The following is a 57671-nucleotide window of genomic DNA, read 5'->3' as shown; positions in this document are numbered from 1 at the left end:
GCGGCGCATCAGGGTGTAGGCCTCTTCTTCGTTGCAGTCCTTCATCTTCATCAGCAGCCCTTTGGCCAGCTCGATGCGTTTGCGCTCGGCCAGTTGCTGGTCGCGGGCCAGCAGTTGCGCACGCAAGGCTTGATCGCTTTCGAAGCGGGCCATGGCCACATCCAGAATCGGCTGCAGGCGCTGGGCGTGGATGCCTTCGACGATGTAGGCGCTGACCCCGGACTTGATCGCCTGACGCATCACCCCCGGGTCGTGTTCGTCGGTGAACATCACGATCGGTCGGGGCTGGTCACGGCTGACCAGCACCACTTGCTCCATCACATCGCGGCCCGGTGACTCGGTATCGATCAGGATCACGTCCGGGCGCACCGTTTCGACGCGGGCCGGCAGGTCGATGATCAGGCCGGACTCATCGATGACCTCGAAACCCGCCTCGATCAGCGCGGCTTTCAGGCGCCCGACTTTTTTCGCGGTGTCGTTGATCAGCAGAATGCGCAGCATATTGGCGGTCTCCTGTCAGCGGCGGGCGAGCAGAGGAGCGGCGTCGCTCAGGGCGTGCAGCTTGAAACTGCGGGCGTATGCGGCCGGATCGCTGCCGTCCCAGACTTTGCCATCGAGCAACTGGCTGCTGCGCATCTCCTTGCCCCACGCGGCGACACCGACGGCGGTGGCGGCTTCGCGGTAGATGTCCAGTTGCTGAACCTGGCGGGCCACCGCGAGGTAGTCGGGATCCTCGCGCAACAGGCCCCAGCGGCGGAATTGGGTCATGAACCACATGCCGTCGGACAGGTACGGCAGATTTACCTCGCCGTTGCTGTGAAAACGCAAGGCGTGCGGATCCTGCCAGCGATTGCCGAGGCCGTCGGCGTAATCACCGAGAAAACGCGGTTCGATGCAGGACAGCGGGGCGTCGAGGTATTCCGGGGCGCTCAGCAACTGCGCGGTGCTGCGGCGGTTTTCCGCGCTTTGTTCAATGAAGCGGCTGGCCTCGAGAATCGCCATTACCAGCGCCCGGGCGCTGTTGGGGTATTGCTCGACGAACGCGCGGGTGCAGCCGAGGACTTTCTCCGGATGATCGGGCCAGATGCTCTGGCTGGTCGCCAGGGTGAACCCCAGATCCTGTTGCACGGCAGCCGCCGCCCACGGCTCACCGACGCAGAAACCATCGATGCGCCCGGCTTGCAGGTGCGCGACCATTTGCGGTGGCGGCACCACCACGCTGTCGACGTCCTGCAACGGATGAATGCCCTGACTCGCCAGCCAGTAATACAGCCACATCGCGTGGGTACCGGTGGGAAAAGTCTGGGCGAAGGTCAGTTTTGCGCGGGTTTGGTGCGCGTGCCGATCCAGCGCTTCAGGACTGGTCACGCCCAGTTGCTGCAAACCGTGGGACAGGTTGAGGCTCTGGCCATTCTGGTTCAGCCCCATCAGCACCGCCATGTCACTCGGCGCCACGCCGCCGATGCCCAGATGCACCGCGTAAATCAGCCCGTACAGGCTGTGGGCGACATCCAGTTCACCGCTGACCAGTTTGTCGCGCAACGTCGCCCAGGACGCCTGGCGCTTGAGGTTGATTGTCAGGCCGTAAGGCTGGGCAAAGCCTTGCGTGGCGGCCACGACCACCGAGGCGCAATCGCTCAGGGCCATGTAGCCGAGGTTGATCACACTCTTTTCCGGGGCATCACTGCCGTTGACCCAGGCCAGCGGCCCTACGGACGAATCACTCATATAAAGCCACCTTGAAAAAAAACGCCGTCCCAGTTTTTGCTCAGGCAAAACCTGCGAACGACGCCATTGTCCGTGCCCGCCCGCCGTCATTGGCCTGGGGGCTGATAACCCTGAAAGTGCAAGGCATATGCCAGTCAGGCTGATTTGCCTGTGCGCCTCGCGCCGGGGGGCGATGCCCGGCTATAATCGCCGCCTCTTTTCGCCGCCCGAGTCATCGCCGCCCATGTACACCCTGGCCCGTCAGCTGTTGTTCAAACTTTCCCCGGAAACCTCCCACGATCTGTCGCTGGATCTGATCGGCGCGGGTGGGCGTTTGGGCCTCAACGGCATGCTGTGCAAGAAGCCGGCGAACCTGCCGGTGACGGTCATGGGCCTGGACTTCCCGAATCCGGTGGGTCTGGCGGCCGGTCTGGACAAGAATGGCGCGGCCATCGACGGTTTCTCGCAACTGGGTTTCGGCTTTGTCGAAATCGGCACCGTGACCCCGCGTCCGCAACCGGGCAACCCGAAACCACGGATCTTCCGCCTGCCGGAGGCCGAGGCGATCATCAATCGCATGGGCTTCAACAACCTCGGTGTGGATAACCTGCTGGCGCGGGTCGCTGCAGCCAAATACAAGGGCGTGCTGGGGATCAACATCGGCAAGAACTTCGACACTCCGGTCGAACGCGCCGTGGATGACTACCTGATTTGCCTGGACAAGGTGTATGCCCACGCCAGCTATGTCACGGTCAACGTCAGCTCGCCCAATACCCCGGGCCTGCGCAGCCTGCAGTTCGGTGATTCGCTCAAGCAGTTGCTGGCGGACTTGGCCACGCGCCGTGCCGAACTGGCCCTGCGTCACGGCAAACATGTACCGCTGGCGATCAAGATCGCTCCGGACATGACCGACGAAGAAACCGCGCAAGTGGCTCAGGCGCTGATCGAAACCGGAATGGACGCAGTGATCGCCACCAACACCACCCTGAGTCGCGTCGGCGTCGAAGGCATGGAGCACGGTGACGAGGCGGGCGGTTTGTCCGGCGCCCCGGTGCGCGACAAGAGCACGCATACCGTGAAGGTGTTGGCTGAGGAGCTGGGTGGTCGGTTGCCGATCATTGCGGCGGGTGGCATCACTGAAGGCAAACATGCGGCCGAGAAAATCATGGCGGGTGCGAGTCTGGTGCAGATTTACTCGGGCTTCATCTACAAAGGCCCGGCCTTGATTCGTGAATCGGTCGACGCGATTGCCGCGCTGCGCAAATAACCCAGGCTGACCCGGTCAATGTAGGAGCTGCCGAAGGCTGCGATCTTTTGAAGTTGTTTTTTAATATCAAAAGCAAGATCAAAAGATCGCAGCCTTCGGCAGCTCCTACATGAGATGTGTGTCATTTCAGGCAAGCATAAAAAAGGGCTCCTCGAAGGAGCCCCTGGGCCGTAGCCCGCCGTCCGGGAAGGACGTGCATGGTAAGTCGCTAGAAATTCAGATTGTCGTGTTGCAATAAGTGCCCTGTGTCAGCCGACGGCGTGAAGTTCGTTGAGTCTGTGGATCCCCGCAGTGCCGGTCATACCGTCCCAGTTGTCGCCGCGTCCTTCTCGCCAGCCGTTGATCCAGGCTTGACGTACCGACGGTAGAGTAAATGGGCAAAGCTCGCGGGATTTGCCACCAACGCCATATTGATATCCGCGCAAAAATGCTCTTTCCAACGGATCACGCTTAAGTCTTCTCATAGGGTGTTTCCCTCACTTGTTGACTGTTTTCGTCGCGTTGACCTCAATCGAGGTCTGGCAGAAAAAACTCTGCCGTTGGGCGGCTCGCTGCCGGCGTGGCGAGCCAAGGTGTTGACGCCGTTGCGACGTCAACCTGTGGTCAGTTCTAACCAATGAGTCACAGCGAGGGAATGATCGTTTTGTCATAAGGACGTAACGAAAGTAGTGCTACAGCCATAAGTAACGACGGGTTTCATGAAGGTTTCTGCAGCAAACCCCGGTATGATCGGCCCCGCGCTGGATGATGGGGTTAATCCTTTAGTGAGAATGACCCACGTTTGCGCTTGGGTAATATGCGACGAAGGGTCGCTTTAAGACTTTTTGTTTCATCAACTTTTTTATCTGTCCCGGCATCTAAGCTCTTTTAACCCGAGCAGCGGGGATGGAACGGCACACCTTCGTGCCACGCGGGCGTTCTTTTGGAAAAGCGCCTGATTGAAAACCGGATCGGCAATGCGTTGCCGGTTCACTAGCCAAAGGCTCTGGAAATACCATGTCCGATCGTTTCGAACTCTTCCTCACTTGCCCCAAAGGCCTTGAAGGCCTGCTCATCGAGGAAGCCGTCGGGCTTGGCCTTGAAGAGGCCCGCGAGCACACCTCCGCCGTGCGTGGCATGGCGACCATGGAGACCGCTTATCGCCTGTGCCTGTGGTCGCGTCTGGCCAACCGGGTGCTGCTGGTGCTCAAGCGCTTCCCGATGAAAGACGCTGAAGACCTGTACCACGGCGTGCTTGACGTCGAGTGGCAGGATCACATGCTCGCCGACGGCACTCTGGCTGTTGAATTCAGCGGCCACGGCTCGGGCATCGACAACACCCACTTCGGCGCGCTGAAAGTCAAAGATGCCATCGTCGACAAACTGCGTACCCCGCAAGGCGACCGTCCGTCGATCGACAAGCTCAACCCGGATCTGCGCATTCACCTGCGCCTGGATCGCGGCGAAGCGATTCTGTCCCTCGACCTGTCCGGTCACAGCCTGCACCAGCGTGGCTACCGCCTGCAGCAGGGCGCGGCGCCGTTGAAGGAAAACCTCGCGGCAGCGATCCTGATCCGTTCCGGCTGGCCGCGCATTGCGGCCGAAGGCGGCGCGCTGGCTGACCCGATGTGCGGTGTCGGTACGTTCCTAGTCGAAGCCGGGATGATCGCCGCCGACATGGCGCCGAACCTGCGCCGTGAGCAGTGGGGCTTCACCGCCTGGCTGGGGCACGTTCCGGCGCTGTGGAAAAAACTCCATGAAGAAGCCGTCGAGCGTGCCGCTGCCGGTCTGGCCAAGCCGCCGCTGTGGATTCGCGGTTACGAAGCCGACCCGCGCCTGATTCAACCGGGTCGCAACAACGTCGAGCGTGCCGGTCTGAGCGAGTGGATCAAGATCTATCAGGGCGAAGTCGCGACCTTCGAGCCGCGTCCGGACCAGAACCAGAAAGGTCTGGTGATCTGCAACCCGCCGTACGGCGAGCGTCTGGGCGACGAAGCCAGCCTGCTTTACCTCTATCAGAACCTTGGCGAGCGCCTGCGTCAGGCCTGCCTGAACTGGGAAGCGGCGGTGTTCACCGGCGCGCCGGATCTGGGCAAGCGCATGGGCATTCGCAGCCACAAACAGTATTCGTTCTGGAACGGCGCGTTGCCGTGCAAACTGCTGTTGATCAAAGTGCTGCCGGATCAGTTCGTCACCGGCGAGCGGCGGACCCCGGAACAGCGTCAGGCCGAGCGTGAGCAAGCCGCTTACGATCAAACCCCGAACGAGCCGCAAGAGCGCAAGTTCAACAAGAACGGCAACCCGATCAAACCGACGCCAGCCCCGGCCCCGGTGATCGAGCAGCCGCGGCTGAGCGAAGGCGGGCAGATGTTTGCCAACCGCCTGCAGAAAAATCTCAAGGCGATGAGCAAGTGGGTCAAGCGCGAAGGCATCGACTGCTACCGCGTCTACGATGCCGACATGCCGGAATACGCCATGGCCATCGACCTGTATCACGACTGGGTGCACGTGCAGGAATACGCGGCGCCGAAATCGATCGACCCGGAAAAGGCCTCGGCGCGTATGTTCGACGCCCTGGCCGCGATCCCGCAGGCGCTGAACGTCGACAAGAGCCGCGTGGTGGTCAAACGCCGCGAGCGCCAGAGCGGCACCAAGCAATACGAGCGTCAGGCCGCGCAAGGCAAGTTCAATGAGGTCAATGAAGGCGGCGTCAAGCTGCTGGTGAACCTCACCGACTACCTCGACACAGGGCTGTTCCTCGATCACCGGCCCATGCGCATGCGCATTCAGAAAGAGGCGGCCGGCAAACGCTTCCTCAATCTGTTCTGCTACACCGCGACGGCCAGTGTGCACGCGGCCAAGGGCGGTGCGCGCAGCACCACCAGCGTCGACCTGTCGAAGACTTACCTCGACTGGGCGCGGCGCAACCTGTCGCTGAACGGCTTCTCCGACAAGAACCGTCTGGAGCAGGGCGACGTGATGGCGTGGCTGGAAAGCAGCCGCGACGAATACGACCTGATCTTCATCGACCCGCCGACCTTCTCCAACTCCAAGCGCATGGAAGGCATCTTTGACGTGCAGCGTGACCAGGTGCAGTTGATCGACCTGGCCATGGCGCGCCTGGCTCCGGGCGGCGTGCTGTACTTCTCCAACAACTTCCGCAAGTTCCAGCTGGAGGAGAACCTCGCCGAGCGTTACGCAGTCGAGGAAATCAGCGCGCAGACCATTGATCCGGATTTCGCCCGCAATACCAAGATTCACCGCGCCTGGAAAATCACGGCGCGTTGACACTTGCCGTGGTTGGATCCACAGAGCCTTGATTTTTAAAGGCTCTTGGATCCGATCAGCGCTAGCCAAATTAATGGCTAATAGCTATAACTCAACGCATGGCCAATGGGGTTTTCCCCCGAAACAATGGCGTCGTGAGTTGCCCCTATGTCGTTGCACCCCGTGCGCCCAAAGATTCTGGGTTTTATCAGTGAAGACGTCTCGGCCTGGCTGGTCGCGATACTGGTATTGCTCGCCGGCGGGATTCTCACGGGGCTGCTCGCCTGGGCCACCCTCAATCAGTTTCACCATCAACTGCGCCAACGCTTTCAGCTGCTGGCCAATGAGCGTTACAGCCGCATCGAAGAACGTTTCCAGGATCAGGAACAGCGTCTCGACGGCCTGCGCCGTTTCTTCGCCAACTCCGATTCGGTTTCGCGCAGCGAATTTGACGGCTATGCCAAACCGCTTCTGTTACGCACCCAGGCCTATTCCTATGCGCCGCGGGTCAGCCGTGCCGAGCGTCCGGCGATCGAACAAGCGGTGCGTAGCGAAGGGTTCAGCACCTTCACCTTTCGCGAGTTGAATGCTGACGGCCAGTTGCAGACCGCCGGTGATCGTCCCGAATACGTTCCGGTGATCTACACCCAGAGCCAGAGCCGCTTGCCCACCCCGCTGGGCTATGACCTGCTGGCACAACCGTTGCGCCGGGCGACGCTGGAACGCGCCGACCGCAGCGGGCACATGGCGGTGTCGCAGCCGCTGCATCTGGTGGGGATTGATCCGGCCTATGCCCGGGGCGTCTTGCTGCTGGCGCCGGTCACCGAGGAGGGCGCGGCGAAAGGTTCTGCGCAAGGGTACGTGATGGCGGTGATCAGCATGCAGCAGTTGCTGGCCGACGGACTGCCGGAGGAAACCCAGGATTTCCTCACGGTGCGTATTCTCGACCTGTCCACCGACGATCAGCATGAAGTGCTCTACGAGTCCGCCAACAAGGCCGGGGCCAGCGACCTGTCCGCCACACGCTTGGTTCGCATGGCCGACCATGATTATCAAGTGGACATTCAGCCCAGCGAGGCATTTTTACAGGCCAACCATTCTTCCATCAGCAGCCTGGTGGTGCTGGGCGCGCTGCTGAGCCTGTTGCTCAGCGCGTTGCTGTATGTGCTGGTCAGTCAACGCCAGCGCGCCCTGCGCATGGTCGAACTGCGCACGCAGGAGCTGCACGCCCGCGAGCAGGAGTTGCGCGGCACCCACGGTCAGTTGCGCGGCGTGCTGAATGCCGCGACCCAGGTGGCGATCATTGCCACGGATCTGCGCGGGGTGATCAACACCTTCAACCCCGGCGCGGAACAGATGCTCGGCTACAGCAGCACCGATGTGGTCGGGCACATGACCCTGGAAAACCTGCATCTGCCGCGAGAGCTGGCCGCGCGTTCCGCTGAGTTGAGTGTGCGTTACGGCAAGAGCATTCCGACCTGCCACGCGATGTTGGTCGAGGGCGGTGAAGTGGGCGGTCACGAGGCGCGCGAATGGACGCTGGTACGCAGCGACGGCAGTTATCTGCCGGTGAACATGCTCGCCACCCCGGTACTGGATGAGCAGGGATTGTGGGTCGGGCATCTGGCGATCTGCATCGACATCACCGAACGCAAGCGCGTGCACGAAGCACTGGCGGCGCGCGATGTATTGCTGAAAAAACTCAGTGCTCATGTGCCCGGCGGCATCTACCAGTTCAAGATGGAGTTCGACGGGCGTTTCAGCGTGATTTATGCCAGCGACGGCATCCGCGAGATCTACGAGCTGGAGCCCGACGTGCTGCTGCTCAATGCCGAGGCGATTTTCACCCGCATTCATCCGCAGGACGTCTCGCGAGTGCGCAGCTCGATCCGCGCTTCGGCGGACAGCCTCAGCCCATGGCGCGAGGAATACCGCGTGCAGTTGCCCGAGCGTGGCCTGCGCTGGGTGCGCGGCGAGGCGACGCCGGAGGAACTGCCGGGCGGCGGCGTGCTGTGGCACGGCTACATCTCGGACATTTCCGATTTGAAACGGGTGGAAGAGGAACTGCGGGCGCTGTCGGTCACCGACTCGCTGACCGGCATCCACAACCGCCGCTACTTCCAGGAGCGCTTGACCACCGAAATGGCCCGGGTCGAGCGCGGCGGCGGTGAGCTGTCGGTGATCATGCTCGACATCGACCACTTCAAACGCATCAACGACCAGTACGGCCATGCCGTAGGCGACCGGGTGCTGCAGGCGGTGTGCGAGCGCATCGGCCATCGTTTACGGCGGACTGATGTGTTCTGTCGTCTCGGTGGTGAAGAGTTCATGGTGCTGTGCCCAGACATCGACGGCGAGCATGCGTACATGCTGGCGGTGGAGTTGTGGCAAGGCCTGCGCAGTGCGCCGGTGGATGTGGTCGGGGTGGTGACGGCCAGTTTCGGCATCGCCAGCTGGCGTCCGGGGGAAGGCGCGGATGCGCTGCTGCTGCGGGCGGATTCCGGGGTGTATGCGGCGAAGCAGGGCGGGCGCGATCGGGTGGAGCAGATGAGCTGAGATTCAATACACCACAATCCTTTGGGAGCTGGCTTGCCAGTGATAGGGGCGTTTCAGTCAGCATCTTCGGTGGCTGACATTCCGCTATCGCTGGCAAGCCAGCTCCCACAGGGTTTGGTGGTGTTCGCAGTATCGTATTACAGCGCCGAAGCGGTCTGCGGCAGGCGCGGCTGCTTGTACAGATCCAGCAGCACCTGATCCAGCACCGACGACGCGCCGAACGGGGCTTTGTCGTTGAGGATCGCCACCACCGCCCAGGTATTGCCGTTGACGTCGCGGCTGAAGCCGGCGATGGCGCGCACGGTGTTCAGGGTGCCGGTCTTGACGTGGGCTTCGCCGCGCATCGCGGTGGTCTTTAGGCGTTTACGCATGGTGCCGTCGGTGCCGGCAATCGGCAGCGAGCTGATGTACTCGGCAGCGTATGGGCTGTGCCAGGCGGCTTGCAGCATGTTGGCCATCTCGCGGGCGCTGACGCGTTCGGCGCGCGACAGCCCGGAGCCGTTTTCCATCACCAGGTGCGGCGCGGTGATGCCTTTCTTCGCCAGCCACTGGCGGACTACGCGTTGTGCGGCCTTGGCGTCGTCACCGTCGGCTTCGTTGCGGTACTTCTGACCGAGGCTCAGGAACAGCTGCTGGGCCATGGTGTTGTTACTGTATTTGTTGATGTCGCGGATGATTTCCGCCAGATCCGGCGAGTAGGCGCGGGCCAGCAGCTTGGCGCTGCTCGGGGTCGCGGCGAGGCGATCCTTGCCCTGGATGCTGCCGCCCAGTTCTTTCCAGATCGCGCGCACGGCGCCAGCGGTGTAGGTCGCGTGGTCGAGCAGCGACAGGTAAGTCTGCGAGCTGCAGCCATCGCCCAACTGGCCGGCGACGGTCACGGTCACGCTGCCATCAGGCTGGGTCACCGGGTTGTAGCGCACGCCACCGGTGCACTGCTTGGAGTTGAGCGCCTTGACCGTGTTTTCGATGCGCACGCTGGCAATCGGCGGTTCCACCGAGATCAGCACCCGGCCACCGTCATTGCGCGCGACGAAGCGCAGGGCCTTGAGGTTGACCAGCAGCGAGTCGGGTTTGACCAGGAACGGTTTGTTCTCGTCGTTGCCGTCGTCGTTGAATTCCGGCAGTTGTGGCTGGATGAAGAAGCTGCGGTCGAGGATCAGGTCGCCGGTGACCTGGGTCACGCCGTTGGCGCGCAGGTCGCGCATCAGCAGCCAGAGTTTTTCCATGTTCAGTTTCGGATCGCCGCCACCCTTGAGGTACAGGTTGCCATTGAGGATGCCGCCGCTCAGGTCGCCATCAGTGTAGAACTCGGTTTTCCACTGATGGTTGGGGCCGAGCATTTCCAGCGAGGCGTAGGTGGTGACCAGTTTCATGGTCGAGGCCGGGTTGACCGAGACGTCGGCGTTGTACACGGTCGGATTGCCCGGGCCGTCGAGCGGGATCATCACCAGCGACAGCGCGGTCGGCTGCAGTTTGCTGGCCTTGAGGGCTTTTTCGACGTTGGGGGTGAGGGCGGTGTTGATGGTGGCAGCGGCAACCGGCAGGGCCAGTGGCAGAAGAAGGCCGGCAAGAAACAGAGGACGCAACGATTTGATCATATGAAATAAAACCCTGCAAAAGAGGGGAAAAATAACGAGGGCATGGATGAAAAAGCCCTCAGTGGTCATGAAAGTGTCGGCATTATGCCCCAAGGTGTAACAGCTTGTGCCTTGCCCGGGGCGGCCATTTCGTTATTTTTTTACAGGCGGTCGGCCATAGCGCCCAGAGAGTCGGGCAATTGACGGCTTAAACTGGTAAAGTGCCGGCCGTTATTACTTAAGAGGATTGTTCCAATGGCGACTAACCGTTCCCAGCGTCTGCGCAAAAAACTGTGCGTTGATGAATTTCAAGAGCTGGGTTTCGAACTGAACCTGGACTTCAAAGAAGACTTGTCCGAAGAAGCCATTGACGCTTTCCTCGAAGCATTCATCAAAGAAGCCATGGAAGCCAACGGTCTGGGTTATGTTGGCGGCGATGACTTCGGTCTGGTTTGCCTGCAGAAGCGTGGCTCGGTCAACGAAGAGCAGCGCGCTGCCGTTGAAGCCTGGCTGAAAAACCGTAGCGAACTGACCGGCATGACCGTCAGCCCGCTGCTGGACGTCTGGTATCCGGAAAAGCCGATCAACGCGGCCAAGTGATACTGAAAAAAACGGCGACCTTCGGGTCGCCGTTTTTTTGCAAGATCAAAAGATCGCAGCCTGCGGCAGCTCCTACATCGGGATATGCGTTTCCCTGTAGGAGCTGCCGAAGGCTGCGATCTTTTGCTTTAAGCTTTACGCCAGTTGAGTATCAGCAAGGTCAGCACCCCCGCCACAATCCCCCAGAACGCCGAACCGATGGAAAACAGCGTCAACCCCGACGCCGTGACCATGAACGTGATCAGCGCCGCCTCGCGTTCTTTCACCTCGGTCATGGCAATGCTCAAACCGTTGATGATTGAACCGAACAGCGCCAGCGCGGCAATCGACAGCACCAGCTCTTTCGGCAGCGCGGCAAACAGCGCCGCCAATGTCGCGCCGAACACCCCGGCAATCCCGTAGAAAATCCCGCACCAGACCGCGGCGGTGTAGCGTTTGTTGCGATCTTCATGGGCGTGCGGCCCGGTGCAGATGGCTGCGCTGATCGCCGCGAGGTTGATGCCGTGGGAGCTGAACGGCGCCAGCAACAGCGAGGCGATGCCGGTGGTGGTGATCAGTGGCGAGGCCGGGACGTTGTAGCCGTCGGCGCGCAGCACGGCGATGCCGGGCATGTTCTGCGAGGTCATCGCCACCACGAACAGCGGAATGCCGATGCTGATGGTCGCGGCCAGCGAAAAGTGCGGCGTGGTCCAGACTGGCGTCGCCACTTCCAGATGAAAGCCGCTGAAATCCAGCAGCCCCATGAAGCCCGACAGCGCGGTGCCGATCAGCAATGCAGCGAGCACCGCGTAACGCGGCGACAGGCGCTTGACCAGCAGATAGGTGAAAAACATCCCCAGCACCAGCCCGGTACGGTGTTGTGCGGCGACGAAGATTTCGCTGCCGATCTTGAACAGAATCCCCGCCAGCAAGGCCGCCGCCAGCGATGCCGGGATTTTTTTCACCAAGCGTTCGAAGCTGCCGGTCAGCCCGCAAATGGTCACCAGCACCGCGCAAGTGATGTAGGCGCCGATGGCCTCACCGTAGCTGACGCCGCCCAGACTGGTGATCAGCAGGGCTGCACCGGGGGTCGACCAGGCGATGGTGATCGGTGTGCGATAGCGCAGCGACAAGCCGATCGAGCACACCGCCATGCCGATCGAGATCGCCCAGATCCACGAGGAAATCTGTCCGCTGCTCAGGCCCGCCGCTTGCCCGGCCTGGAACATCAGCACCAGCGAACTGGTGTAGCCGGTCATCATCGCGATGAAACCGGCGACGATCGCCGAGGGCGAAGTGTCGGCGAGGGGGCGCAGGCGGGTGTAGGTGGCGTCGTTCATGACGGCGGTGTTCCTTCTTATGGAAAGCAGTGAATCCAGCAGGTTTGTGTGCGTGCTCGGTTTTTTGTGGCGAGGGAGCTTGCTCCCGCTGGGCAGCGAAGCTGTCCCAATATGGGCGACGCGATATTTCAACCCACTTGTGTCGCCTTGGTTTACGACTGCGGCGCAGCCGAGCGGGAGCAAGCTCCCTCGCCACAATGTTAGGTATGGCGGCGGTTTTGATGTTTAAGCCTAAACTCAATCGTAACGGATCGTTGCAATACAGCCGTGGTCACAAACAGCCATACAGTCGTGTTGCCACCATCCATTGTGTACAATCGCGCTGTTTTTTACGCGATACTTGCCAGCGACCTACTGTGCCGTATTACAGTCACGGTCTATTCGCCGCAGTTCTCCCGACTCGAGTGCCCATGAACGAACAGTTGCAACCCCTCAAGAAACAACCGCGAGCAGGCAAAGCCGGCCGCAGCGGAACCCAGGACGATATTGTCTACGCGCATATCTTCGAGGCCATCCTCGAACAGCGTCTGGCGCCCGGCACAAAATTGAGCGAAGAAGCGCTGGGGGAAATCTTCGGGGTCAGCCGCACCATCATTCGCCGCGCGCTGTCGCGTCTGGCCCATGAAGGCGTGGTGCTGTTGCGGCCGAACCGTGGCGCCGTCGTCGCCAGCCCGAGCGTAGAAGAAGCGCGCCAGGTGTTCATGGCCCGCCGTCTGGTGGAGCGCGCGATCACCGAACTGGCCGTGCAGCACGCCACCGCCGAGCAGATCGCCGAACTGCGCCAGATGGTCAACGACGAGCGTGACAGCTTCTCCCGTGGCGATCGTGGTGCCGGTATCCGTCTGTCCGGCGAATTCCACCTGAAACTGGCCGAAGCGGCGAAGAACGCGCCACTGATCAGCTTCCAGCGCAGCCTGGTCTCGCAGACCTCGCTGATCATCGCCCAGTACGAAAGCGGCAACCGCTCGCATTGCTCCTACGACGAGCACACCCAGTTGATCGACGCCATCGAAGCGCGCAACGGTGAGCTGGCGGTGGACCTGATGATGCACCACATGGACCACATCGACAGCAAGCTCAACCTCGATGAGGAAAGTGCGTCGGATGACCTGCATGCGGTGTTCTCGCATCTGTTGCAGACCAAGAAGCCTGGGCGCCCGGCGGCCAAGCTTTGAGCTGACACCGAGTCGCCCCAATCGCTGGCAAGCCAGCTCCCACAGGGATTTGTGGTGTTCACCGAATCTGCGATACACCGGAAAACCTGTGGGAGCTGGCTTGCCAGCGATAGCAATCTGACAGGCAACAAAAATCCCCCAGGCTGAAAAGCGCTGGGGGATTTTTTATGCCTTGAAAAAACTCAGCGCTGATGCACCAAAGCTCCCGCCGCATACGTCTGCTGCACCGTGCGGTCATCCCCGAGCGTCATCAGCACAAACAACGTCTCGGCAATGTTGTTGGCCTGTTTCAGGCGATAGCTCAGCAGCGGCGTGGCGTTGTAGTCGAGTACCAGGAAGTCCGCATCAGAACCCGGTTGCAGGTTGCCGATCTTGTCTTCCAGGCGCAGTGCCCGCGCACCGCCGAGGGTCGCCAGGTACAGCGACTTGAACGGACTCAACCGCGCACCCTGCAACTGCATGACTTTGTAAGCTTCGTTCAGGGTTTGCAGCAGCGAGAAACTGGTACCGCCGCCGACGTCAGTGCCCAGACCGACATTCAGCTTGTGCTTCTCGGCCATCGGCAGATTGAACAGGCCACTGCCGAGGAAGAAGTTCGAGGTCGGGCAGAACGAGATCGCCGAGCCGGTTTCCGCCAGACGCGCGCATTCGTCATCGCACAGGTGCACGCCATGGGCGAATACCGAGCGCTCGCCGAGCAACTGGTAGTGATCGTAGACGTCCAGATAGCCCTTGCGCTCCGGGAACAGTTCCTTGACCCACTCGATTTCCTTGAGGTTCTCGCTGATGTGGGTCTGCATGTACAGATCCGGGTATTCGGTCAGCAGTTGGCCGGCGAGGGTCAGTTGTTCCGGGGTGCTGGTCGGGGCGAAGCGCGGGGTAACCGCGTAATGCAGGCGGCCCTTGCCGTGCCAGCGCTCGATCAGCGCCTTGCTCTCGACGTAGCTCGATTCGGCGGTGTCGGTCAGATAGTCCGGCGCGTTGCGGTCCATCATCACCTTGCCGGCGATCATCCGCAGGTCGAGCTTCTCGGCGGCCTCGAAAAACGAATTCACCGACTGCGGATGCACGCTGCCGAACACCAGCGCAGTGGTGGTACCGTTGCGCAGCAGCTCCTTGATGAAGATATCGGCCACGTCGTCGGCGTGGGCCTTGTCACCGAACTGGCTTTCGCACGGGAAGGTGTAAGTGTTGAGCCAGTCCAGCAGTTGCTCGCCGTAGGCCCCGACCATGCCGGTTTGCGGCAGGTGGATGTGGGTGTCGATGAAGCCCGGGGTAATCAGCGCGTCCTGATAGTGGGTGATCTCGATGTCCGCCGGCAGTGTCGGCAGCAGTTCGCTGGCGTGGCCGAGGGCGCTGATCTTGCCGCCATCGACCACCAGCAGGCCGTCCTCGAAATATTCGTAGGAGGCTTCGATCCCGACCTCGGCGGGGTCGGCGATGCTGTGCAAGATGGCGGCGCGGTAGGCTTTGCGAGTCAGAGGCATGAGGGTTCTCTAATCAGTTTGAGGCTTTGAGTGTGGCGGCCTGACTGCGCCGGGAAACCGGCAGCAGTTTGGCAATCGGTTCGGCGCTGGCGCTGTGCTGGCCGAAATTGGCGTTATAGGTGGCGATGATTTCGCCGGCGATGGAGATGGCGATTTCCACAGGCAGTTTGCCTTTGACTTCGCCGATGCCCATCGGGCAGCGCATGCGTTGCACGACGCCACTGTCGAAACCGCGATCACGCAGGCGATGTTCGAATTTGACGCGTTTGGTCTTCGAACCGATCAGGCCGAAGTAAGCGAAATCGTTGCGCTTGAGGATCGTGGCAGTGAGTTCCAGGTCGAGCTGATGGTTGTGGGTCATGACGATGCAATAGCTGCCGGCGGGCAAATCGTCGATTTCATCCACAGGCTCTTCGGCGACGATTTTACGCACGCCGTGGGGGATCTGTTCGGGGAATTCCTCATCCCGCGAATCGATCCAGCGTACCCGGCACGGCAGGCTGGCGAGTAACGGCACCAACGCGCGGCCAACATGCCCGGCGCCGAACACCGCGATCTGCGCCTGCACCTGGCCCATCGGTTCGAACAGCAACACGGTCGCGCCACCGCAGCACTGGCCGAGGCTGGCGCCGAGGCTGAAGCGCTCCAGATGGGTGTCCTGCTTGCCGCTGGCGAGCATCTCGCGGGCGATCTGCATGGCTTTGTATTCCAGGTGCCCGCCACCGATGGTGTCGAAGGTCTGTTTGGCGCTGACGACCATTTTCGAGCCGGCATTGCGCGGGGTCGAGCCGAGTTCTTCGATGATCGTCACCAGAACACAGGGTTCGCCCTGGTTCTGCAGGTCGGCGAGGGCGTCGATCCAGTTGTACATATGTCACCCCTACAACATCGTTGTCTGTTCAGGCCTCATCGCTGGCAAGCCAGCTCCCACAGGTTTGTGGTGTACCGCAAATCCTGAAATCACCACAGATCACTGTGGGAGCTGGCTTGCCAGCGATTGGCCGCGCCTCGGTCTAGAGCGGAGCCAACTCGGTTTCAGCTTCGACCGCTTTCACAGTCTTGAGCTGGCGCATCTGCTCACACCCCCACAGCACCCGCTCCGGGGTCGCCGGCGCATCGATCTGCGGTTGATGCTTATAGTCACCGAGGCTCGCCACCGCGTCCTTGATCGCGCACCACGCGGCAATCCCGAGCATGAACGGCGGCTCACCCACGGCCTTGGAATGGAACACTGTGTCTTCCGGGTTCTTGCGGTTTTCCACCAGTTTCACCCGCAGGTCCAGCGGCATGTCCGCCACGGCAGGGATCTTGTAGCTGGCCGGGCCGTTGGTCATCAGCTTGCCCTTGTTGTTCCAGACCAGCTCTTCCATGGTCAGCCAGCCCATGCCCTGAATGAAACCGCCCTCGACCTGACCGATGTCGATGGCCGGGTTCAGCGAGGCACCGACGTCGTGGAGGATGTCGGTACGCAGCATCTTGTACTCGCCGGTCAGGGTGTCGACGATCACTTCGCAGCACGCCGCGCCGAAGGCGAAGTAGTAGAACGGCCGGCCCCGGGCCTGGCTGCGGTCGTAGTAGATTTTCGGGGTCTTGTAGAAGCCGGTGCTCGACAGCGAGACCTGATTGAAATACGCCAGTTGGATCAGCGCCTCAAAGGTCATGATGTGGTCACGCACGCGCACATGGCCGTTGTGGAATTCCACGTCTTCTTCGCTGACCTTGTAGTGCCGTGCGGCGAATTCCACCAGCCGCTGCTTGATGATCTCGGCGGCGTTCTGCGCGGCCTTGCCGTTGAGGTCAGCGCCGCTGGAGGCCGCAGTCGGCGAGGTGTTCGGCACTTTGTCGGTGTTGGTCGCGGTGATCTGCACCCGATCCATTTCCACCTGGAACACTTCGGCCACCACCTGCGCGACTTTGGTGTTGAGGCCTTGGCCCATTTCCGTGCCGCCGTGGTTCAAGTGGATGCTGCCGTCGGTGTAGACGTGGATCAGCGCGCCGGCCTGGTTGAGGAAACTGGCGGTGAAGGAAATGCCGAATTTCACCGGGGTCAGCGCCAGGCCTTTTTTCAGGATCGGGCTGTTGGCGTTGTAGCGGCGGATTGCCTCGCGGCGCTCGGCGTACTGGCTGCTTTCTTCCAGTTCGGCGGTCATCTCTTCGAGCATGTTGTGCTCGACGGTCTGGTAATAGTGAGTGACGTTGCGCTCGGTCTTGCCGTAGTAGTTAGCCTTGCGCACGGCCAGTGGATCGAGGTTGAGATGGCGGGCAATCGCGTCCATCACTTCTTCGATGGCGACCATCCCTTGCGGGCCGCCGAAACCACGGTAAGCAGTGTTCGACGCGGTGTTGGTCTTGCAGCGGTGACCGTTGATGGTCGCGTCGCCGAGGTAATAAGAGTTGTCCGAGTGGAACATCGCCCGGTCAACGATCGAGGCGGACAGGTCCGGCGAGCAGCCGCAGTTGCCGGCCAGGTCCATGGCGATGCCGTGCAGGCGCCCGGTGCTGTCGAAACCGACGTCGTACTCGACGTAGAACGGGTGGCGCTTGCCGGTCATAAGCATGTCTTCGACCCGTGGCAGGCGCATCTTGGTCGGCTGGCCGGTGAGGTGCGCGATCACCGCGCACAGGCACGCCGGGCTGGCGGCCTGGGTTTCCTTGCCGCCGAAACCACCGCCCATGCGGCGCATGTCGACGACGATCTTGTTCATCGACACGTCGAGCACTTCGGCCACCAGTTTCTGCACTTCGGTGGGGTTCTGCGTCGAGCAGTAGACGATCATGCCGCCGTCTTCGGTGGGCATTACCGAGGAGATCTGCGTCTCCAGATAAAAGTGTTCCTGGCCGCCGATGTGCAGCGTGCCTTGAATGCGGTGTTCAGCGGTGGCCAATGCCGAAGCCGAATCGCCACGCTGATGGGTGTGGCTGTCGAGCACGAAGTGGCGTTTGCGCAGGGCCTCGACCACGTCCAGCACCGGCTCCAGATCTTCGTACTCGATGATCGCCGCCATGGCCGCTTTGCGTGCGGTTTCCAGGTCTTTCGCGGCCACGGCCAGTACCGGTTGCCCGACGAACTGCACGTCATCGATCGCCAGCAGCGGATCGCCCGGCAGCAGCGGACCGATGTCTTTCAGGCCCGGCACGTCTTCGTGGGTGATCGCAATGCGCACGCCTTCGAAGGCGTAGCAGGGCTTGGTGTCGATGCTGATGATCTTCGCGTGGGCGCGGTCCGACAGCCGTGCGTACACGTGCAGCTGATTGGGGAATTCCAGGCGATCATCGATGTACTGCGCTTCACCGGACACATGCTTGGCGGCGCTGTCGTGCTTGACGCTGCGGCCGACGCCGGTGGTCAGGTCCCTGGCGAACAGTTCCGCCAGTTCGGCTTGAGTCTTCTCTACGGCGTGATGGTTAGACATAAGCGGTCACCCGAGTCTCGATGTGCGGTGTTTGCAGTTCGATGAAGTATTTGCGCAGCAGGTTCTGCGCGCTGAGCAGGCGATATTCCTTGCTGGCGCGGAAGTCCGAGAGCGGCGTGAAGTCTTCGGCCAGTGCGGCGCAGGCGCGTTCGATCACAGCGTTGTTGAACGGCTGGCCGAGCAGTACGGCTTCGCAATGCGCGGCGCGTTTGGGGATCGCGGCCATGCCGCCGAACGCCACGCGTGCGTCAGTGATCACGCCGTTTTCGACGCGCAGATTGAAGGCGGCGCAGACGGCGGAAATGTCATCGTCCAGACGCTTGGAGACCTTGTAGGCGCGGAAACGCTGCTCGGCCGTGGCGCGCGGGACGATGATCTTCTCGATGAACTCGCTTTCCTGACGGGCGGTGACCTTGTAGTCGATGAAGTAATCTTCCAGGTTCAGCGTGCGCCGGGTTTCACCTTTGCACAGCACCACCTGCGCGCCGAGGGCGATCAGCAGCGGTGGCGAATCACCAATCGGCGAGGCGTTGCCGATGTTGCCGCCGAGGGTGCCCTGGTTGCGGATCTGCAGCGAGGCGAAGCGGTGCAGCAGTTCGCCAAAGTCCGGATATTCGGCAGTCAGCGCTTCGTAGCAATCGGAGAGGGCGGTGGCGGCGCCGATTTCGAGGCGGTCATCGAAGCTTTCGATGCGCTTCATTTCGGCGACGTTGCCGACGTAGATCATCACCGGCAGGGTGCGGTGAAACTGGGTGACTTCCAGCGCCAGATCGGTGCCGCCGGCCAGCAGTCGCGCTTGTGGGTAAGCGTCATACAGATCGGCCAGATCGGCGACGGTCAGCGGCACCAGGCAACGCTTGTCGCCACTGTTGAGTTCACCGATATCGGTCGGGGCGATGGCTTTGAGGCGGGCGATGGTCTCGGCTTCGCGGGCGTCGAACTGGTCCGGTTGCTTGCCACAGCAGGATTGCTCGGCGGCGGCGAGGATCGGCCGGTAGCCGGTGCAGCGGCAGAGGTTGCCGGCCAGCGCTTCGTGCGCCTTGGCCGGATCCGGTGCATCGCTGTTCTTTTGCAGGGCGAACAGCGACATGACGAAACCGGGGGTGCAGAAGCCGCACTGCGAGCCGTGGCACTCGACCATGGCTTTCTGCACGCTGTGCAGTTCGCCCTGGTGCTTGAGGTCTTCGACGCTGATCAGTTGTTTGCCGTGCAGCGACGACACAAAGGTCAGGCACGAGTTGAGGCTGCGATAGCGAATGTGTTCGCGGCCGGCGTCATCGGTTTGCAACTCGCCGACTACTACGGTGCAGGCGCCACAGTCGCCGCTGGCGCAGCCTTCTTTGGTGCCGGATTTGCCTACATGCTCACGCAGGTAATTGAGCACGGTCAGATTCGGGTCCAGGGCGTGCTCGCTACGGAGTTCCTGGTTAAGTAAAAACTGGATCACGGAAGGCCTCGCAGACTCATTATTGTTGTTAACCGACGTGAGCCGAATTTAGCAGGTCTGACTTTTCGGTCAATGGTTTTCTGACTTAAAGGTCAGGAAAATCGGTTTTGTCGATTAACGCGTGCTCTATTGAGTATTGACCCTGAGCGGAACCACTGCTTTTTTGCTTGAATCGTGCCAAAAAGCGCCGTGCGGGCACTCCGCCATGCACGTGCATTTGCGCTACACTGCGCCGCTTGTGCAGATCGAAGAGTTTGAAGGACAACCATGACGTTCAAGGCGCCGGACAGCCTCGCCGAGCAAATCGCTCACCACCTCGCCGAACGCATCATTCGCGGCGAAATGAAGCCGGGAGAGCGCATTCAGGAACAGAAGGTCACGCTGGCCCTCAATGTCAGCCGCGGATCGGTCCGCGAAGCCTTGCTGATCCTCGAACGCCGCCACCTGATCGCGATCCTGCCGCGACGTGGCGCCCATGTCACCGAACTCACCGCGCACAAGGTGCAGAGCCTGTGCACGCTGATGAGCGAGCTGTACATCCTGCTCGGCAATGCGGTTGCCAACGGCTGGCAGACTCAGGCCGATATGGCGCCGTTCGTGCAGATTCAGCAGCGCCTCACCGCCAGCTACGAGCGTCAGGACATCCGCACCTTTGTCGACGACAGCTTCGCCGTGATGCGCGCTGCGTACCCGTTTGCCAACAACCCGTACCTGCAAGAGACCGTCGAGAACCTGCAGCCGGCCATGAGTCGCGCCTACTTCCTCGCCCTCGAACAGCGCAAGGCCGAAATGAGCGAGTTCCTCGAACTGTTCGAACGCCTGCTGGCCGCTGTGCTCGCCCGTGATTTGCCGCAGATTCGCATCGTGCTGACGGCTTATGCCCAGCGCAGCAGCGATCTGGTGGTCTCCGCCCTGACGGTTGCCTGAGCGTGCGGCTAAAGTGCATCAAACTGGCGGGGTTCAAGTCCTTCGTCGACCCGACCACGGTGAACTTCCCCAGTAACATGGCGGCAGTCGTCGGGCCGAACGGTTGCGGCAAGTCGAACATCATCGACGCCGTACGCTGGGTGATGGGCGAGAGTTCGGCGAAGAACCTGCGTGGCGAGTCGATGACCGACGTCATCTTCAATGGCTCGACCAGCCGCAAACCGGTGAGTCAGGCGAGCATCGAACTGGTGTTCGACAACTCCGACGGCACCCTGGTCGGCGAATACGCGGCGTACGCCGAGATTTCCATTCGCCGCAAGGTCACCCGCGACAGCCAGAACAGCTATTTCCTCAACGGCGCCAAGTGCCGCCGTCGCGACATCACCGACATCTTCCTCGGCACCGGCCTCGGCCCGCGCAGCTACTCGATCATCGAGCAGGGGATGATCTCCAAGCTGATCGAAGCCAAGCCGGAAGACCTGCGCAACTTTATCGAAGAAGCGGCGGGCATCTCCAAGTACAAGGAGCGTCGGCGCGAAACCGAAAACCGCATCCGCCGCACCCACGAAAACCTGGCGCGTCTGACCGACCTGCGTGAAGAGCTTGAGCGTCAGCTCGAACGCCTGCATCGTCAGGCCGAGTCCGCGAAGAAGTATCAGGAATACAAAGCCGAAGAGCGCCAGCTCAAGGCGCAACTGTCGGCCCTGCGCTGGCAGGATCTGAATGATCAGGTCGGCCAGCGCGAATCGATCATCGGCAACCAGGAAGTCAGTTTCGAAGCGCTGGTCGCCGAGCAGCGCAATGCCGATGCCGCCATCGAGCGCCTGCGCGACGGGCACCATGAATTGTCCGAACGCTTCAATCTGGTGCAGGGACGCTTCTATTCGGTCGGCGGCGACATCGCCCGGGTCGAGCAGAGTATCCAGCACGGCCAGCAACGCTTGCGTCAGTTGCAGGACGACCTTAAGGAAGCCGAGCGCGCGCGTCTGGAAACCGAATCGCACCTGGGCCACGACCGCACGTTGCTGCTGACCCTCGGCGAAGAGCTGGACATGCTCATCCCCGAGCAGGAAGTCACCAGCGCCGCCGCCGAAGAAGCCGCCGCCGCACTGGAAGATTCCGAGAGCGTCATGCACGGCTGGCAGGAACAGTGGGACACCTTCAACCTGACCGCTGCCGAACCCCGGCGCCAGGCCGAAGTGCAGCAGTCGCGGATCCAGCAGCTGGAAACCAGCATGGAGCGGCTGGCCGATCGGCAAAAGCGTCTCGCCGAAGAGCGCGATCTGCTTTCCGCCGACCCGGAAGACGCGGCGATCATGGCGCTCAACGAGCAGCTCGCCGAATCCGAAGCGACCCTCGAAGATTTGCAGACCAGCGAAGAAGCGCAGGTCGAAAAGCTTGAACAACTGCGTCAGGAATTGCAGCAGGCACTGACTGCGCAACAACAGGCGCAGGGCGATCTGCAGCGGCTCAACGGGCGACTGGCGTCGCTGGAAGCCTTGCAGCAAGCTGCGCTCGATCCGGGCACCGGCACCGCCGAATGGCTGAAGGAACACCACCTCGCCGAACGGCCGCGTCTCGCCGAAGGCTTGAAGGTCGAGGCTGGTTGGGAGCTGGCGGTGGAAACCGTGCTCGGCGCCGATCTGCAAGCGGTGCTGGTGGATGACTTCAGCGGCTTCGATCTGTCCGGTTTCACCCAAGGGGATTTGCGCCTGCTCAGCCCCGCCAGTGATGGCGTGCGCGTCGCGGGCAGTTTGCTGGATAAAGTCGAGGCGCAGATCGATCTGTCGCCATGGCTCGGCCAGGTCAAACCGGTCGACAGCCTCGAACAGGCGCTGGCCCTGCGCGGGCAGTTGAGTGCCGGGCAGAGCCTGATCAGTCGCGACGGTTACTGGGTTGGTCGACACTTTCTGCGCGTACGTCGCGCCAGTGAAGCCGAGAGCGGCATGCTCGCCCGTGGTCAGGAAATCGAGACGTTGCAGGCCGAGCGCGAAGAGCGCGAAGCCACGGTCGAAGCCATGGAAACCCGCTTGCAGACCTTGCGTGCGCAACAGCGTCAGCAGGAAAACGGCCGCGAACATTTGCGTCGCCTGCTGCAGGATGAAGCCCGCTCACAAGGTGAATTGAAAGCCCAGTTGTCTGCCGGTAAAGCCAAGGCTGAACAACTGACGCTGCGCCGCACGCGGCTTGACGAAGAGCTGATCGAACTCGGCGAGCAGCGCGAGCTGGAACACGAACAGGTTGGCGAAGCGCGCATGCAATTGCAGGAAGCGCTCGATGCCATGGCGCTGGACACCGAGCAGCGCGAGTTGCTGCTGGCCCAGCGTGACAGCCTGCGCGAACGCCTTGATCGCGTGCGTCAGGAAGCCCGCCAGCACAAGGATCACGCCCATCAACTGGCGGTGCGTCTCGGTTCGCTGCGTGCGCAGCACGATTCCACGCGCCAGGCGTTGGAACGTCTGGAGATGCAGGCCGAGCGCCTGAGCGAAAAACGCGAACAGCTGAGTCTGAATCTGGAGGAGGGCGAGGCACCGCTGGAAGAGCTGCGCCTGAAACTCGAAGAGCTGCTCGACAAGCGCATGACCGTCGACGAAGAACTGAAGACCGCGCAGATCGCGCTGGAAGACGCCGACCGCGAACTGCGCGAGGCGGAAAAGCGCCGGACCCAGGCCGAGCAGCAATCGCAACTGATCCGTGGTCAGCTCGAACAGCAGCGCATGGAATGGCAGGCGCTGACCGTGCGGCGCAAGGCGTTGCAGGATCAATTGCTCGAAGACGGCTACGATCTCAATGGCGTGCTCGCGACATTAACGCCTGAGGCCAGTGAACGCGCCGCCGAAGAAGAACTCGAACGGATCAATGCGCGGATTCAGCGCCTGGGCGCGATCAACCTCGCGGCCATCGACGAATACACGCAACAATCCGAGCGTAAACGTTATCTGGATGCGCAGGACGCCGATCTGGTCGAAGCATTGGAGACCCTGGAAAACGTCATTCGCAAGATCGACAAGGAAACCCGTAACCGCTTCAAAGATACCTTTGATCAGATCAATGGCGGTTTACAGGCGCTTTTCCCGAAAGTTTTCGGTGGCGGCAGCGCGTATTTGGAACTGACGGGCGAAGATCTACTCGATACAGGGGTGACGATCATGGCGCGGCCGCCAGGAAAGAAGAACAGCACCATCCATTTGCTCTCCGGCGGGGAAAAAGCCCTGACCGCGCTGGCACTGGTTTTTGCGATCTTCAAATTGAATCCGGCGCCGTTCTGCATGCTCGATGAAGTTGACGCGCCACTGGATGACGCTAACGTTGGACGCTACGCACGATTGGTTAAAGAGATGTCGCAGACCGTGCAGTTCATCTATATCACCCACAACAAGATCGCCATGGAAATGGCCGATCAACTGATGGGCGTGACGATGCACGAGCCGGGTTGTTCGCGACTGGTTGCAGTGGATGTCGAGGAGGCGATGGCGATGGTGGATGCCTGAGTCAGCGTGGTGTCGGAAGGGTATGAGTAGTCTGTAGGACTTTTTTACCGACTTCGACTTGCTGGCCAATCGACATATTCGCGCGAGCCAATGTGACAGACGGTGTAAAGTTGTCTTTGGTCGTGCTAGTTTAATGTCAATTTTTCGTATACGTGGGCAAAACGCCTGTCAGAACATAGAGTTGGCGCCACGTTTTAAAGCGGTTTGCACAATGTAAACCCCTTATTTTTCAGCATTTTTTATAGAGGCACGGGATTACATGGAAATCGGTCTGCGCGAGTGGCTGATCGTCATCGGCATCATTGTGATAGCCGGTATTCTTTTCGATGGCTGGCGCCGTATGCGCGGCGGCAAGGGAAAACTGAAATTCCGTCTTGACCGAAGTCTGTCCAACCTGCCGGACGAGGACACCAGCGCTGAGCTGTTGGGCCCGGCCCGCGTGCTGGATACGCATAAAGAGCCGCAACTGGACGAACACGACCTGCCGTCGGTGAGCATGCCGGCCCGCGAAGCACGCGAGCCTCGCGAATCCGGTTCGAAGCGTGGCAAGCGCGGCAGCAACGGTCCGGCCCAGGGCGACCTGAACCTTGATCTGGATCTGGACGGCGGCCCGAGCTTCAGCAGCCGTGATGATGACTTCGTCGACGACAGCAAGCCTGCGCCAGCGGTGGCCGACAAGGATCAGCCGCAAGCCGAAGAAGTCCTGGTAATCAGCGTGATCTGCCGCGACGCCGCCGGCTTCAAAGGCCCGGCCCTGCTGCAGAATATTCTGGAAAGCGGTCTGCGGTTTGGCGAGATGGATATTTTCCACCGCCACGAAAGCATGGCCGGCAACGGTGAAGTGCTGTTCTCCATGGCCAACGCGGTCAAGCCGGGGATCTTTGATCTGGACGACATCGACCATTTCAGCACCCCGGCGGTGAGCTTCTTCCTCGGTCTGCCAGGCCCGCGTCATCCGAAGCAGGCCTTCGACGTGATGGTGGCGGCAGCGCGCAAGCTGTCCCAGGAGCTGAACGGCGAGCTGAAAGACGACCAGCGTAGCGTGCTGACCGCGCAGACTATCGAGCACTACCGTCAGCGCATCGTCGAATTCGAACGCCGCGCCCTGACCCAGAAGCGCTAAGGCCAGAGCGCAGTTGTGGCGAGGGAGCTTGCTCCCGCTCGGTGGCGAAGCCGCCGTGATTTTGGGGCTGCTGCGCAGCCCGGCGGGAGCAAGCTCCCTCGCCACAATGTCCATAGCCCTGAGCCACTGTGATTTAGAAATTGAGCAGCCTCGGCTGCTCTTTTGCTTTATGAGAGAACACCCATGACCGCCGCCAAAAACCGCATTCTAGAGCTGCGCGCTGAACTCGATCAGCACAACTACCGGTACCACGTCCTCGACGAGCCGAGCATTCCGGACGCCGAGTACGACCGGTTGTTCCACGAGCTCAAGGCGCTGGAGGCGGCCAATCCCGAACTGATCACCAGCGACTCGCCGACCCAGCGTGTCGGCAGCGTGGCGTTGACTGCATTCACCCAGGTGCGTCACGAAGTGCCGATGCTCAGTCTCGGCAACGCCTTCGAAGAAACCGACATGCGCGAATTCGACCGCCGGGTGACCGAAGGTCTGGATCTGCCGGCCGGTGATCTGTTCGGTGGCGGTGCGGCGGTGGAATACAGCTGCGAGCCGAAACTCGATGGCCTGGCGGTCAGCCTGCTGTATCAGGACGGTGTGCTGGTACGCGGCGCTACCCGTGGCGATGGCACCACCGGTGAAGACATCAGCGTCAACGTGCGCACGGTGCGCAACATTCCGTTGAAGCTGCATGGCGAAGGCTGGCCGGCGACTCTGGAAGTGCGTGGTGAAGTGTTCATGTCCAAGGCCGGTTTCGAGCGCCTCAACGCCTCGCAACTGGAAGTCGGCGGCAAGACCTTCGCCAACCCGCGCAACGCCGCGGCCGGTAGCCTGCGCCAGCTGGATTCGAAGATCACCGCCAACCGCCCGCTGGAATTCTGCTGCTACGGCATCGGTCAGGTCTCCCACGATATCTCCGATACTCACATCGGCAACCTCAAGCAGTTGCAGAAGTGGGGCCTGCCGATCAGCCACGAGCTGAAGCTGGCCAAAGGCATCGGCGAGTGCCTGGATTACTACCGCGACATTGGTGAGCGACGTAACTCGCTGGCTTATGAAATCGACGGTGTGGTGTTCAAGGTCAACAGCATCGCCGATCAGCGTGAGCTGGGCTTCCGTGCCCGCGAACCGCGCTGGGCGATTGCGCACAAATTCCCGGCGATGGAAGAACTCACCGAACTGCTCGACGTGGAATTCCAGGTCGGTCGCACCGGCGCCGTCACCCCGGTGGCACGGCTGAAACCGGTCAAGGTGGCTGGCGTCACCGTGGCCAACGCCACCTTGCACAACATGGATGAAGTGGCGCGCCTGGGCCTGATGATCGGTGACACCGTGATCATCCGCCGCGCCGGAGACGTGATCCCGCAGGTGGTGCAAGTGGTCACCGAGCGTCGCCCCGAGAATGCGCGTCCTGTAGCGATTCCAGAGAACTGCCCGGTCTGTGGCTCCCATGTCGAACGCACGCAACTGGTCAAACGCAGCAAGGGCAAGGAAACAATCAGCGAAGGCGCGGTGTACCGTTGCGTTGGCCGTCTGGCCTGTGGTGCGCAACTGAAGCAGGCGATCATTCACTTTGTCTCGCGTCGGGCAATGGACATCGAAGGCCTTGGCGACAAGAGCGTCGAGCAACTGGTCGACGAAGGTCTGGTCAATTCGCCGGCCGATCTGTATGCGCTGAAGTTCGACGACATTGTTGATCTGGAAGGCTTCGCTGAAGTCTCCAGCAACAAGCTGCTGGCGGCGATTGAAGACAGCAAGCAGCCGGGGTTGGCGCGTTTCATCTACGCCCTTGGCATTCCCGATGTCGGCGAAGAGACGGCCAAAGTCCTGGCGCGCTCGCTGGGTTCGCTGGAGCGCGTGCAACAGGCGCTGCCACAGGTGCTGACCTACCTGCCGGACATCGGTCTGGAAGTGGCGTACGAGATTCACAGCTTCTTTGAAGATGCGCACAACCAACAGGTGATCAGCGAGTTGCTGGGGCATGGCCTGCAGATTCAGGATCAGGGCGATCTGGGCGCCGAATTTGCCGCCAGCACCACCCTCGGCGGTCTGCTCGACAAACTGCACATTCCCTTTGTCGGCCCGGGCGGCGCGCAGAAACTGGCAGACAAGTTCGGTTCGCTGGACGCGGTGATGAATGCCGACTGGCTGGACATGCGCCAGGCGCTGCCGGAGAAGCAGGCCAATTCGGTGCGCGAGTTTTTTGCTGTGGCCGAGCATCGGCAGATTGCCGAAGCGGCGGAGAAACAGCTGCGTGATTTCGGCATGCATTGGCTGAGCGAGAAGAAAGTCGTCGAAGGCTTGCCGCTGTCCGGCGAAACCTGGGTGTTGACCGGCAAGGTCGAGCTGATGAGCCGCGATGTGGCCAAGGAACACCTGGAAAGCCTCGGCGCCAAGGTCGCCGGCTCGGTATCGGCGAAAACTCATTGCGTGGTCGCAGGGCCCGGTGCCGGCTCGAAACTGACCAGGGCCAATGAGCTGGGCGTGAAGGTGATGGACGAAGAGGCGTTTATCGCGTTCCTCAAAACCCATGGCATTTCTGCCTGATACAGTTTTGTTCGGCAGTCTGCTTTTGTGGCGAGGGAGCTTGCTCCCGCTCGGCGACGAAGTCGTCGCAAAACCACCATCCTCGGTGTTTCAGGATAACTGAGGTCGCATGGTTTTGGGGCTGCTTCGCAACCCGGCGGGAGCAAGCTCCCTCGCCACATCGGCAGTGTCACTCAGCAGTTGCGCTGTATTCGGGAACATTGTTGACTTCAGGATGATCTAGTCTTGGCAAGCCCCAGGGAGAGATCGTCATGTACCGCTTTTTCGAGCAGCTCAGTTCTCGCATCGTCGCGCCGTTCATGGGCGAATCTTCACGCAATAGCAAAATCTGGCCGTGCCGCTGCGGCCAGTCGCTGTTCTTTCGCAACAGCCAGTGCCTGGCTTGCAGCGCCATGCTCGGCTATCAGCCTGAAGCAAGTCGCCTGACCTCGCTGCAGCCCGGGCCGCAGGACGGTAGCTGGACACTCGATGCCGATCCCGACGCCGGATTGTTTCGTCGCTGCGCCAATCTCGACACCCCCGCCGCCTGCAATTGGCTGCTGCCGGATAACGGCCGCGACAGCCTGTGCGTCGCCTGCAGCCTCAATCGCACCATCCCCGACCTCTCGGGGCCGGAAAACCCTGAGCGCTGGCGCAAAGTCGAAATCGCCAAGCGCCGGCTGGTGGCGCAACTGATCACCCTCGGGCTGCCGGTCATCCCGAAAACCGTGGATGAAGAGCGCGGCCTGGCCTTTGATTTCATCGGCGTCGACCTCGAAGGCAACGCGCCAATGACCGGCCACGCCAACGGCTTGATCACCCTCGACATCAAAGAGGCCGACGACGCCCACCGCGAGCAGGTGCGGGCGGCGATGCATGAACCTTATCGCACGCTGCTCGGGCATTTCCGGCATGAGGTCGGGCATTATTACTGGGATCGTCTGATCGCGAACGGCCCGTGGCTCGAAGCCTTCCGCAACCTGTTCGGCGACGAGCGCGCCAGTTACGCCGAAGCGCTCGACCGTCACTATCAACAGGGTGCACCGTTGGACTGGCCGCAACATTACGTCAGCGCCTACGCGACCATGCACCCGTGGGAAGACTGGGCCGAGACCTGGGCGCATTACCTGCACATGATGGACGCGGTGGACACTGCGCTGGGTTTCGGCATGAGTGCACGGGAGATGGACTTCGACTATCAGCCGTTTCCACCGAGCACGCTGTATGACCCGGAGCACCCCGGCGGCGCGGCGTTTCTGTCGTTCGTCAATGCGTGGATCGAACTGGCGGGCATGCTCAACGAGCTGTCACGCAGCATGGGCCAGCCGGATTTCTACCCGTTCGTGCTGCCGGCGGCGGCGATTGCCAAGTTGCACTTCATCCATCTGGTGATCCAGCAGGCGGGCGGCAAGGCGGATGAGGTGCTGACCCTGTAGGAGCTGCCGCAGGCTGCGATCTTTTCAGGCTCAGCGCATGTCCTTGAACCCGTTCATATTTTTTATCTGAAACCAACGGTTGTAACTTCATCTCAGATAGGTACAATGGCGCGGCTCGCCGACAGGTGAGTGTCGTTATGGTGACCCCATCGGTCCCCCCGCAACGATTACCCGTGAACCTGGTCAGATCCGGAAGGAAGCAGCCACAGCGGGAACATTGTGTGCCGGGGTGTGGCTGGTGGGGTTACCACCTTAACGAACAAAGAACGCTTCAACAGAACTGCATGGGTTTCGCCCACTGCGGTTTTTTTATGCCCGCGATTTGAGCTTTCACGCCGGCTCCCTGTGGGAGCGAGCCTGCTCGCGAAGGCAGCCGCCCCGATGCCTGTTCAGCCACCAAGGTTGAACAGTGGCATACTCCACCGTCTTGCTGCGCGCGCCGTTGACAAGTTCGCGCCCTGGCTACGAGGTTGTATGCACCCGGAACATCACGATTTATCCACCGCCGTTTATTTGCCCGTGACGGACGAGACCTGCGCGAGCCTGTTGCAGTCCGATGGCGTGACAATCCTCGACACGCTGACAGATGCGCAGCTGGCCGCCGTGCTGGTCATCCAGAATCTGGCTCAGGCCACCGAAAAGGATCTCACCGCCGCAGCGGCGGAGAAGGTGCTGGCGCGCCTGATCGCCTGGGCGGTCGATGGCGGGGCAGCGCTGCTGTCCGAGGCGCAACGGCTGTTCGACCCGCGCCAGTTGTACTTCGGCCTGAACGCCATCAGGGGATTGAATCTGCGTTTGCTGTTGGCTGACGAGGTGTCGGCGCAGGATTACCTGCTGCCCGATGGCAAGTGGGATGATGAGTTCAAAACGCGCCACCACGCGGCCAACAATCCGTTCAGCCAGCAGATGATCAGCCCGGCACACCGCGAGCGCTGGCTCAGCGCCGCACAAGACAAACTGGTCAGAACCTTCCGCGCCAACCTCGATGAAGACCTGCACGTGCAAGGCTACGCCGGGATCGGCAAGAGTCATCTGATCGGTGCCTTGACCGAGTGCCTGGACCCCGGGAAAACCCTGTTGCTGGCACGCACCCCGGAAAAACTCGCGACCCTGTGCCAGCGCATGGGCGTTGTCAGTGAACGCAAGCCCGGCATCACCTTTGAGGCGTTCGCGCGCGGGCTGATTTATGGGCGCAAGCCACAGCCGGCAAGCGCCGCTGGCCGGGTCGCGAGCAAACAGAGTCTGGCGCAGGCGCTGAATATCCTGGGCTTTCGCGAGCACGATGCGCAACGCACCCTGAGCGTCTGTCTGGAAACGCTCGAGCGCTATTGCCATTCCCGGGACTACAGCCTGTCGGCGCATCATCTGCCGCATTTCAAGCTGTCGCTGTCCAGCCTTGAGTCCAAGGTGTTGCTGGAGTATTCGAGCCGCGTCTGGACTTACCTCGAGGCCAACCCGGCGTGGGGCCGGCAGAGCGGCTTCGAAGCCTTGTTGCTGATCAAGCGGGCAAGCCTCGCGGGTTGCGTGGTGCCGCCGCGTTATACCCACGTGCTGATCGACGAGAGCCAGGACATTCCTGCGTCGCTGCTGCAGATCATCGAGCGCGGCCGGCAGGTGCTGATCACGCTGGGCGATGAGTATCAGCACGCCGAGCGTGATCTGGTGAAAAGAAAGCGTGAAGTGCGCCAGAGCGATATCACCTACTCGGTGCGTTCGGGGCGCAACGTCGAGCGTCTGGTCAATCCGCTGATTTCCCGGCACTCGGAGAAGAGCAAGGTGCCGTTCGAAGGCGCGCGTGAAGCTGACGTCGGCATCGAGTTTTATCCGCAGGGCTTTGTCCCGCCCGAAGGTTGCGTGGTGCTGACGGCGTCCCCTTGGGACACCATGAAGTGGGCGATGCAGCTGCACGATGCCAATTGCCCGTTCAGCTTTGCCGACATGAAAGCGCAGCGCGACCTCGAACACTTCATGACCAGCGCCATCGAGTTGTTCAAGGTCGATTACTACAGTTCCACGCACAGCGAGAAGGGCCCGCATCGCTATTTCAGCGACGTGCCGAAGTGGCAGCAGGTGCGCGAGGCCAACCAGTACGACGAGGCGTTTCTGTGGGTCGAGGCCGAGCTGGAGAAGGGCTTCAAGGTGGCTGACCTGACCCGGCTCAACCGGATGATCGGCAGCCCCGGCAAAAGCTGCCTGTTGATGCAGGCCCAGGAGGCGGGCGGCATGGAGTTCGACCGCGTTCTACTGACGCCCGAGCTGCTGACCAACGTGCAGTTCAAGGACGCCTACGCGTTCGATCAGCGGATCTGCGCCGTGTACATCGCCATCTCCCGCGCCCGGCAGCAGCTTTATCTGCCGTACGATGTGGTCGAGTGGATCGAATTTCACGACTACCAGAAATTCCGCGAGTCGCACGGTTACTGAATAATTCTCTGTGGGAAATGTCCCCCCAAAAAAAGGAGTTACGGGGTGGTTTCCGAGGATCCGGTATACAACCGGATGATGTCATCAATCTCCCCCGACATTTTCATCCGCAGCAACGTGCGCAGGATCCGCTGCACCGGCACCTGCGGGTCATTCCTCACATAGCAGCCGACATGCTGTTCCTGCAGCACCGCCACCCCCTGCAGTTGCTGCGTGGGCAGCAGGCGCTGATTGAACCAGTCCAGTGTCCATTGATTGCTCACCGCATAGCGATAACGCCCGGCCAGGAGTTTTTCCAGCACTTGTTCCTGATTGCGCGCGTCGTCGCGTTGCAGGTGGTCGGCGTCGAACAGCGGCTGCAGAGTCGGGTAGGTGTAGCCGAGCACGGTGCCGATCGATTGCCGGGGAAGGCGGGCGGGATCGACGTGGAGCGGTTGATTGTCGCGGCTGATCAGCAGATCGCGCTGAAACAGCAGCGGGAGGCTCCAGATGTAGTCTCCGGACTGATTCGGCAACCATGATTGTGCGGCATAGCAGCGCACGTCGACTTCACCGTGTTCCATGGCGTTCTGCACCCGGGCGCGCGGCAGCACATGGAATTCGGCCGGCACGCCAACCTGTGTCGCCAGGCTGAGCATGATGTCGTGGAGAATGCCCTGGGTGGGGCGGCCGTGCTCGATTTGCACCATCGGCATCGCCCAGCTGTCGGCCACGACGAAGCGCAGCGGCGGTTCGGCGGCGTTCACGCTCAGACTGATCCCCAACAAAGCTCCCAAGGCCCAACGCATAAATGCTCCGATGAGTCCCGACCACGAGCGAAATTTCCTCGCCAACAGCAGCTTAGCCAGATTAGACGAGCACACCGGATGCAATTTTGCCCTTGCTCCGCTAGCATTAGCCGCTTCAGCTTCCTTCGTTGCGACGGTTTTCGATGAGTTATCAGGTTCTTGCACGTAAATGGCGTCCGCGCTCGTTCCGCGAAATGGTCGGCCAGACCCATGTGCTCAAGGCTCTGATCAATGCCTTGGACAGCCAGCGGCTGCACCACGCGTACCTGTTCACCGGTACCCGCGGGGTCGGCAAGACCACCATTGCGCGGATCATTGCCAAATGCCTGAACTGTGAGACAGGTATCACTTCCAGCCCCTGCGGCGAGTGTTCGGTGTGCCGCGAGATCGATGAAGGGCGCTTCGTCGACCTGATCGAGATCGACGCCGCGAGCCGGACCAAGGTCGAGGACACCCGCGAGCTGCTCGATAATGTGCAGTACGCGCCGAGCCGTGGGCGCTTCAAGGTCTACCTGATCGACGAAGTGCACATGCTCTCCAGCCATTCCTTCAATGCGCTGCTGAAAACCCTTGAAGAGCCGCCGCCGTACGTCAAGTTCATCCTCGCGACCACGGACCCGCAGAAACTTCCGGCAACGATTTTGTCGCGTTGCCTGCAGTTCTCGCTGAAGAACATGACGCCCGAGCGCGTGGTCGAGCATCTGACCCACGTCCTGGGCGCCGAAAACGTGCCGTTCGAAGACGACGCGCTGTGGCTGCTGGGCCGCGCCGCTGACGGCTCGATGCGTGACGCCATGAGCCTGACCGACCAGGCCATCGCCTTCGGTGAAGGCAAGGTATTGGCCGCCGATGTGCGGGCGATGCTCGGCACGCTGGATCACGGCCAGGTCTTCGACGTGCTGCACGCACTAATCGAGGGCGATGCCAAGGCGTTGCTTGAAGCCGTGCGTCACTTGGCTGAGCAGGGGCCGGACTGGAATGGCGTGCTCTCGGAAATTCTCAACGTGCTGCACCGTGTCGCCATCGCCCAGGCCTTGCCTGAAGGTGTCGACAACGGTCATGGCGACCGTGATCGCGTATTGGCTTTGGCTCAAGCGCTGCCGGCCGAAGACGTGCAGTTCTATTACCAGATGGGCCTGATCGGCCGCCGCGACTTGCCGCTGGCGCCGGACCCGCGTGGCGGTTTCGAGATGGTGCTGCTGCGGATGCTGGCCTTCCGGCCGGCGGATACGGCGGACGCCCCGAGGCAACCGCTAAAGCCAGTGGGGATCAGCCAGGCCACAGTTGATTCCGCAAACTCCGTGGCTGCCGCGCCCAAGCCTGCGCCGGTGGTCGTTGCGGCTGTTGCGCCAACACCAGCGGCGGTTGCTGCGCCGGCACCGGAGCCAGCGCCTGTGGTGACCGCCGCGCCGGCACCTGCGCCGGAAGCAGAACCAGAGCCAGAGCCAGTCGCCGAAGCGGTGGTCGATCTGCCGTGGAACGATCCGGTCGAACCTGAGCCGGAACCCGCACCTGTGCAGCAACCGGCCGTCGAGCCGGTACTGGAAACCGCCAGCGAGCAGCCCGAATTGCCGCCGATGCCGCTGCCGACCCCGGACAGCGTGGTGCCGGATGCGCCGGAGTGGGCCGCTGCGCCGATTCCCGAACCGTCGGTCGCCGACGTCGATGCCGCCACGCCGGGCATGGACCTCGACGACGAGCCGCCGCTGGACGAAGACTACATCGAGCCGGACATGGATTCGGCCTACAGCTACCTCGACGACCTGGCCAGCGAGCACACCGCCGAGCCAGCCCCGGAACCCGAGCCGGAGCCTGCCGCCGCGCCAGCCACCGGTCTGGCGTTGCAATGGCTGGAGCTGTTCCCGCAACTGCCGATCTCCGGCATGACCGGCAGCATCGCCGCCAACTGCACGTTGATCGCGGTCGATGGCGACCATTGGCTGATGCACCTGGACCCGGCGCACAGCGCACTGTTCAACGCCACGCAACAGCGGCGCCTGAACGATGCGCTGAACCAGTTCCACGGTCGCACGCTGACCCTGACCATCGAGCTGATCAAGCCCGAGCAGGAAACCCCGGCGCAGGCCGCGTCCCGTCGCCGGGCCAACCGTCAGCGCGAGGCGGAGGAATCGATCCACGGTGATCCGTTCATCCAGCAGATGGTCCAGCAGTTCGGTGCGGTCGTGCGACACGATACTATTGAACCTGTCGATGCCTTGGTCGCCCAAGGCTAATAACTGAGGGCGTTCGGCGTTAAGCGCCGGGCGCTGTTTTGATCCAAGTACTTTTGAGGTGATTCCCATGATGAAAGGTGGCATGGCCGGCCTGATGAAGCAGGCGCAGCAGATGCAGGAAAAAATGGCCAAGATGCAGGAAGAACTGGCCAACGCCGAAGTCACCGGCAAGGCCGGTGGCGATATGGTCACCGTGGTGATGACCGGTCGTCACGACGTGAAAAGCGTCAGCATCGACCCAAGCCTGGTTGAAGGCCTGAGCGAAGACGACAAGGAAATGCTCGAAGCCGTGGTCGCCGCCGCCGTCAACGATGCCGTGCGCAAGATCGAAGCCAACAGCCAGGAAAAAATGGGCAGCATGACCGCCGGCATGAACCTGCCAGCGGGGATGAAATTGCCATTCTGATTCGCCATCGTGAGTTGGATGAGCTACACAAAATGCCAGGCATCGCGTCTGGCATTTTTGTTTCCGTTTCTCGGGCGTTCGGAATTCGTTTGTGGCGAGGGAGCTTGCTCCCGCTCGGCGACGAAGTCGTCGTAAACCCTGAAAACCCGGTATACCTGAAAGAAAGCAGGGGGAGCGCTTCGCACTCCAGCGGGAGCAAGCTCCCTCGCCACAGGCGTCTGTAGAAACATCGAACGCTGTGATGCCACCAAGGTCTGCTCCCTATACCCCCGAATTCATCATTCACAGGAGACGCTGACATGTCCGACCCTCTGACTCTCAATCAACGCTTTGTGCTCGCTTCGCGCCCGGTCGGTGCGCCGACCCCGGAAAACTTCCGTCTGGAGCGCGAAGCGTTGCCGGATCTCGAAGACGGCCAGGTGCTGCTGAAAACCCTGTACCTGTCGCTGGACCCTTACATGCGCGGACGCATGAGTGACGCACCGTCCTATGCCGCGCCGGTACAAATCGGCGAAGTGATGACCGGCGGGGCTGTCAGCCGAGTCGAGGATTCGCGTCATCCGAAATTCCACCAGGGCGATCTGGTGGTCGGCCTCACCGGCTGGCAAAGCCACAGCATCAGCGACGGCCGCAACATCATGCCGATTCCGTCCGGTCTGCCGAGCCCGTCGATGGCGCTCGGCGTGTTGGGCATGCCGGGGATGACCGCGTACATGGGGCTGATCGACATCGGTCAGCCGAAAGAAGGCGAAACCCTGGTGGTGGCTGCAGCGTCCGGTGCGGTCGGTTCAGTGGTTGGTCAAGTGGCAAAGATCAAAGGCCTGCGCGCCGTGGGTGTGGCCGGTGGTGCCGACAAATGCAAATACGTGGTCGAAGAGCTGGGTTTCGATGCCTGCATCGATCACAAGGCGCCGGACTTTGCCGAGCAACTGGCCAAGGCCTGCCCGAACGGCATCGACATCTATTACGAAAACGTTGGCGGGCATGTGTTCGATGCCGTGGTGCCGCTGCTCAATCCCAAGGCGCGGATTCCGCTGTGCGGGCTGATTGCCGGTTACAACGCCACTGAAGCGCCGCAGGGCCCGGATCGTCTGCCAATGCTGCAGCGTACGTTGCTGACCAAGCGTGTGCGGATTCAGGGCTTCATCGTGTTTGATGACTACGGCGACCGTCAGCCGGAATTCATCAGCCACATGGTGCCGTGGGTGCGCGACGGCAAGGTGAAATTCCGCGAAGACGTGGTGGAAGGTCTGGAGCAGGCACCCGAGGCGTTTATCGGTCTGCTGGAGGGGCGCAACTTCGGCAAACTGGTGGTAAAGGTCGCCCAGGACTGAGCATTTGACGCTGACCGGAGGCGCGGGTATAAACCGCGTCTCGTTGTTTTGTCGGACTTCTTACCCATGAGCTTCAGCCCTTTGATTCGCCAACTGATCGACGCCCTGCGCACTTTGCCGGGCGTGGGTCAGAAAACCGCCCAGCGCATGGCGTTGCAGTTGCTCGAGCGTGATCGCAGCGGCGGCACGCGCTTGGCCCAAGCCTTGAGCCAGGCCATGGAAGGGGTGGGTCACTGCCGTCAGTGCCGCACGCTGACCGAAGACGATCTGTGCCCGCAATGCGCCGACACGCGCCGCGACGACACGCTGCTGTGCGTGGTGGAAGGGCCGATGGACGTGTATGCGGTGGAGCAGACCGGTTTCCGTGGACGCTACTTCGTGCTCAAGGGCCACCTGTCGCCGCTCGATGGTCTGGGGCCGGAAGCCATCGGAATTCCGCAGTTGATGGCGCGCATTGAAGAGGCCGGCACCTTTACCGAAGTCATCCTCGCCACCAACCCGACGGTGGAAGGTGAGGCGACCGCGCATTACATCGCCCAGCTTCTGGCCAACAAAGGCCTGATCGCCTCGCGGATTGCCCACGGTGTGCCGTTGGGTGGGGAGCTGGAGTTGGTGGATGGCGGGACGCTGGCGCATTCGTTTGCCGGGCGTAAACCGATTTCCCTCTGACAGGTGTATCGCCTGATCTGGCCCCATCGCTGGCAAGCCAGCTCCCACAGTGATTTCGGTCGTTCACAAATGTTGTACACACTAAAGAAACCTGTGGGAGCTGGCTTGCCAGCGATGGGCGCACCTCGATTTGGCTGATTCACACAATTGTGTTGAAAACCAAGCAAGCGCTCGGTTAACGTCGGCCAACCCTTTGATGGAGTTCGCCGATGCCTGCCTTCCAGGAATACTTCGACCCCAGCCACCAAATGGTTCGCGACAGCGTCAGACGTTTCGTCGAGCGCGAGATCCTGCCGGACATCGACGCGTGGGAAGAAGCCGAAGGCTTTCCCCGTGAGCTTTACCTGAAGGCAGGGGCGGCGGGGATTCTTGGCATCGGTTATCCCGAAGCGCTGGGTGGCAGCCACGAAGGTGATCTGTTCGCCAAGGTCGCCGCCAGCGAAGAACTGATGCGCTGCGGTTCCGGTGGTCTGGTCGCGGGCCTCGGCTCGCTGGATATCGGCCTGCCACCGATCGTCAAATGGGCCCGGCCCGAGGTGCGCGAGCGCGTCGTGCCGCAAGTGCTCAGCGGCGAGAAAATCAGTGCGTTGGCGATTACCGAACCCGGCGGTGGTTCCGACGTCGCCAACCTGCAAACCCGCGCCGTGCGTGACGGCGACGTTTATTGGGTCAGCGGCAGCAAGACCTTCATTACCAGTGGCGTACGCGCCGACTTCTATACCGTCGCCGTGCGCACCGGAGCGCCGGGTTTCGGCGGCATCAGCCTGCTGTTGATCGAGAAGGGCACTCCCGGCTTCACCGTCGGCCGCCAGTTGAAAAAAATGGGCTGGTGGGCCTCGGACACCGCTGAGCTGTTCTTCGACGATTGCAGGGTGCCTGTGGGCAATCTGATCGGCGCCGAGAACATGGGCTTCGCCTGCATCATGGGCAATTTCCAGAGCGAACGGCTGGCGCTGGCGCTGATGGCCAACATGACCTCGCAGCTCGCGCTCGAAGAAGCGCTGAAATGGGCGCGCGAGCGTGAAGCATTCGGCAAGCCGATCGGCAAGTTTCAGGTGATCAAACATCGGTTGGCCGAAATGGCCACGGCGCTGGAAGTATCGCGCGAGTTCACCTATCGGCAAGCGGCGAAAATGGCGGCGGGGCAGAGCGTGATCAAGGAGATTTCCATGGCCAAGAATGTCGCCACGGACACCTCGGACCGGATCACCCGCGAAGCGGTGCAGATCCTCGGTGGCTTGGGTTACATGCGCGAGAGTCTGGTGGAGCGGCTGTATCGGGATAACCGCATTCTGTCGATCGGCGGCGGGACGCGGGAGGTGATGAACGAGATTATCAGCAAGCAGATGGGGCTTTGAATCTTTGGTGAGGCTACTGGCCCCTTCGCGAGCAAGCTCGCTCCCACAGGAGAATGCATTCAACTGTGGGAGCGAGCTTGCTCGCGAAGGCGGCCTGAAGGGCGCTACTTATTTATCGGTCAAAGCAAACTGCGTCAGGCAGAAGGTAGGGATGCCCATATCTTCCAGACGCTGCGACCCACCCAGCTCCGGCAGATCGATAATCGCCGCTGCCTCATGCACCCGCGCGCCCATGCGGCGAATCAGGTTGGCCGCTGCGATCAGCGTGCCACCGGTGGCAATCAAGTCATCGAACATCACCACCGAATCACCTTCGCACAGGCTGTCGGCGTGGACTTCGAGGAACGCTTCGCCGTACTCGGTTGCGTAACCTTCGGCCAACACGTCCGCCGGCAGTTTGCCTTGCTTGCGGAACAGCACCAGCGGCTTGTTCAGTTGGTAGGCCAGCACCGAACCGATCAGGAAACCGCGCGCATCCATCGCGCCGATGTGGGTGAAATCGGCTTCCACATAACGGTGGGCGAAGCTGTCCATCACCAGGCGCAGGGCCTTGGGCGACTGGAACAGCGGGGTGATGTCGCGAAAGATCACGCCCGGTTTCGGGAAGTCGATCACGGGGCGGATCAGGGATTTGATGTCGAAGGAGTCGAAGACCATCGTCGAGGTGTCCTGGCAGGGCTGCAAACGGCGCAGTATACCCGCGGCTGAAACGCTTCGCTCAACCGCGGATCGAGATCAACCTTCGAGCGAGCCGCCGGCCAGGGCGCAGAGCTGGATCGGGTCGAGGATGTGGATCTCTTTGCCCTCGGCGGCGATCAGTTCGTTCTGCTGGAAGCGCGTGAACACTCGCGATACGGTTTCCACCGCCAGGCCCAGGTAATTGCCGATTTCGTTGCGCGACATGCTCAGGCGGAACTGGTTGGCCGAGAAACCGCGAGCGCGGAAGCGGGCCGACAGGTTGACCAGGAACGTGGCGATGCGCTCGTCGGCGGTTTTCTTCGACAGCAACAGCATCATTTGCTGGTCGTCACGGATCTCGCGGCTCATCACCCGCATCAGTTGCCGGCGCAGCTGGGGCAGTTGCAGGGCCAGTTCGTCGAGGCGTTCGAAAGGAATTTCGCAGACCGAGGTGGTTTCCAGCGCTTGGGCCGACACCGGATGTTTCTCGGTGTCCATGCCGGACAGACCGACCAGTTCGCTCGGCAGGTGGAAACCGGTGAGCTGTTCTTCGCCGGTGTCGCTCAGGCTGAAGGTCTTCAGGGCGCCGGAGCGTACTGCATAAACGGAATCGAAGGTGTCACCCTGGCGAAACAGGAACTCACCCTTTTTCAACGGGCGACCACGTTTAACGATTTCGTCCAGCGCATCCATGTCTTCCAGATTCAGAGAAAGTGGCAGGCAGAGAGGGGCCAGGCTGCAATCCTTGCAATGGGCCTGGTTGTGAGCGCGCAGTTTAACTGGCTCGGACATTTCTTAAATCCTTGTGGGAAAACACACATAAGCCGTAAGGGTAACCCACGGGAGGACATTCAGGCCAGTCTGGGGCGAGATTGCCCTGCGGGCATAAGGCCGCAGGGCAAACAAAGACACGGGGCATTCGCGATACATCGGTTTCATGAGCAGGACGTTTCAGATCACCCGCGAGAAGCGCTGGCGGTTCTGTTGTTCCAGGTACGCGTCGAACACCATGCACACCGAACGCACCAGCAGGCGTCCGGCCGGCAACACTTCGATGCGCTCGCGCTCCAGCTTGATCAGCCCGTCGTTGGCCATGCCCTGCAGTTGCGGCCACAGCGCGCCGAAATAACCCTGAAAATCAATGTTGAACGCTTGCTCGATTTCGGCGAATTCCAGGCTGAAATTGCAGATCAGTTGCTGGATCACCGCGCGGCGCAGGCGATCGTCGGCATTGCACACCAAGCCCCGGCTGGTCGCCAGTTGCGCGGCGGCGAGGGTGTTCTGGTACTGGTTCAGATCGCTGTTGTTCTGGCAGTAGAGATCGCCGATCTGACTGATCGCCGACACCCCCAGACCAATCAAGTCGCAATGGCCGTGAGTGGTGTAGCCCTGGAAGTTGCGCTGCAGGGTCTGTTCTTCCTGGGCAATCGCCAACTCATCGTCGGGCAGGGCGAAGTGATCCATGCCGATGTAGCGATAACCGGCGGCGGTCAGTTGTTCGATGGTGCGCTGGAGCATTTGCAGTTTTTGCGCAGGGCTTGGCAGCTCGTGGCTGTTGATCCGCCGCTGTGGCATGAAGCGCTCCGGCAGGTGCGCATAGTTGAATACCGAGAGCCGGTCCGGTTGCAGGCTGATGACTTCCTCGACGGTACGCGCGAAATTCTCCGGAGTCTGCTTCGGCAGGCCGTAGATCAGGTCGATGTTGATCGAGCGAAATTGCAGGGTGCGCGCCGCGTCGATCACTGCACGGGTTTCTTCCAGGCTCTGCAGGCGATTGACCGCCCGTTGCACCGCCGGATCGAGGTCTTGCAGGCCGATGCTGACCCGGTTGAAACCCAGTTCACGCAGCAGGCCCATGGTCGACCAGTCGGCCTCGCGCGGGTCGATCTCGATGCCGTAGTCGCCGGAGTCATCATCCAGCAGATTGAAGTGTTTGCGCAGGTGCGCCATCAACTGCCGCAGCTCGTCATGGCTGAGGAAGGTCGGGGTGCCGCCGCCGAAGTGCAACTGCTCGACTTTCTGTGCCGGTTCCAGGTGACAGGCAATCAACTGGATTTCCTGTTCCAGGCGTTGCAGATACGGCTGTGCCCGCCCGCGATCCTTGGTGATGACCTTGTTGCAGGCGCAGTAGTAGCAAATATTCGCGCAGAACGGCACATGCACATACAGCGACAATGGGCGCAGCGCCTTGCGACTTTCGCGCAGGGCGTGAAACAGGTCGAAGGTGCCGACCTGGCTGTTGAATTGCACGGCGGTCGGATACGAGGTGTAGCGCGGCCCCGCCAGGTCGTAGCGGCGGATCAGATCAGTGTCCCAACGAATGGCGTCGAGCATGCGGGCATTCCCCCGGATAGGCTGGCAGTGTGGCGAGTCTATCGGGGTGCGACGACGGGGCTGTTGATTTGCATCAACGGCGGATTGGTAGTGACTGCTTTTGTGGCGAGGGAGCTTGCTCCCGCTGGACTGCGCAGCAGGCCCCTGGTTTGTTGTCAAATCGCGAGGGGGCGCTTTGCACCCCAGCGGGAGCAAGCTCCCTCGCCACAGTTTTAGTGACCCATCAACCAATGTTGATGCGGCCCCGGCAAAGTCCAGATCCCGAACAGAATCACCAGCAAGCCACCGGCCACGCGCACGCTGCGTTTGCGCAGTAACGCCGTCACCCGCTCGGCAGCCAGTCCGGTGGCGAGTAGCACCGGCCAAGTGCCCAGCCCGAACGCCAGCATCAACAACCCACTGTCCAGCGCATTGCCCTGGCTCGCCGACCACAGCAGCGTGCTGTAAACCAGTCCGCACGGCAGCCAGCCCCACAGTGCGCCGAGCAGCAGGGCGCGGGGCAAACTCGACACCGGCAGCAAGCGGTTGGCCACCGGCTGAATGTAACGCCACAAGCCACGGCCGAGGCTTTCGATACGGGTCAGGCCGCTCCACCAGCCGGCCAGATACAGGCCCATGGCAATCAGCAGCAACCCGGCGAGAATACGCATGAACATCGCCGCCGGACTGTTCGCCACCGCCCAGCCAGCCAGCCCGATCAGCAAGCCGGCCGTCGCGTAGCTAAGGATCCGTCCGAGGTTGTACGCCAGCAGCAGACGAAAGCGCCGGCTGCGCTGTTCCTTGGGAATCGCCAGGGTCAGCGCGCCCATCAGGCCGCCGCACATGCCCAGGCAATGCCCGCCACCGAGCAGGCCGAGGATCAGCGCGGAAACCAGGAGAGGCGCCAGCTCAAGCATGGGGTGGCGCCTTGTCCTGCGGCTGGTCGGATTTGGCTTCGTCGACGGCGGCGGTGTGGTTCGGGTCCTGATCATCGAACAGGATGCTGTGGGCCGGGCCATCAAGGTCGTCGTACTGACCGCTGTCCACCGCCCAGAAGAAGATGTACACAGCGATGGCCACGATCAGCAGGGCGGCGGGGATCATCACGTAAAGAGCTGGCATCGGTACTCCAGGCCCGCGCGGCTCAAGCCGGCAACGGGCGGGTTTCTGAACGGGTGCCGGCAACCGGCGCGCTCGGCAGGCGAGTCAGGCGCAGGGCGTTGAGCACCACGGTCAACGAACTGATCGACATGCCGACCGCAGCCCACACCGGGGTGATCCAGCCGAGGGCGGCGAACGGCAACATGAGGCCATTGTACAGCGCCGCCCACAGCAGGTTCTCGATGATTACCCGACGGGTTCTGCGCGCTAACGTGAAGGCGTGTACCAGCGCATCGAGGCGGTTGGACAGCAGCACCGCGTCGGCACTGGTTTTCGCCAGATCAGTGGCCGAACCCATGGCCACGCTGATGTCGGCAGCGGCCAGCACCGGCACGTCGTTGACCCCGTCACCGAGCATCAACACCTTGCGTCCTTGTTGATGCAACTGCTGCAACACGTGCAGTTTGTCGTCCGGACGCAAACCGCCACGGGCTTCGTCGATGCCCAGTTCGGCGGCGACGCTGGCGACCATCGGCGAGCTGTCGCCGGACAGCAGCAATGTGCGCCAGCCACGCGCCTTGCACGCGGCGAGCAGGGCGGGCGCATCGTCGCGCAGGCGATCGTCGAGGACGAACCACGCCAGCGCTGCCGAGTCATCACCGAGCAGCAGCCACTGACCCGGCTCATCCGGCATCGCCGGCAACGGCGCACCGCTGAGGGCGCAGACAAACTCCGCCTGACCAATGCGCAAGCGCTGTGTACCTACCCGTCCTTCGAGACCGAGTCCCGGCGTGCTGTGCACATCTTCAGCGGCCAGTGGCGCACGACCGAAGGCGCGGGCAATCGGGTGTTCCGAACGGTTTTCCAGGGCGGCGGCAAGGCTCAGGCACTGGTCGCTGCTGAGTGTGCCCAGCGGGCGAATCGAGCGCAGGACCAGGCGGCCTTCGGTGAGTGTGCCGGTCTTGTCGAAGATCACCGTGTCGATCTGGTTCAGGCCTTCCAGCACATGCCCGCGCGTCAGCAACAGGCCGAGTTTGTGCAGGGTGCCGGTGGCGGCGGTCAACGCCGTCGGGGTTGCCAGCGACAGCGCGCAAGGGCAGGTCGCGACCAGCATCGCCAGGACGATCCAGAACGCCCGCGACGCATCCAGTTCCCACCACAACAGGCCGATGGCTGCCGCCGCAATCAGCGACAACAGCAGGAACCACTGCGCAGCGCGGTCGGCGATTTCCGCCAGGCGCGGTTTCTCGGCCTGGGCGCGATCGAGCAGGCGGACGATGGCCGACAGGCGTGTGTCCTGACCCAGTGCCAGTACTTCGACGGTGAGCGCGCCTTCGACATTCAGCGTGCCCGCGGTGACCGCATCGCCCAGCGTGCGCGGTTGCGGCAGGTATTCGCCGGTCAGCAGCGATTCGTCGATGCTTGACTGGCCATCGAGAATCCTGCCATCCGCCGGCAGGATCGAACCTGGTTGCACCAGCACCCGGTCACCCAGGCGCAGTTCGCTGAGCAGGATGCGTTCGCTCTGGCCGTCGGTGTCGAGACGCAGGCACGAGGCCGGCAGCAGGTTTACAAGCTGCGCGGTGGCGGCGGCGGTGCGTTCGCGGGCACGGCGTTCCAGATAACGCCCGGCGAGCAGGAACAGCGCAAACATCCCGACCGCATCGAAATACAGCTCACCGACGCCGGTGATCGATGTCCAGATCCCGGCGATGTAGGCGCTGCCGATGGCCAGCGACACCGAGACGTCCATGGTCAGGTGGCGGGTGCGCAGATCGCGCATCGCGCCCTTGAAGAACGGCGCGCAGCTGTAGAACACGATCGGTGTTGTGAGAAATAGCGCGACCCAGCGCAGGATCGTGTGCAATTCGGGGCTGAGGTCGATGTTGAATTCCGGCCAGGTGGCCATGGTCGCCATCATTGCCTGAAACCACAGCAATCCGGCGACGCCGAGCTGGCGCAACGCGAGGCGATTTTCGCTGGCCAGTTGCTCGCTGGCGCGGTCGGCCTGATACGGGTGGGCGACGTAACCGATGTGGCGCAGCTCGGCGAGGATCTGGCTCAGCGGCAATTGCGCGTCGGCCCATTGCACATGCAGGCGATGGTTGGACAGATTCAGTCGCGCCTCGGCCACTGCCGGCAGGGTGCGCAGGTGTTTCTCGATCAGCCAGCCGCAGGCGGCGCAACTGATGCCTTCCATCAACAGCGTGGTTTCGGCGAGTTCGCCCGCGTGACGGACGAAGGATTTTTGCACGTCGGCGCGGTCGTACAGCGCCAATTCATCGGTCAATTGCACCGGCAAGGCTTCGGGGTTGGCCGAGGCTTCGCTGCGATGCTGGTAATAGCTTTCCAGACCACCGGCGACGATGGCTTCGGCCACGGCCTGACAGCCGGGGCAGCAGAACTCGCGGGACTCCCCGAGCACGACGGCGGTAAAGCGACTGCCCGACGGAACGGGCAGGGCGCAGTGGTAGCAGGGGAGTGGGGTGGTCATGGCATCGTTGAGGGGGTAAGCCCTTGCATTGGGGTTGTCCGCTTGCCCTCACCCCAGCCCTCTCCCGGAGGGAGAGGGAGCCGATTGATGGAGGCCGGAAAAGAGGTGCATCCACGGATATCGTCACTGCCATACACAAGGCATGCGAGCGGCCGAAATCAGTCCCCTCTCCCTCCGGGAGAGGGTTAGGGTGAGGGGCTTCTGCAGTTTATTTATTTATCCAGGTCTTCAGCGCCCTGCAACGGTTCGTCACCGAGCAGCAGATCCTTGTCATGGCTGACCTGTTCTTCTTCGAACATGCGCCACACGTGGTCGTCCTGAGTGCCCAGCAATTCGACAAAACGCCGACCTTCGACCTTGTCGCCCAACTGGCCGATGTAACGGCCGGCTTCGGTTTCACTGCGGGTCAGGACAATCTTGCGATCCTTCTCCGGCTGGGTCGGCGAGATCAGGTTCAGTTCCAGGGTTTTCGGCTGGCTGTCACCGCTGAGGCGCAGGTCGACTTCGCCGGTGAGTTCATCCAGATGGACGTTGGCGCGCATCTTCAACTCCTGCGCCAACAGTTCACGGTCCAGCGAGCGGTTGATGCCTTTGCCGGCCTCGTAGTAGTTGTCGTTGACCAGGTTGTCCGGGTTGTTCACCGCAATGGTCACCATTGACAGGGTCAACGTCACCGAGCAGGCCAGGATACCGATGATGATCCATGGCCAGAGGTGCTTGTACCAAGGGCTTGCGGCGTTTGCGGCGGGCATGTTCAGTTCTCTCAACGGGTTTGTGGGCCGATGAATCGGCTCTTGGCTTCAACGTGGACGCTGTCGTCGTCGGCGTCCTTGAGGATGAATTTCACCTCGTTGGTGCTCGACGGCAATTGTTCCGGTGCGCTCGACAACTCCACCGGCATGCTGAAGATTTCGCCGGCCGGGACCTTGATCTCGCGTTTGCCTTGCAGGCGCAGATCCGGCAGGCCGACGGCCTCCAGCACGTAGGTGTGGTCGCGCTGATCCTTGTTCATGATCTTCAGGCTGTAGACGTTTTCGATCCGGCCTTCGGCGTTCTCGCGGTACAGCACGCGGTCCTTGCTGACGTCGAAACCGACCAGCGAGCGCATGAAGAATGCGGTCACCAGCAGGCTGATCATCGCCAGCAGCACCACCGCATAGCCGATCAGGCGTGGCCGCAGTTTATGGGTTTTCTGGCCCGAGAGGTTGTGTTCGGTGGTGTAACTGATGAGGCCGCGCGGGTAGTCCATCTTGTCCATGATCGCGTCGCAGGCGTCGATGCACGCGGCGCAACCGATGCACTCGATCTGCAGGCCGTCACGGATGTCGATACCGGTCGGGCACACCTGAACGCACATGGTGCAATCGATGCAGTCGCCCAGGCCCATAGCCTTGTAGTCGACACCTTTCTTGCGCGGGCCACGGCTTTCGCCGCGACGCGGGTCGTAGGATACGATCAGGGTGTCCTTGTCGAACATCACGCTCTGGAAACGTGCATAGGGGCACATGTAGATGCACACCTGCTCGCGCAGCCAGCCGGCGTTGCCGTAGGTGGCGAGGGTGAAGAAACCGACCCAGAAATACGACCAGCCATCGGCCTGGCCAGTGAAGAAATCGAACACCAGTTCGCGGATCGGCGAGAAGTAGCCGACGAAGGTCATGCCAGTGACGAAACCGATCAGTAGCCACAGCGAATGTTTGGCGAGCTTGCGCAGGAACTTGTTGCCGCTCATTGGCGCTTTATCGAGCTTGATACGCTGGTTGCGGTCGCCTTCGGTGACTTTCTCGCACCACATGAAAATCCACGTCCACACGCTTTGCGGGCAGGTGTAGCCGCACCAGACCCGGCCGGCGTAAACGGTGATGAAGAACAGGCCGAACGCGGCAATGATCAGCAGGCCAGACAGCAGGATGAAGTCCTGCGGCCAGAACGTGGCGCCGAAGATGAAAAACTTGCGTTCCGGCAGGTTCCACCACACCGCCTGATGCCCGCCCCAGTTCAGCCACACCGTACCGAAATACAACAGGAACAGCGCAGCGCCGCCCATCATCCGCAGATTGCGGAACAGGCCAGTGAAAGCACGGGTGTAGATTTTTTCTCGAGAGGCGTAAAGGTCGACGCTGTTGTTCGCGTTTTTGCTCGGCGGTGTGACGTCGTGTACCGGAATCTGGTTGCTCATCATTGCATCCCACGGCAGTGGACAAATGCCTCGGTCGATACGTGCCGACCGCGGTCAGAAAGGGGTGTTGCAGTGGCGCAATGATACGCCTGTCGCTCTAACTCAAGGGTGCGACCTTTGGTCGCGTTGGGAAAAAAGCATTATTGGTGTAGCGAATGCAGCAAAGCCTGATGCAGATCAATTGACTTGTTGAGTATGGACGGTTTTGCAGTGGCGGCTAATTCATTGCTCCCATGGGTTGATCAGGGCGACGCCGCTCGAGCGGAAATCATCGACATTGCGCGTGACCACCGTGAGTCCATGCACCAGGGCCGTGGCGGCGATCAACGCATCGCTTTCATTGGCCTGGTCGGGCACATGCAGGCTGGCACAACGCAGCGCTACTGCAGCATCAACCGGCAGGATTCGCGCTTCGAATGCGGGCATGACGTGACGCGTCAGCCAACTGCGCAACAGCTTTCCTTGAGCAGGATCACGCCGTTCCATTCGCAGGACTCCGGTTTCCAGTTCTTTCAGAGTAATGGCGGAAATGTACAGACGCGGGGCGATGACGCCTTTGGCCCAACTGACCACATTGGCATCGGCTTGCGGCTTGCGAAGTTCGGAAATCACATTGGTGTCGAGTAAATACATCAGGACAGGTCCACGGGACGATGAATGATGACTGCGCGCTCGGTTTCGAAATCGATGTCGGCAGCCTCCGGCATGACCAACCAATCGACAATGCTTGTGTTTGCGCCGCTCAGTTTCTGATATTCCTCAATGCTCAAAAGGACATGAGAGGCCTTGCCACGGTCTGTGATGATCACTGGACCCAGACGCGCAGCCTTTTTGGCGCTGCTGGTGTCCTGATTGAATTCACGGCTGGAGATGGTGGTGATTGCCATCATGGTTGACCTCTCGCAATACAGATGTAGCAACGTTACTACTTCGCCTTGGGGGCGGCAATCGAGGAAGACAGGACTCAGCCGTCCGTTGGTCGGTCCATGGCTGGCATTAGTCGAGCCAGCCCCGCACAAGGCGCAGGCCGGCTCTGGTTGATTCAGGCGTGGCTTCAAGACTCAGGGCAGCCTGCCACCGCCCAGGCTATCGAGACTGCCGGTATTTCGATGGCGTTTTGTGGTGCTTTTGGAATCGGGTTGTGACGGACTGTCGAATGTCGCGGTAATGGTTTCCACGGTTTTTTCCGATGATTCGGTTGGATGATCAGATTCAGTAAGAGGCTGATCAACCAGGAGACAGGTTTTGTCGTCATTCAACATAGCGGCTTCATCCTTGAAGTGGCTCCGATGCGGGTCACCGGGCCTTTGGCAGACCCTACAGAGCAAGCTGAAACGAGTCCATCTGGCATGTGTCTCAAAGTATTAATTTCAACGGCTATGCCCATGCTGTAGAAATATAATTAGTTAATTGAAGACTTTTAATTTTTTATTAATTTCGAATAGTTTGGTGTCTGTTCTGCAGCATGCTAGTTGCATGTTCGTGTTTTGAAAGTTAATGGAATAATGGAGTGTTATGAAAATCAAGGAAGTTAAAAAGCTTTTCGCTTGTCTGTGCATGTTATCGCTGAGTTCTCTTGCCAGTGCCAATGAAGGTGTTCCGCTGCACATGGTATTTGCCTCGGACCCGCAATACCCGTGGACGGAAAAATCGGACAGTGGTGAAGATGAGCCGAGCGCGGACTTTGAAAAACGCTCGAAATGGCTGGTCGAGAGCCAGTTTGCGAGTATTGCGCAGTTTCGCAACGAAATGGGCGGCCAGGCCGCCGTGCCGCTGATGATCAACGGCGACATCACTGCGTTCGGCCATGGCTGGCAGCGCTCCTTCATGAAGACGATGCTGAACAAACACTTTGGCGATCAATTTCTCTATGGGTTGGGTAATCATGATTACCAGAACAACGTGAATGACTGTTTCAGTGAGAGTTGCGCGGCGGGCAGTATTGTCGATTATCGTGATCATCACGTGGATAAGGTCGATCAGTTCGATCTTGAAGTGAGTGGCAGCTTTTTGAATAAGCACTATCTCGGCAGTCTGGCGTATTCAAAGAATATTGGTGAAGTACATCTGGTGCAGTTGAACAATGAGCCGACTTACCAGGTGAAGATTTCCCATGCGCTGAATCCGACCTCGTTCGATATCAAACAGTCACTGGACTGGCTGGAAAATGATTTGCGAATAGCGCGAGCGCAGGGCTACGCGATCATTATCAATATGCACAAACCCTATGACTGGACAGGCAGTTGGGAGCAACAGAAGCGCTTTCGCGAAATGCTTGAAAAATATCAGGTGACGGCGATGTTTGCTGGCCATTACCACGGCGAGGGTGGCAGCCAGACCTACATAGGCAGTGTGCCGATGTTCCTCAGCGGTGCGGCCTCTCAACAGACGTACCTGACGGCCAGCTTTTCCAAAGACCGCAAGCAACTTGAGGTGAGTCTGGTCGAGGGTAATCAGTGGCGCCATCGTCAACCGGTGGCCACAGTACCGGTGAAATCGATCTGGGCCAGTCGCCCATAAAAAAGCCCCCGCCAGAGCACTGGTGGGGGCTTTATTTTGCGTCAGCCGTTGGCCTTATTGGGCCTCGGCTTCAGCGGGTTTGTCACCGTGAGACAGGCTGTAAACATACGCTGCCAGCAAGTGCACCTTATCGTTGCCTTGCAGTTGTTCCTGCGCAGGCATCTGGCCCTGACGGCCGTAACGGATGGTCTGCTGCAGTTGGGCGAAGCTCGAACCGTAGATGAACGCGGCCGGGTGGGTCAGGTTCGGTGCGCCCATCGCCGGGGTGCCTTTGCCTTCCGGTCCGTGGCAGGCCACGCAGTTGGCGGCGAACAGTTTCTGGCCGTTGGCCGGGTCAGCCTTGGTGCCTTCCGGCAGTTTGCGGCCATCAAGTTGAGTGACCACGAAGGCTGCGACGTCGGCGACGCCTTGCTCGCCAATGACGTCGGCCCAGGCCGGCATCACCGCGTGACGACCGCCCATGATGGTGGTCTTGATGGTTTCCGGCTCGCCGCCCCAGCGCCAGTCGGCGTCGGTCAGGTTCGGGAAGCCATAGGCGCCTTTGGCGTCGGAGCCGTGGCACACCGAGCAGTTGGAGGCGAACAGACGGCCGCCCATCTTCAGTGCTTGTGGATCCTTGGCGACTTCCTCGATCGGCATCGCCGCGAACTTGGCGAAGATCGGACCGAACTTGGCGTCCGAGCGGGCCATTTCCTTTTCCCACTCGTGCACGCCGGTCCAGCCGGTCTGGCCGTTGGCGAACGCGGTCTGCTTGTCGTTATCGAGGTAGTTGTAGCCCGGCAACAAGCCTTTCCAGTTGCCCAGACCCGGGTACAGCACCAGATAACCGAGAGCGAACACGATGGTGCCCACAAACAGCATGAACCACCATTTCGGCAGTGGGTTGTCGTACTCCTCGATCCCGTCGAAGGAGTGGCCCACGGTCTCTTCCGTCTGCTCGCTGCGCTGGCCCTTGCGGGTCGACAGCAGCAGCCAGGTCAGGGAAAAGATCGTACCGAGACTGAGGACTGTGACGTACAGACTCCAGAATGTAGTCATTCTTTGTTACTCCTAGAAGCTTGCTCGACGTGCTTGATGGCTTCGGGATCATCCGCAAAAGGCAGCAAGGTTGCGTCTTCAAACTCCGACTTGCGCTTGGGGCTGAATACCCACAACGCCAAACCGATGAAGGCCACCATCACGACAACGGTGCCCAGGCCACGAATCATCCCGATATCCATAAAGAATCACCGTTTGCTTTTGATGATGGTGCCCAGGCCTTGAAGGTAGGCCACCAGCGCGTCCATTTCGGTTTTGCCCTTCACGGCCTCTTTTGCACCGGCGATGTCTTCGTCGGTGTAAGGGACGCCGAGCGTGCGCAACACTTCCATTTTCCTGGCTGTGTCTTTGCCGTCGAGCTTGTTTTCCACGAGGAACGGGTAAGCCGGCATTTTCGACTCAGGCACTACGTTGCGCGGGTTGTACAGGTGCGCACGCTGCCAGTCATCGGAGTAACGACCGCCCACGCGAGCCAGATCCGGACCGGTACGTTTGGAACCCCACAGGAACGGGTGGTCCCAGACGCTTTCACCAGCGACCGAGTAGTGGCCGTAGCGTTCGGTTTCGGCGCGGAACGGACGGATCATCTGCGAGTGGCAGCCGACACAACCGTTGGCGATATAGACGTCGCGGCCTTCCAGTTCCAGTGCCGAGCGCGGCTTCATGCCTTCGACCGGCTTGTTGGTGACGTCCTGGAAGAACAGCGGAACGATCTGGGTCAGGCCGCCAATGCTGACGGCGATAACCATGAAGAAGGCCAGCAGGCCAATATTCTTCTCGACAGCTTCATGCTTCATCAGTGAGCTCCAACGACAGCGATCTGGGCGGCGGCTTCGGCTTCAACCGGGTTCGAGGCGCGCACGGTGCGCCAAACGTTGTAAGCCATCAGGAACATGCCGCTGGCGAAGAATGCACCGCCCAGGGCACGGACAATGTAGCCCGGGTGGCTGGCCTGCAGCGCTTCGACGAACGAGTAGGTGAGGGTGCCGTCATCGTTGATTGCACGCCACATCAGACCCTGAGTGATGCCGTTGACCCACATCGAGGCGATGTAGAGCACGGTACCGATGGTCGCGAGCCAGAAGTGTGCGTTGATCAGGCCGACACTGTGCATCTGCGCGCGGCCGAACAGTTTCGGGATCATGTGGTAGATCGCGCCGATCGAGATCATCGCTACCCAGCCGAGCGCACCGGCGTGTACGTGGCCGATGGTCCAGTCGGTGTAGTGCGAGAGCGAGTTGACGGTCTTGATCGCCATCATCGGACCTTCGAAGGTCGACATGCCGTAGAACGCCAGCGACACCACAAGGAAGCGCAGGATCGGGTCGGTGCGCAGCTTATGCCAGGCCCCCGACAGGGTCATCATGCCGTTGATCATGCCGCCCCAGCTTGGTGCCAGCAGGATGATCGACATCGCCATGCCCAGCGATTGTGCCCAATCCGGCAGTGCGGTGTAGTGCAGGTGGTGCGGGCCGGCCCAGATGTACAGGGTGATCAGTGCCCAGAAGTGCACGATCGACAGGCGATAAGAGTAGATCGGACGTTCGGCCTGTTTCGGCACGAAGTAGTACATCATTCCGAGGAAGCCGGTGGTCAGGAAGAAACCCACGGCGTTGTGGCCGTACCACCACTGGATCATCGCGTCGGTTGCGCCCGAATAGGCGGAGTAGGACTTGAAGAAGCTGACCGGCAGGGAGGCGTGGTTGACGATGTGCAGCATTGCGGTCACGACGATGAACGCGCCGTAGAACCAGTTACCGACATAGATGTGCTTGGTCTTGCGCTTGGTGATGGTGCCGAAGAACACCAGCCCGTAGGAGACCCAGACAATGGCCAGCAGAATGGCGAGCGGCCATTCCAGTTCGGCGTATTCCTTGGTGGTGGTGTAACCCAGCGGCAAGGTAATGATTGCGCCGACGATAACCGCCTGCCAGCCCCAGAAGGTGAAGGCAGCGAGGCTGTCGGAGATCAGTCGCGTCTGGCAGGTTCTCTGCACGACATAGTAGGAAGTGGCAAACAGTGCACAACCACCGAAGGCGAAAATCACCAGGTTTGTGTGCAACGGGCGCAGGCGTCCAAAGCTCGTCCACGGCAGACCGAAGTTCAACTCCGGCCAGACCAGTTGCGAGGCGATGAAGACACCAAGCCCCATGCCAAGGATCCCCCAGACCACCGTCATGATGGCGAACTGGCGGACTACCTTATAGTTATAAGCAGTCGGACTGATTGCTGTGCTCATTCTAAGGTTCCACGGTTTGGGTGTTTTATTAGGATTAAAATCGGCCGCAAGTATGCAGAGAGCAGGGGGTCATTGCAACGCGCCATGACCTGGGTCAATGCTTTCCAACGCTGATTCTGCGGCCTTTCCATACGCCGCGTAAGGACAAAATCGGCCTCGGACAAAATGTCGCAGCGGACGAAAAAAGCGAGGGGTTCAGGTCAGATGTAACGAGGTGTGTTCCAACGCAGTGATCGGGTGACGGACGGTCATCGACGCGACAGCCGGTATCTACCGGGCTTTGCGCCCTGTCAGTCAGGCGATTTGTCGAACACATCGCTCAAGGTCGACCTGGAACCGGCACGGGCCAGTCCGCATCGAGCAAGCGTAGACCCGAATTGGAGGATTCGAAAGGAGAGGGTGTGACGGGGTGCGACAATGCGTCGCAAAGGGGCGGGGTGCTGCCGCACCGAGAACGATGCGGCAGAGGTGTGCGCAATACTTATTGCTTGTTGTCTTCGGTAATCAGTTTTTCTGTATTCAATCCGTGTGACAGGCTGTACACATAAGCGGCCAGCAATTGCACTTTATCGTTGCCCAGCAATTCGTTTTGCGCTGGCATATGGCCTTGGCGACCATGGCGAATGGTCTGCTCAAGCTGCGTCAGGCTGGTGCCATAGATAAATCCGGCCGGGTGCGTCAGGTTCGGCGCACCCATGGCTTCAGTGCCTTGGCCGGTTGCCCCATGACAGGCTACGCAGGTGGTGCTGAACGCTTGCTGTCCGGCCTGCAGGTCAGCCTTGCTGTCGGCCGGCAGCGGCAGGCCAGCCAGTTCGTGACGCACATACGCCGCGACGTTCTTTACACCTGTCTCGCCGAGCACTTCGCCCCAGGCCGGCATCGCCGCCATCCGCCCACCCATGATGGTGGTCTTGATGGTCTCGGCACTGCCGCCCCAGCGCCAGTCCTTGTCCGCCAGGTTGGGGAAACCGAACGCGCCCTTGGCGTCGGAACCGTGGCACACCGAGCAGTTGGAGGCGAACAGTCGGCCACCCATTTTCAGCGCCTGCGGATCCTTCGCCACTTCTTCCACCGGCATGGCGGCGAACTTGGCGAAGATCGGCCCGAATTTGGCGTCGGCCTTGCTCATTTCCTTTTCCCATTCGTGGACGCCGGTCCAGCCGTCCTCGTAGCCGGGCAGAATGCCTTTCCAGTTGCCCAGGCCCGGATACAGGATCAGATAGCCCACGGAAAACACCAGCGTGCCGGCGAACAGCATGAACCACCACTGCGGCAGCGGGTTGTCGTACTCCTCGATGCCGTCGAAGCTGTGGCCCATGGTCTGGTCGACGCTGCCCTTGGTCTCGCCCCGGCGGGTGCCGATCAGCAGCCAGGTCAGGCCGATCAGGCTGCCGATGGTCAGTACGCAGATCCACGTACTCCAGAAGGTGGTCATGGCCGGGTACTCCTTGTTTCAGATGCGGGGGTAGTGTCGGGTTGCGGCTCGTCGGCGAACGGCAGCAGACGTGCTTCGGCAAACTCCGGGGTGCGCTTGCGATTGAATACCCACAAGGTCAGACCGACGAAGGCGACGAACACCACGACCGTGCCGAGGCCACGTATGAGGCCTGTGCTCATTTCAATGACCATGGCTCACCTCTTGCTCTTGATCGCAGTGCCAAGCACTTGCAGGTAGGAGACGAGGGCGTCCATCTCGGTCTTGCCCTTGAGGCTGGCGACCGCGCCGCTGATGTCATCGTCGGTGTACGGCACGCCGAGGGTGCGCATGGTCTTGAGCTTGGTTTCGGTGTGGCTGCTGTCGACCGCTTGCGTGACCAGCCACGGGTAGGCCGGCATTTTCGACTCGGGTACCACGTTGCGCGGGTTGTACAAGTGCGCGCGGTGCCAGTCATCCGAGTAACGCGCGCCGACGCGGGCCAGGTCCGGCCCGGTACGCTTGGAACCCCAGAGGAACGGGTGATCCCACACGCTTTCGCCGGCCACCGAGTAGTGCCCGTAGCGTTCGGTTTCAGCGCGGAACGGGCGGATCATCTGCGAGTGGCAACCGACGCAGCCTTCGCGGATGTAGATGTCGCGGCCTTCCAGTTGCAGCGCGGTGTAGGGCTTCATGCCTTCCACCGGTTTGTTGGTGACGTCCTGGAAGAACAGCGGGACGATCTGGGTCAGGCCGCCGATGCTCACGGCAAACACCATCAGCAGCATCAGCAGGCCGACGTTCTTTTCAATCGTTTCGTGTTTCATGGCGGACTCCTCAGGCCATCTGCGCGGCAGCAACGACGTCAGCAGGCTGCGAGGCCCGCACGGTGCGCCAGGTGTTGTAAGCCATCAGGAACATGCCGCTGAGGAAGATCGCCCCACCGACCAGACGTACGATGAAGCCTGGGTGGCTGGCCACCAGGGTTTCGACGAAGGAGTAGGTCAGCGTGCCGTCCTCGTTGACTGCGCGCCACATCAGGCCCTGGGCGATACCGTTGACCCACATCGAGGCGATGTACAGCACGGTGCCGATGGTCGCGAGCCAGAAGTGCGCGTTGATCAGGCCGATGCTGTGCATCTGCTCTTTGCCGAAGACTTTCGGGATCATGTGGTACAGCGCGCCGATGGAAATCATCGCTACCCAGCCGAGCGCGCCGGCGTGAACGTGGCCGATGGTCCAGTCGGTGTAGTGGGAGAGGGCGTTTACAGTCTTGATCGCCATCATCGGACCTTCGAAGGTCGACATGCCGTAGAACGCCAGCGACACCACGAGGAAGCGCAGGATCGGGTCGCTGCGCAACTTATGCCAGGCGCCCGAGAGGGTCATCATGCCGTTGATCATGCCGCCCCAGCTCGGTGCCAGCAGAATCAGCGACATCACCATGCCCAGCGACTGTGCCCAGTCCGGCAGCGCGGTGTAGTGCAGGTGGTGCGGGCCGGCCCAGATGTACAGGGTGATCAGCGCCCAGAAGTGCACGATCGACAGGCGATACGAATACACCGGACGTTCGGCCTGTTTCGGCACGAAGTAGTACATCATCCCGAGGAAACCGGCGGTGAGGAAAAAGCCTACGGCGTTGTGGCCGTACCACCATTGCACCATCGCGTCGGTCGCACCGGCGTACACCGAGTAGGACTTGGTGAAGCTCACCGGCAACTCGAGGTTGTTGACGATGTGCAGGATCGCCACGGTGATGATGAACGCGCCGAAGAACCAGTTGCCCACATAAATGTGCTTGGTCTTGCGCTGCATGATCGTGCCGAAGAACACGATGGCGTAGGCGACCCAGACGATGGTGATCAGGATGTCGATCGGCCATTCCAGCTCGGCGTATTCCTTGGAGCTGGTATAACCCAGCGGCAGGCTGATCGCCGCCAGCAGGATCACCAGTTGCCAGCCCCAGAAGCAGAACGCGGCGATTTTCGGCGCGAACAATTGCGTCTGGCAGGTGCGCTGCACCGAGTAGAACGAACTGGCGAACAGCGCACAGCCACCGAAGGCGAAGATCACCGCGTTGGTGTGCAGCGGGCGCAGACGGCCGAAACTGGTCCAGGGCAAATTGAAGTTGAGTTCAGGCCAGACCAATTGGGCCGCGAGAAAAACCCCGAGCCCCATGCCGACGATGCCCCACACCACCGTCATAATGGCGAATTGGCGGACCACCTTGTAGTTGTAGGCGGTACTGATAGAAGTGTTCATGGTTCCCCATCCACGGTTCAGCCGAAGTGAGCGCGCGCAGAAAACGCCGCGAATCCTTCGCCTGGAGTTATAGGCAGACTAAAAGCGAGGCAAGCATGGACAAACAGCACAAGGCCAGTATTGACGGGGATCAATGGGCGCAGTGCGTGCGGGATCATGGGTGGCTTTGGGATGCTGCGTCGGGCAAGGCTTCGGCGACATTGATCCTGGCCCATGGGGCGGGTGCGCCGATGGACAGTGACTGGATGACGGATATGGCTGGGCGCCTTGCTGGATTGGGCGTGAACGTGTTGCGGTTTGAGTTTCCTTATATGGCGCAGCGGCGGGTTGATGGCAGTAAACGCCCGCCGAATCCGGCGCCGAAACTGCTTGAGTGCTGGCGCGAAGTGTTCGCTGAAGTGCGACGTCATGTCGCTGGGGTTTTGGCGGTTGGCGGGAAGTCGATGGGGGGGCGGATGGCCAGTCTTTTGGCCGATGAGTTGGGGGCTGATGCGCTTGTCTGTCTTGGATATCCGTTTTATGCGGTTGGGAAACCGGAGAAACCTCGGGTTGAGCATCTGGCTTCTTTGCGGATTCGGACGTTGATTGTTCAGGGGGAGCGGGATGCTCTTGGCAATCGGGACGCTGTCGAGGCTTACGATCTATCGCCGAGTATTGAGGTGTTTTGGTTGGCCTCTGGGGATCATGATTTGAAGCCGCTCAAGGTTTCTGGGTTTACGCATTCGGACCATTTGGCTTCGGCTGCGGAGACGGTTGCCGGGTTTCTTCGGTGAGGTTTGGTTTTGGGGTGTATATCCGTTGCTGCGGTTATGGCTGCTTAGGGTTCCGCCCTTACGGCGGGTCACTTTTGGCAAACGCCCCAAAAGTAACCAAAAGGTCTTGCTGGTATGACTCACCCACATAGGTAACAAAACAGTTCAAGCACATAG

The 57671-nt window shown here is 61.0% G+C and carries 47 protein-coding genes and 1 other RNA gene (1 of these 48 running past the window's edge); 19 read left to right on the top strand and 29 right to left on the bottom strand.

Features of this window, described 5'->3' with window-relative positions; translation table 11 throughout:
• Together B1722_RS26795 and B1722_RS26790 are read right to left on the bottom strand one after the other, a co-directional pair.
• Positions 1-501, bottom strand: partial view of an ANTAR domain-containing response regulator gene (locus B1722_RS26795; protein ID WP_086794916.1) — the 5' portion only. It extends 75 nt beyond the left edge of the window; the window shows 501 of its 576 coding nt (coding positions 1-501); its start codon is at positions 499-501; the stop codon falls past the left edge of the window.
• A 15-nt stretch (positions 502-516) separates the two neighbouring features.
• Positions 517-1728, bottom strand: a complete 1212-nt coding sequence (locus tag B1722_RS26790; protein ID WP_086794915.1) for a CmpA/NrtA family ABC transporter substrate-binding protein — start codon at positions 1726-1728, stop codon at positions 517-519.
• 223 nt (positions 1729-1951) lie between these two features.
• On the opposite strand from B1722_RS26790, the gene B1722_RS26785 reads away from it, so the two are divergent.
• Complete coding sequence (locus tag B1722_RS26785) at positions 1952-2974, top strand: quinone-dependent dihydroorotate dehydrogenase (RefSeq protein WP_041067757.1); 1023 nt, start codon at positions 1952-1954, stop codon at positions 2972-2974.
• A gap of 248 nt (positions 2975-3222) precedes the next feature.
• Here the strand turns inward: B1722_RS26785 and rmf are convergent, their stop codons facing one another.
• Entirely contained in the window at positions 3223-3438 is a 216-nt protein-coding gene (gene rmf / locus B1722_RS26780) for a ribosome modulation factor (protein WP_003223300.1), read from the bottom strand.
• Between the two features lie 532 nt (positions 3439-3970).
• On the opposite strand from rmf, the gene rlmKL reads away from it, so the two are divergent.
• Positions 3971-6241, top strand: coding sequence for a bifunctional 23S rRNA (guanine(2069)-N(7))-methyltransferase RlmK/23S rRNA (guanine(2445)-N(2))-methyltransferase RlmL (gene rlmKL / locus B1722_RS26775; protein WP_086794914.1), 2271 nt, complete (start codon positions 3971-3973; stop codon positions 6239-6241).
• 147 nt (positions 6242-6388) lie between these two features.
• Positions 6389-8776: a diguanylate cyclase gene (locus tag B1722_RS26770; protein ID WP_086794913.1), complete on the top strand. Its 2388-nt coding sequence runs from the start codon at positions 6389-6391 to the stop codon at positions 8774-8776.
• A 137-nt stretch (positions 8777-8913) separates the two neighbouring features.
• Here the strand turns inward: B1722_RS26770 and dacB are convergent, their stop codons facing one another.
• Entirely contained in the window at positions 8914-10374 is a 1461-nt protein-coding gene (gene dacB / locus B1722_RS26765) for a D-alanyl-D-alanine carboxypeptidase/D-alanyl-D-alanine-endopeptidase (RefSeq protein WP_086794912.1), read from the bottom strand.
• A 234-nt stretch (positions 10375-10608) separates the two neighbouring features.
• Here dacB and B1722_RS26760 point away from each other — a divergent pair, with 234 nt between their 5' ends.
• On the top strand, positions 10609-10953 hold the full coding sequence (locus B1722_RS26760) for a YggL family protein (protein WP_003223308.1): 345 nt from the start codon (positions 10609-10611) through the stop codon (positions 10951-10953).
• A 128-nt stretch (positions 10954-11081) separates the two neighbouring features.
• On the opposite strand, the gene B1722_RS26755 is transcribed toward B1722_RS26760, so the two are convergent.
• Complete coding sequence (locus B1722_RS26755) at positions 11082-12272, bottom strand: benzoate/H(+) symporter BenE family transporter (RefSeq protein ID WP_086794911.1); 1191 nt, start codon at positions 12270-12272, stop codon at positions 11082-11084.
• A gap of 410 nt (positions 12273-12682) precedes the next feature.
• Between B1722_RS26755 and B1722_RS26745 the strand changes: the two genes are divergently transcribed.
• Complete coding sequence (locus B1722_RS26745) at positions 12683-13447, top strand: GntR family transcriptional regulator (protein ID WP_007961054.1); 765 nt, start codon at positions 12683-12685, stop codon at positions 13445-13447.
• Positions 13448-13629: 182 nt separating this feature from the next.
• On the opposite strand, the gene guaD is transcribed toward B1722_RS26745, so the two are convergent.
• From guaD to xdhA, 4 genes are all read right to left on the bottom strand, one after another.
• Positions 13630-14934: a guanine deaminase gene (guaD, locus tag B1722_RS26740; protein WP_041067772.1), complete on the bottom strand. Its 1305-nt coding sequence runs from the start codon at positions 14932-14934 to the stop codon at positions 13630-13632.
• Between the two features lie 13 nt (positions 14935-14947).
• Positions 14948-15805 (bottom strand): xanthine dehydrogenase accessory protein XdhC, encoded by an 858-nt coding sequence (gene xdhC / locus B1722_RS26735; protein WP_086794910.1) that lies wholly within the window; start codon positions 15803-15805, stop codon positions 14948-14950.
• Between the two features lie 142 nt (positions 15806-15947).
• The gene (gene xdhB, locus B1722_RS26730; protein WP_086794909.1) at positions 15948-18347 is read right to left on the bottom strand and encodes a xanthine dehydrogenase molybdopterin binding subunit; all 2400 of its coding nucleotides are present in this window, start codon (positions 18345-18347) and stop codon (positions 15948-15950) included.
• Positions 18340-19794, bottom strand: coding sequence for a xanthine dehydrogenase small subunit (xdhA, locus tag B1722_RS26725; RefSeq protein ID WP_086794908.1), 1455 nt, complete (start codon positions 19792-19794; stop codon positions 18340-18342). Before xdhA ends, xdhB begins: the two co-directional genes overlap by 8 nt.
• A 267-nt stretch (positions 19795-20061) precedes the next feature.
• On the opposite strand from xdhA, the gene B1722_RS26720 reads away from it, so the two are divergent.
• The 7 genes from B1722_RS26720 (at position 20062) to B1722_RS26690 (ending at position 31715) form a co-directional block, all read left to right on the top strand.
• Positions 20062-20721: a GntR family transcriptional regulator gene (locus B1722_RS26720; protein WP_041067784.1), complete on the top strand. Its 660-nt coding sequence runs from the start codon at positions 20062-20064 to the stop codon at positions 20719-20721.
• A 2-nt stretch (positions 20722-20723) separates the two neighbouring features.
• Positions 20724-24212: a chromosome segregation protein SMC gene (smc, locus tag B1722_RS26715; RefSeq protein ID WP_086794907.1), complete on the top strand. Its 3489-nt coding sequence runs from the start codon at positions 20724-20726 to the stop codon at positions 24210-24212.
• A gap of 259 nt (positions 24213-24471) precedes the next feature.
• Positions 24472-25335 carry a cell division protein ZipA gene (zipA, locus tag B1722_RS26710; RefSeq protein ID WP_027613270.1) on the top strand — a complete coding sequence of 288 codons (864 nt, stop codon included), beginning with the start codon at positions 24472-24474 and terminating at the stop codon, positions 25333-25335.
• 183 nt (positions 25336-25518) lie between these two features.
• Positions 25519-27876, top strand: coding sequence for an NAD-dependent DNA ligase LigA (gene ligA / locus B1722_RS26705; RefSeq protein WP_086794906.1), 2358 nt, complete (start codon positions 25519-25521; stop codon positions 27874-27876).
• Between the two features lie 251 nt (positions 27877-28127).
• Positions 28128-29291 carry a putative zinc-binding metallopeptidase gene (locus B1722_RS26700; protein ID WP_086794905.1) on the top strand — a complete coding sequence of 388 codons (1164 nt, stop codon included), beginning with the start codon at positions 28128-28130 and terminating at the stop codon, positions 29289-29291.
• 147 nt (positions 29292-29438) lie between these two features.
• An RNA gene (gene ffs / locus B1722_RS26695) (signal recognition particle sRNA small type) lies at positions 29439-29535 on the top strand.
• A gap of 230 nt (positions 29536-29765) precedes the next feature.
• On the top strand, positions 29766-31715 hold the full coding sequence (locus B1722_RS26690; protein WP_086794904.1) for a hypothetical protein: 1950 nt from the start codon (positions 29766-29768) through the stop codon (positions 31713-31715).
• A gap of 38 nt (positions 31716-31753) precedes the next feature.
• Here B1722_RS26690 and B1722_RS26685 read toward each other — a convergent pair whose 3' ends face one another.
• Positions 31754-32503: an ABC transporter substrate-binding protein gene (locus tag B1722_RS26685; RefSeq protein WP_086794903.1), complete on the bottom strand. Its 750-nt coding sequence runs from the start codon at positions 32501-32503 to the stop codon at positions 31754-31756.
• A 143-nt stretch (positions 32504-32646) separates the two neighbouring features.
• On the opposite strand from B1722_RS26685, the gene dnaX reads away from it, so the two are divergent.
• From dnaX to B1722_RS26655, 5 genes are all read left to right on the top strand, one after another.
• A complete protein-coding gene (gene dnaX, locus B1722_RS26680) occupies positions 32647-34737 on the top strand; it encodes a DNA polymerase III subunit gamma/tau (RefSeq protein ID WP_041067805.1) in 2091 nt (696 codons plus the stop codon).
• A 67-nt stretch (positions 34738-34804) separates the two neighbouring features.
• Positions 34805-35143: a YbaB/EbfC family nucleoid-associated protein gene (locus B1722_RS26675; protein ID WP_003223337.1), complete on the top strand. Its 339-nt coding sequence runs from the start codon at positions 34805-34807 to the stop codon at positions 35141-35143.
• Between the two features lie 299 nt (positions 35144-35442).
• Positions 35443-36477 carry an NADP-dependent oxidoreductase gene (locus B1722_RS26665; RefSeq protein WP_086794902.1) on the top strand — a complete coding sequence of 345 codons (1035 nt, stop codon included), beginning with the start codon at positions 35443-35445 and terminating at the stop codon, positions 36475-36477.
• A gap of 66 nt (positions 36478-36543) precedes the next feature.
• Positions 36544-37146 carry a recombination mediator RecR gene (gene recR / locus B1722_RS26660; protein WP_007965550.1) on the top strand — a complete coding sequence of 201 codons (603 nt, stop codon included), beginning with the start codon at positions 36544-36546 and terminating at the stop codon, positions 37144-37146.
• A 209-nt stretch (positions 37147-37355) separates the two neighbouring features.
• Positions 37356-38504: an acyl-CoA dehydrogenase family protein gene (locus B1722_RS26655; protein ID WP_086794901.1), complete on the top strand. Its 1149-nt coding sequence runs from the start codon at positions 37356-37358 to the stop codon at positions 38502-38504.
• A gap of 108 nt (positions 38505-38612) precedes the next feature.
• Here the strand turns inward: B1722_RS26655 and B1722_RS26650 are convergent, their stop codons facing one another.
• The 11 genes from B1722_RS26650 to B1722_RS26600 all read right to left on the bottom strand — a co-directional run bounded on the left by B1722_RS26650 (position 38613) and on the right by B1722_RS26600 (position 48531).
• Positions 38613-39161 carry an adenine phosphoribosyltransferase gene (locus B1722_RS26650; protein ID WP_003223345.1) on the bottom strand — a complete coding sequence of 183 codons (549 nt, stop codon included), beginning with the start codon at positions 39159-39161 and terminating at the stop codon, positions 38613-38615.
• Between the two features lie 78 nt (positions 39162-39239).
• The gene (gene fnr, locus B1722_RS26645; protein ID WP_025110355.1) at positions 39240-39974 is read right to left on the bottom strand and encodes a fumarate/nitrate reduction transcriptional regulator Fnr; all 735 of its coding nucleotides are present in this window, start codon (positions 39972-39974) and stop codon (positions 39240-39242) included.
• Between the two features lie 159 nt (positions 39975-40133).
• A complete protein-coding gene (gene hemN, locus B1722_RS26640) occupies positions 40134-41516 on the bottom strand; it encodes an oxygen-independent coproporphyrinogen III oxidase (RefSeq protein ID WP_041067816.1) in 1383 nt (460 codons plus the stop codon).
• A 212-nt stretch (positions 41517-41728) separates the two neighbouring features.
• Positions 41729-42412 carry a sulfite exporter TauE/SafE family protein gene (locus B1722_RS26635; protein ID WP_041067819.1) on the bottom strand — a complete coding sequence of 228 codons (684 nt, stop codon included), beginning with the start codon at positions 42410-42412 and terminating at the stop codon, positions 41729-41731.
• Positions 42405-42617 (bottom strand): cbb3-type cytochrome oxidase assembly protein CcoS, encoded by a 213-nt coding sequence (ccoS, locus tag B1722_RS26630; RefSeq protein WP_041067822.1) that lies wholly within the window; start codon positions 42615-42617, stop codon positions 42405-42407. The genes B1722_RS26635 and ccoS overlap by 8 nt, the downstream gene beginning before the upstream one ends.
• 22 nt (positions 42618-42639) lie before the next feature.
• Positions 42640-45090 (bottom strand): heavy metal translocating P-type ATPase, encoded by a 2451-nt coding sequence (locus B1722_RS26625; protein ID WP_086794900.1) that lies wholly within the window; start codon positions 45088-45090, stop codon positions 42640-42642.
• A 212-nt stretch (positions 45091-45302) separates the two neighbouring features.
• A complete protein-coding gene (locus tag B1722_RS26620; protein WP_041067828.1) occupies positions 45303-45842 on the bottom strand; it encodes a FixH family protein in 540 nt (179 codons plus the stop codon).
• An 11-nt stretch (positions 45843-45853) separates the two neighbouring features.
• Positions 45854-47269 (bottom strand): cytochrome c oxidase accessory protein CcoG, encoded by a 1416-nt coding sequence (gene ccoG / locus B1722_RS26615; protein ID WP_086794899.1) that lies wholly within the window; start codon positions 47267-47269, stop codon positions 45854-45856.
• Between the two features lie 222 nt (positions 47270-47491).
• Positions 47492-47902, bottom strand: coding sequence for a type II toxin-antitoxin system VapC family toxin (locus B1722_RS26610; RefSeq protein ID WP_041067833.1), 411 nt, complete (start codon positions 47900-47902; stop codon positions 47492-47494).
• A complete protein-coding gene (locus B1722_RS26605; RefSeq protein WP_041067899.1) occupies positions 47902-48156 on the bottom strand; it encodes a type II toxin-antitoxin system Phd/YefM family antitoxin in 255 nt (84 codons plus the stop codon). Before B1722_RS26605 ends, B1722_RS26610 begins: the two co-directional genes overlap by 1 nt.
• Positions 48157-48330: 174 nt before the next feature.
• On the bottom strand, positions 48331-48531 hold the full coding sequence (locus B1722_RS26600; RefSeq protein ID WP_084234174.1) for a hypothetical protein: 201 nt from the start codon (positions 48529-48531) through the stop codon (positions 48331-48333).
• A 253-nt stretch (positions 48532-48784) separates the two neighbouring features.
• Between B1722_RS26600 and B1722_RS26595 the strand changes: the two genes are divergently transcribed.
• The gene (locus B1722_RS26595) at positions 48785-49789 is read left to right on the top strand and encodes a metallophosphoesterase (protein WP_086794898.1); all 1005 of its coding nucleotides are present in this window, start codon (positions 48785-48787) and stop codon (positions 49787-49789) included.
• A 54-nt stretch (positions 49790-49843) separates the two neighbouring features.
• Here the strand turns inward: B1722_RS26595 and ccoP (B1722_RS26590) are convergent, their stop codons facing one another.
• The 8 genes from ccoP (B1722_RS26590) to ccoN (B1722_RS26555) form a co-directional block, all read right to left on the bottom strand.
• Positions 49844-50827, bottom strand: coding sequence for a cytochrome-c oxidase, cbb3-type subunit III (gene ccoP, locus B1722_RS26590; RefSeq protein ID WP_041067842.1), 984 nt, complete (start codon positions 50825-50827; stop codon positions 49844-49846).
• Complete coding sequence (locus B1722_RS26585) at positions 50824-51009, bottom strand: CcoQ/FixQ family Cbb3-type cytochrome c oxidase assembly chaperone (RefSeq protein WP_003175465.1); 186 nt, start codon at positions 51007-51009, stop codon at positions 50824-50826. Before B1722_RS26585 ends, ccoP (B1722_RS26590) begins: the two co-directional genes overlap by 4 nt.
• Before the next feature lie 6 nt (positions 51010-51015).
• Complete coding sequence (ccoO, locus tag B1722_RS26580; protein WP_041067866.1) at positions 51016-51624, bottom strand: cytochrome-c oxidase, cbb3-type subunit II; 609 nt, start codon at positions 51622-51624, stop codon at positions 51016-51018.
• A complete protein-coding gene (ccoN, locus tag B1722_RS26575; protein ID WP_047293093.1) occupies positions 51624-53066 on the bottom strand; it encodes a cytochrome-c oxidase, cbb3-type subunit I in 1443 nt (480 codons plus the stop codon). Before ccoN (B1722_RS26575) ends, ccoO (B1722_RS26580) begins: the two co-directional genes overlap by 1 nt.
• 481 nt (positions 53067-53547) lie before the next feature.
• The gene (gene ccoP, locus B1722_RS26570) at positions 53548-54501 is read right to left on the bottom strand and encodes a cytochrome-c oxidase, cbb3-type subunit III (protein ID WP_041067872.1); all 954 of its coding nucleotides are present in this window, start codon (positions 54499-54501) and stop codon (positions 53548-53550) included.
• Positions 54498-54695 (bottom strand): cbb3-type cytochrome c oxidase subunit 3, encoded by a 198-nt coding sequence (locus B1722_RS26565; RefSeq protein WP_041067875.1) that lies wholly within the window; start codon positions 54693-54695, stop codon positions 54498-54500. Before B1722_RS26565 ends, ccoP (B1722_RS26570) begins: the two co-directional genes overlap by 4 nt.
• 3 nt (positions 54696-54698) lie before the next feature.
• Entirely contained in the window at positions 54699-55307 is a 609-nt protein-coding gene (gene ccoO / locus B1722_RS26560) for a cytochrome-c oxidase, cbb3-type subunit II (RefSeq protein ID WP_003223389.1), read from the bottom strand.
• Between the two features lie 10 nt (positions 55308-55317).
• The gene (gene ccoN, locus B1722_RS26555; protein WP_041067879.1) at positions 55318-56742 is read right to left on the bottom strand and encodes a cytochrome-c oxidase, cbb3-type subunit I; all 1425 of its coding nucleotides are present in this window, start codon (positions 56740-56742) and stop codon (positions 55318-55320) included.
• Positions 56743-56837: 95 nt separating this feature from the next.
• Here ccoN (B1722_RS26555) and B1722_RS26550 point away from each other — a divergent pair, with 95 nt between their 5' ends.
• Positions 56838-57515: an alpha/beta family hydrolase gene (locus B1722_RS26550; protein WP_041067882.1), complete on the top strand. Its 678-nt coding sequence runs from the start codon at positions 56838-56840 to the stop codon at positions 57513-57515.
• Positions 57516-57671 lie beyond the last annotated feature (156 nt).

Source organism: Pseudomonas sp. SCPG-7 (genome assembly GCF_002156405.1).
Taxonomy (GTDB): domain Bacteria; phylum Pseudomonadota; class Gammaproteobacteria; order Pseudomonadales; family Pseudomonadaceae; genus Aquipseudomonas; species Aquipseudomonas parakoreensis.
Note: the sequence above shows the minus strand (reverse complement) of the source record. Positions and strands in the feature narration are given on the sequence as shown.

Coding starts and splice junctions, on each gene's coding strand:
- B1722_RS26760 (WP_003223308.1), top strand. CDS start 10,609: ATGGCGACTAACCGTTCCCAGCGTCTGCGCAAAAAACTGTGCGTTGAT.
- ccoP (WP_041067872.1), bottom strand. CDS start 54,501: ATGACCACCTTCTGGAGTACGTGGATCTGCGTACTGACCATCGGCAGC.
- B1722_RS26625 (WP_086794900.1), bottom strand. CDS start 45,090: ATGACCACCCCACTCCCCTGCTACCACTGCGCCCTGCCCGTTCCGTCG.
- B1722_RS26685 (WP_086794903.1), bottom strand. CDS start 32,503: ATGCGTTGGGCCTTGGGAGCTTTGTTGGGGATCAGTCTGAGCGTGAAC.
- rlmKL (WP_086794914.1), top strand. CDS start 3,971: ATGTCCGATCGTTTCGAACTCTTCCTCACTTGCCCCAAAGGCCTTGAA.
- B1722_RS26785 (WP_041067757.1), top strand. CDS start 1,952: ATGTACACCCTGGCCCGTCAGCTGTTGTTCAAACTTTCCCCGGAAACC.
- ccoP (WP_041067842.1), bottom strand. CDS start 50,827: ATGACTACATTCTGGAGTCTGTACGTCACAGTCCTCAGTCTCGGTACG.
- B1722_RS26595 (WP_086794898.1), top strand. CDS start 48,785: ATGAAAATCAAGGAAGTTAAAAAGCTTTTCGCTTGTCTGTGCATGTTA.
- B1722_RS26755 (WP_086794911.1), bottom strand. CDS start 12,272: ATGAACGACGCCACCTACACCCGCCTGCGCCCCCTCGCCGACACTTCG.
- B1722_RS26770 (WP_086794913.1), top strand. CDS start 6,389: ATGTCGTTGCACCCCGTGCGCCCAAAGATTCTGGGTTTTATCAGTGAA.
- B1722_RS26635 (WP_041067819.1), bottom strand. CDS start 42,412: ATGCTTGAGCTGGCGCCTCTCCTGGTTTCCGCGCTGATCCTCGGCCTG.
- B1722_RS26600 (WP_084234174.1), bottom strand. CDS start 48,531: ATGTTGAATGACGACAAAACCTGTCTCCTGGTTGATCAGCCTCTTACT.
- xdhB (WP_086794909.1), bottom strand. CDS start 18,347: ATGTCTAACCATCACGCCGTAGAGAAGACTCAAGCCGAACTGGCGGAA.
- B1722_RS26565 (WP_041067875.1), bottom strand. CDS start 54,695: ATGGTCATTGAAATGAGCACAGGCCTCATACGTGGCCTCGGCACGGTC.
- B1722_RS26655 (WP_086794901.1), top strand. CDS start 37,356: ATGCCTGCCTTCCAGGAATACTTCGACCCCAGCCACCAAATGGTTCGC.
- ligA (WP_086794906.1), top strand. CDS start 25,519: ATGACCGCCGCCAAAAACCGCATTCTAGAGCTGCGCGCTGAACTCGAT.
- zipA (WP_027613270.1), top strand. CDS start 24,472: ATGGAAATCGGTCTGCGCGAGTGGCTGATCGTCATCGGCATCATTGTG.
- dnaX (WP_041067805.1), top strand. CDS start 32,647: ATGAGTTATCAGGTTCTTGCACGTAAATGGCGTCCGCGCTCGTTCCGC.
- xdhC (WP_086794910.1), bottom strand. CDS start 15,805: ATGTACAACTGGATCGACGCCCTCGCCGACCTGCAGAACCAGGGCGAA.
- B1722_RS26745 (WP_007961054.1), top strand. CDS start 12,683: ATGAACGAACAGTTGCAACCCCTCAAGAAACAACCGCGAGCAGGCAAA.
- B1722_RS26620 (WP_041067828.1), bottom strand. CDS start 45,842: ATGCCCGCCGCAAACGCCGCAAGCCCTTGGTACAAGCACCTCTGGCCA.
- recR (WP_007965550.1), top strand. CDS start 36,544: ATGAGCTTCAGCCCTTTGATTCGCCAACTGATCGACGCCCTGCGCACT.
- hemN (WP_041067816.1), bottom strand. CDS start 41,516: ATGCTCGACGCCATTCGTTGGGACACTGATCTGATCCGCCGCTACGAC.
- ccoN (WP_041067879.1), bottom strand. CDS start 56,742: ATGAACACTTCTATCAGTACCGCCTACAACTACAAGGTGGTCCGCCAA.
- B1722_RS26790 (WP_086794915.1), bottom strand. CDS start 1,728: ATGAGTGATTCGTCCGTAGGGCCGCTGGCCTGGGTCAACGGCAGTGAT.
- B1722_RS26610 (WP_041067833.1), bottom strand. CDS start 47,902: ATGTATTTACTCGACACCAATGTGATTTCCGAACTTCGCAAGCCGCAA.
- B1722_RS26675 (WP_003223337.1), top strand. CDS start 34,805: ATGATGAAAGGTGGCATGGCCGGCCTGATGAAGCAGGCGCAGCAGATG.
- B1722_RS26605 (WP_041067899.1), bottom strand. CDS start 48,156: ATGGCAATCACCACCATCTCCAGCCGTGAATTCAATCAGGACACCAGC.
- B1722_RS26700 (WP_086794905.1), top strand. CDS start 28,128: ATGTACCGCTTTTTCGAGCAGCTCAGTTCTCGCATCGTCGCGCCGTTC.
- rmf (WP_003223300.1), bottom strand. CDS start 3,438: ATGAGAAGACTTAAGCGTGATCCGTTGGAAAGAGCATTTTTGCGCGGA.
- B1722_RS26585 (WP_003175465.1), bottom strand. CDS start 51,009: ATGGATATCGGGATGATTCGTGGCCTGGGCACCGTTGTCGTGATGGTG.
- ccoN (WP_047293093.1), bottom strand. CDS start 53,066: ATGAGCACAGCAATCAGTCCGACTGCTTATAACTATAAGGTAGTCCGC.
- fnr (WP_025110355.1), bottom strand. CDS start 39,974: ATGTCCGAGCCAGTTAAACTGCGCGCTCACAACCAGGCCCATTGCAAG.
- B1722_RS26550 (WP_041067882.1), top strand. CDS start 56,838: ATGGACAAACAGCACAAGGCCAGTATTGACGGGGATCAATGGGCGCAG.
- B1722_RS26690 (WP_086794904.1), top strand. CDS start 29,766: ATGCACCCGGAACATCACGATTTATCCACCGCCGTTTATTTGCCCGTG.
- ccoS (WP_041067822.1), bottom strand. CDS start 42,617: ATGCCAGCTCTTTACGTGATGATCCCCGCCGCCCTGCTGATCGTGGCC.
- B1722_RS26665 (WP_086794902.1), top strand. CDS start 35,443: ATGTCCGACCCTCTGACTCTCAATCAACGCTTTGTGCTCGCTTCGCGC.
- ccoO (WP_041067866.1), bottom strand. CDS start 51,624: ATGAAGCATGAAGCTGTCGAGAAGAATATTGGCCTGCTGGCCTTCTTC.
- dacB (WP_086794912.1), bottom strand. CDS start 10,374: ATGATCAAATCGTTGCGTCCTCTGTTTCTTGCCGGCCTTCTTCTGCCA.
- guaD (WP_041067772.1), bottom strand. CDS start 14,934: ATGCCTCTGACTCGCAAAGCCTACCGCGCCGCCATCTTGCACAGCATC.
- B1722_RS26720 (WP_041067784.1), top strand. CDS start 20,062: ATGACGTTCAAGGCGCCGGACAGCCTCGCCGAGCAAATCGCTCACCAC.
- B1722_RS26650 (WP_003223345.1), bottom strand. CDS start 39,161: ATGGTCTTCGACTCCTTCGACATCAAATCCCTGATCCGCCCCGTGATC.
- ccoO (WP_003223389.1), bottom strand. CDS start 55,307: ATGAAACACGAAACGATTGAAAAGAACGTCGGCCTGCTGATGCTGCTG.
- ccoG (WP_086794899.1), bottom strand. CDS start 47,269: ATGAGCAACCAGATTCCGGTACACGACGTCACACCGCCGAGCAAAAAC.